General features: G+C 68.7%; 57 protein-coding genes, 1 tRNA gene and 7 pseudogenes (1 of these 65 running past the window's edge). 37 read left to right on the top strand and 28 right to left on the bottom strand.

What is annotated here, in order from left to right; all coding sequences use genetic code 11:
- Positions 1–434: the 5' portion of a tellurite resistance TerB family protein gene (locus ADL34_RS23940; protein WP_062673719.1), read on the bottom strand. Its footprint begins 22 nt before the window's first position; the window shows 434 of its 456 coding nt (coding positions 1–434); it begins with the start codon at positions 432–434; its stop codon lies beyond the left edge, outside the window.
- A gap of 80 nt (positions 435–514) precedes the next feature.
- Positions 515–1,501: a sporulation protein gene (locus tag ADL34_RS23935; protein ID WP_062673721.1), complete on the bottom strand. Its 987-nt coding sequence runs from the start codon at positions 1,499–1,501 to the stop codon at positions 515–517.
- A gap of 242 nt (positions 1,502–1,743) precedes the next feature.
- On the opposite strand from ADL34_RS23935, the gene ADL34_RS23930 reads away from it, so the two are divergent.
- From ADL34_RS23930 to ADL34_RS23920, 3 genes and pseudogenes are all read left to right on the top strand, one after another.
- Positions 1,744–1,971 (top strand): type II toxin-antitoxin system VapB family antitoxin, encoded by a 228-nt coding sequence (locus tag ADL34_RS23930; protein ID WP_062673723.1) that lies wholly within the window; start codon positions 1,744–1,746, stop codon positions 1,969–1,971.
- A complete protein-coding gene (locus ADL34_RS23925; protein ID WP_062673725.1) occupies positions 1,968–2,375 on the top strand; it encodes a PIN domain nuclease in 408 nt (135 codons plus the stop codon). The genes ADL34_RS23930 and ADL34_RS23925 overlap by 4 nt, the downstream gene beginning before the upstream one ends.
- Positions 2,376–2,620: 245 nt before the next feature.
- A pseudogene (locus ADL34_RS23920) lies at positions 2,621–3,196 on the top strand (DNA polymerase III subunit beta); the annotation flags it as partial.
- 291 nt (positions 3,197–3,487) lie between these two features.
- Here ADL34_RS23920 and ADL34_RS36430 read toward each other — a convergent pair.
- Positions 3,488–3,658 carry a hypothetical protein gene (locus tag ADL34_RS36430; RefSeq protein ID WP_199835624.1) on the bottom strand — a complete coding sequence of 57 codons (171 nt, stop codon included), beginning with the start codon at positions 3,656–3,658 and terminating at the stop codon, positions 3,488–3,490.
- Between the two features lie 38 nt (positions 3,659–3,696).
- A pseudogene (locus tag ADL34_RS23915) lies at positions 3,697–4,052 on the bottom strand (PRC-barrel domain-containing protein).
- Between the two features lie 159 nt (positions 4,053–4,211).
- On the opposite strand from ADL34_RS23915, the gene ADL34_RS23910 reads away from it, so the two are divergent.
- From ADL34_RS23910 to ADL34_RS23890, 5 genes and pseudogenes are all read left to right on the top strand, one after another.
- Positions 4,212–5,045 (top strand): YhjD/YihY/BrkB family envelope integrity protein, encoded by an 834-nt coding sequence (locus ADL34_RS23910; RefSeq protein WP_062673727.1) that lies wholly within the window; start codon positions 4,212–4,214, stop codon positions 5,043–5,045.
- A gap of 500 nt (positions 5,046–5,545) precedes the next feature.
- Entirely contained in the window at positions 5,546–5,824 is a 279-nt protein-coding gene (locus tag ADL34_RS23905) for a hypothetical protein (RefSeq protein WP_062673729.1), read from the top strand.
- A 374-nt stretch (positions 5,825–6,198) separates the two neighbouring features.
- Positions 6,199–6,555, top strand: coding sequence for a PRC-barrel domain-containing protein (locus ADL34_RS23900; RefSeq protein WP_030950091.1), 357 nt, complete (start codon positions 6,199–6,201; stop codon positions 6,553–6,555).
- A 39-nt stretch (positions 6,556–6,594) separates the two neighbouring features.
- Positions 6,595–6,831, top strand: a complete 237-nt coding sequence (locus tag ADL34_RS23895) for an ANTAR domain-containing protein (protein ID WP_063892359.1) — start codon at positions 6,595–6,597, stop codon at positions 6,829–6,831.
- Positions 6,832–7,001: 170 nt separating this feature from the next.
- A pseudogene (locus ADL34_RS23890) lies at positions 7,002–7,779 on the top strand (sigma-70 family RNA polymerase sigma factor).
- A gap of 52 nt (positions 7,780–7,831) precedes the next feature.
- On the opposite strand, the gene ADL34_RS23885 reads toward ADL34_RS23890, so the two are convergent.
- The 9 genes and pseudogenes from ADL34_RS23885 to ADL34_RS23850 all read right to left on the bottom strand — a co-directional run.
- Complete coding sequence (locus ADL34_RS23885; RefSeq protein ID WP_062673730.1) at positions 7,832–8,548, bottom strand: GAF and ANTAR domain-containing protein; 717 nt, start codon at positions 8,546–8,548, stop codon at positions 7,832–7,834.
- A gap of 79 nt (positions 8,549–8,627) precedes the next feature.
- Positions 8,628–9,317, bottom strand: a complete 690-nt coding sequence (locus tag ADL34_RS23880; RefSeq protein ID WP_234375097.1) for an ANTAR domain-containing protein — start codon at positions 9,315–9,317, stop codon at positions 8,628–8,630.
- A gap of 61 nt (positions 9,318–9,378) precedes the next feature.
- On the bottom strand, positions 9,379–10,050 hold the full coding sequence (locus ADL34_RS23875; protein ID WP_234375096.1) for a hypothetical protein: 672 nt from the start codon (positions 10,048–10,050) through the stop codon (positions 9,379–9,381).
- Positions 10,051–10,690: 640 nt separating this feature from the next.
- Positions 10,691–11,889 (bottom strand): annotated as a pseudogene (locus ADL34_RS23870) (PP2C family protein-serine/threonine phosphatase).
- A gap of 267 nt (positions 11,890–12,156) precedes the next feature.
- Positions 12,157–12,321, bottom strand: coding sequence for an STAS domain-containing protein (locus tag ADL34_RS36805; protein ID WP_234375095.1), 165 nt, complete (start codon positions 12,319–12,321; stop codon positions 12,157–12,159).
- Positions 12,312–12,467 (bottom strand): hypothetical protein, encoded by a 156-nt coding sequence (locus ADL34_RS36800; protein ID WP_234375094.1) that lies wholly within the window; start codon positions 12,465–12,467, stop codon positions 12,312–12,314. The genes ADL34_RS36805 and ADL34_RS36800 overlap by 10 nt, the downstream gene beginning before the upstream one ends.
- A 141-nt stretch (positions 12,468–12,608) precedes the next feature.
- A complete protein-coding gene (locus ADL34_RS23860) occupies positions 12,609–12,857 on the bottom strand; it encodes a hypothetical protein (protein ID WP_062673821.1) in 249 nt (82 codons plus the stop codon).
- A 10-nt stretch (positions 12,858–12,867) separates the two neighbouring features.
- Positions 12,868–13,572 carry a DUF5994 family protein gene (locus ADL34_RS23855; RefSeq protein WP_062673734.1) on the bottom strand — a complete coding sequence of 235 codons (705 nt, stop codon included), beginning with the start codon at positions 13,570–13,572 and terminating at the stop codon, positions 12,868–12,870.
- Positions 13,573–13,615: 43 nt separating this feature from the next.
- Positions 13,616–13,960 (bottom strand): annotated as a pseudogene (locus ADL34_RS23850) (hypothetical protein); the annotation flags it as partial.
- Positions 13,961–14,461: 501 nt separating this feature from the next.
- Between ADL34_RS23850 and ADL34_RS23845 the strand changes: the two are divergent.
- Together ADL34_RS23845 and ADL34_RS23840 are read left to right on the top strand one after the other, a co-directional pair.
- Complete coding sequence (locus ADL34_RS23845) at positions 14,462–15,463, top strand: acyl-CoA desaturase (RefSeq protein ID WP_062673736.1); 1,002 nt, start codon at positions 14,462–14,464, stop codon at positions 15,461–15,463.
- Between the two features lie 48 nt (positions 15,464–15,511).
- Positions 15,512–15,910 carry a DUF5994 family protein gene (locus tag ADL34_RS23840; RefSeq protein ID WP_062673738.1) on the top strand — a complete coding sequence of 133 codons (399 nt, stop codon included), beginning with the start codon at positions 15,512–15,514 and terminating at the stop codon, positions 15,908–15,910.
- Between the two features lie 471 nt (positions 15,911–16,381).
- Here the strand turns inward: ADL34_RS23840 and ADL34_RS36795 are convergent.
- Positions 16,382–16,701 (bottom strand): annotated as a pseudogene (locus tag ADL34_RS36795) (IS5/IS1182 family transposase); the annotation flags it as partial.
- Between the two features lie 438 nt (positions 16,702–17,139).
- Here ADL34_RS36795 and ADL34_RS34430 point away from each other — a divergent pair.
- From ADL34_RS34430 to ADL34_RS23815, 5 genes are all read left to right on the top strand, one after another.
- Positions 17,140–18,417 carry an ice-binding family protein gene (locus tag ADL34_RS34430; protein ID WP_079042921.1) on the top strand — a complete coding sequence of 426 codons (1,278 nt, stop codon included), beginning with the start codon at positions 17,140–17,142 and terminating at the stop codon, positions 18,415–18,417.
- 376 nt (positions 18,418–18,793) lie between these two features.
- Positions 18,794–19,336: a DUF5819 family protein gene (locus ADL34_RS23830; protein ID WP_234375093.1), complete on the top strand. Its 543-nt coding sequence runs from the start codon at positions 18,794–18,796 to the stop codon at positions 19,334–19,336.
- Positions 19,337–19,370: 34 nt separating this feature from the next.
- Positions 19,371–20,471 carry an HTTM domain-containing protein gene (locus ADL34_RS23825; protein WP_400094467.1) on the top strand — a complete coding sequence of 367 codons (1,101 nt, stop codon included), beginning with the start codon at positions 19,371–19,373 and terminating at the stop codon, positions 20,469–20,471.
- Positions 20,472–21,698: 1,227 nt separating this feature from the next.
- Entirely contained in the window at positions 21,699–22,100 is a 402-nt protein-coding gene (locus tag ADL34_RS35085; protein WP_079034447.1) for a thiol-disulfide oxidoreductase DCC family protein, read from the top strand.
- Positions 22,101–22,197: 97 nt separating this feature from the next.
- A complete protein-coding gene (locus ADL34_RS23815) occupies positions 22,198–22,632 on the top strand; it encodes a hypothetical protein (RefSeq protein WP_062673740.1) in 435 nt (144 codons plus the stop codon).
- Between the two features lie 4 nt (positions 22,633–22,636).
- Here the strand turns inward: ADL34_RS23815 and ADL34_RS35080 are convergent.
- From ADL34_RS35080 to ADL34_RS23795, 3 genes are all read right to left on the bottom strand, one after another.
- Positions 22,637–23,567, bottom strand: a protein-coding gene (locus ADL34_RS35080; RefSeq protein WP_402546799.1) for an IS5 family transposase whose coding sequence is annotated in 2 segments (ribosomal slippage) — positions 22,637–23,233 and positions 23,235–23,567 — 930 coding nt in all. Because the reading frame shifts where the segments join, the coding sequence is not laid out codon by codon here.
- An 883-nt stretch (positions 23,568–24,450) separates the two neighbouring features.
- Positions 24,451–25,494 (bottom strand): fatty acid desaturase family protein, encoded by a 1,044-nt coding sequence (locus ADL34_RS23800; protein WP_062673743.1) that lies wholly within the window; start codon positions 25,492–25,494, stop codon positions 24,451–24,453.
- A gap of 290 nt (positions 25,495–25,784) precedes the next feature.
- Positions 25,785–26,591 (bottom strand): hypothetical protein, encoded by an 807-nt coding sequence (locus ADL34_RS23795; protein WP_062673826.1) that lies wholly within the window; start codon positions 26,589–26,591, stop codon positions 25,785–25,787.
- A gap of 178 nt (positions 26,592–26,769) precedes the next feature.
- Between ADL34_RS23795 and ADL34_RS23790 the strand changes: the two genes are divergently transcribed.
- The 8 genes and pseudogenes from ADL34_RS23790 (at position 26,770) to ADL34_RS23755 (ending at position 32,837) form a co-directional block, all read left to right on the top strand.
- Positions 26,770–27,204, top strand: a complete 435-nt coding sequence (locus tag ADL34_RS23790) for an Asp23/Gls24 family envelope stress response protein (protein WP_062673745.1) — start codon at positions 26,770–26,772, stop codon at positions 27,202–27,204.
- Between the two features lie 36 nt (positions 27,205–27,240).
- Entirely contained in the window at positions 27,241–27,468 is a 228-nt protein-coding gene (locus ADL34_RS23785) for a hypothetical protein (protein ID WP_062673747.1), read from the top strand.
- Positions 27,465–27,911: a hypothetical protein gene (locus tag ADL34_RS23780; protein WP_062673749.1), complete on the top strand. Its 447-nt coding sequence runs from the start codon at positions 27,465–27,467 to the stop codon at positions 27,909–27,911. Before ADL34_RS23785 ends, ADL34_RS23780 begins: the two co-directional genes overlap by 4 nt.
- Positions 27,908–28,600 (top strand): DUF6286 domain-containing protein, encoded by a 693-nt coding sequence (locus tag ADL34_RS23775; RefSeq protein ID WP_062673751.1) that lies wholly within the window; start codon positions 27,908–27,910, stop codon positions 28,598–28,600. The genes ADL34_RS23780 and ADL34_RS23775 overlap by 4 nt, the downstream gene beginning before the upstream one ends.
- Before the next feature lie 10 nt (positions 28,601–28,610).
- Positions 28,611–29,204: an alkaline shock response membrane anchor protein AmaP gene (gene amaP / locus ADL34_RS23770; protein WP_062673833.1), complete on the top strand. Its 594-nt coding sequence runs from the start codon at positions 28,611–28,613 to the stop codon at positions 29,202–29,204.
- 359 nt (positions 29,205–29,563) lie between these two features.
- Positions 29,564–29,734 (top strand): hypothetical protein, encoded by a 171-nt coding sequence (locus ADL34_RS36425; RefSeq protein ID WP_199835623.1) that lies wholly within the window; start codon positions 29,564–29,566, stop codon positions 29,732–29,734.
- Between the two features lie 1,236 nt (positions 29,735–30,970).
- Positions 30,971–31,795: pseudogene (locus ADL34_RS23760) on the top strand (replication initiator); the annotation flags it as partial.
- A 277-nt stretch (positions 31,796–32,072) separates the two neighbouring features.
- Positions 32,073–32,837: a DUF3800 domain-containing protein gene (locus ADL34_RS23755; RefSeq protein ID WP_062673755.1), complete on the top strand. Its 765-nt coding sequence runs from the start codon at positions 32,073–32,075 to the stop codon at positions 32,835–32,837.
- A 176-nt stretch (positions 32,838–33,013) separates the two neighbouring features.
- Here ADL34_RS23755 and ADL34_RS23750 read toward each other — a convergent pair whose 3' ends face one another.
- From ADL34_RS23750 to ADL34_RS23740, 3 genes are all read right to left on the bottom strand, one after another.
- A complete protein-coding gene (locus tag ADL34_RS23750) occupies positions 33,014–33,217 on the bottom strand; it encodes a hypothetical protein (RefSeq protein WP_062673757.1) in 204 nt (67 codons plus the stop codon).
- A 105-nt stretch (positions 33,218–33,322) separates the two neighbouring features.
- Positions 33,323–33,988 carry a YdcF family protein gene (locus ADL34_RS23745; RefSeq protein ID WP_062673759.1) on the bottom strand — a complete coding sequence of 222 codons (666 nt, stop codon included), beginning with the start codon at positions 33,986–33,988 and terminating at the stop codon, positions 33,323–33,325.
- On the bottom strand, positions 33,985–34,788 hold the full coding sequence (locus ADL34_RS23740; protein ID WP_062673761.1) for a GntR family transcriptional regulator: 804 nt from the start codon (positions 34,786–34,788) through the stop codon (positions 33,985–33,987). The genes ADL34_RS23745 and ADL34_RS23740 overlap by 4 nt, the downstream gene beginning before the upstream one ends.
- A 453-nt stretch (positions 34,789–35,241) precedes the next feature.
- Between ADL34_RS23740 and ADL34_RS23735 the strand changes: the two genes are divergently transcribed.
- From ADL34_RS23735 to ADL34_RS23695, 10 genes are all read left to right on the top strand, one after another.
- A complete protein-coding gene (locus ADL34_RS23735) occupies positions 35,242–35,505 on the top strand; it encodes a DUF6284 family protein (protein ID WP_062673763.1) in 264 nt (87 codons plus the stop codon).
- Positions 35,502–36,392: a DUF2637 domain-containing protein gene (locus ADL34_RS23730; protein ID WP_062673766.1), complete on the top strand. Its 891-nt coding sequence runs from the start codon at positions 35,502–35,504 to the stop codon at positions 36,390–36,392. Before ADL34_RS23735 ends, ADL34_RS23730 begins: the two co-directional genes overlap by 4 nt.
- Complete coding sequence (locus ADL34_RS35070) at positions 36,392–36,763, top strand: RRQRL motif-containing zinc-binding protein (RefSeq protein ID WP_079034448.1); 372 nt, start codon at positions 36,392–36,394, stop codon at positions 36,761–36,763. Before ADL34_RS23730 ends, ADL34_RS35070 begins: the two co-directional genes overlap by 1 nt.
- Positions 36,760–37,098 (top strand): DUF6251 family protein, encoded by a 339-nt coding sequence (locus ADL34_RS23725; protein WP_234375092.1) that lies wholly within the window; start codon positions 36,760–36,762, stop codon positions 37,096–37,098. The genes ADL34_RS35070 and ADL34_RS23725 overlap by 4 nt, the downstream gene beginning before the upstream one ends.
- Before the next feature lie 263 nt (positions 37,099–37,361).
- A complete protein-coding gene (locus tag ADL34_RS23720) occupies positions 37,362–39,149 on the top strand; it encodes a MarR family transcriptional regulator (protein ID WP_062673769.1) in 1,788 nt (595 codons plus the stop codon).
- Positions 39,150–39,248: 99 nt separating this feature from the next.
- Positions 39,249–40,184, top strand: coding sequence for a bifunctional DNA primase/polymerase (locus ADL34_RS23715; RefSeq protein ID WP_062673771.1), 936 nt, complete (start codon positions 39,249–39,251; stop codon positions 40,182–40,184).
- A gap of 86 nt (positions 40,185–40,270) precedes the next feature.
- Positions 40,271–40,612 (top strand): hypothetical protein, encoded by a 342-nt coding sequence (locus tag ADL34_RS23710; RefSeq protein WP_062673773.1) that lies wholly within the window; start codon positions 40,271–40,273, stop codon positions 40,610–40,612.
- The gene (locus ADL34_RS23705; protein ID WP_062673774.1) at positions 40,609–41,772 is read left to right on the top strand and encodes a DUF3631 domain-containing protein; all 1,164 of its coding nucleotides are present in this window, start codon (positions 40,609–40,611) and stop codon (positions 41,770–41,772) included. Before ADL34_RS23710 ends, ADL34_RS23705 begins: the two co-directional genes overlap by 4 nt.
- Positions 41,773–41,941: 169 nt before the next feature.
- The gene (locus ADL34_RS23700; RefSeq protein ID WP_062673776.1) at positions 41,942–42,154 is read left to right on the top strand and encodes a helix-turn-helix domain-containing protein; all 213 of its coding nucleotides are present in this window, start codon (positions 41,942–41,944) and stop codon (positions 42,152–42,154) included.
- Positions 42,155–42,221: 67 nt separating this feature from the next.
- Positions 42,222–43,403 (top strand): site-specific integrase, encoded by a 1,182-nt coding sequence (locus ADL34_RS23695; protein ID WP_062673777.1) that lies wholly within the window; start codon positions 42,222–42,224, stop codon positions 43,401–43,403.
- Positions 43,404–43,486: 83 nt separating this feature from the next.
- Here the strand turns inward: ADL34_RS23695 and ADL34_RS23690 are convergent.
- The 3 genes from ADL34_RS23690 to ADL34_RS23680 all read right to left on the bottom strand — a co-directional run bounded on the left by ADL34_RS23690 (position 43,487) and on the right by ADL34_RS23680 (position 45,438).
- Positions 43,487–43,560, bottom strand: a tRNA-Pro gene (locus ADL34_RS23690).
- A 33-nt stretch (positions 43,561–43,593) separates the two neighbouring features.
- Positions 43,594–44,415, bottom strand: a complete 822-nt coding sequence (locus tag ADL34_RS23685; protein ID WP_062673780.1) for a Pr6Pr family membrane protein — start codon at positions 44,413–44,415, stop codon at positions 43,594–43,596.
- 96 nt (positions 44,416–44,511) lie between these two features.
- Positions 44,512–45,438, bottom strand: a complete 927-nt coding sequence (locus ADL34_RS23680; protein ID WP_062673782.1) for a metallophosphoesterase — start codon at positions 45,436–45,438, stop codon at positions 44,512–44,514.
- A 141-nt stretch (positions 45,439–45,579) separates the two neighbouring features.
- Here ADL34_RS23680 and ADL34_RS23675 point away from each other — a divergent pair, with 141 nt between their 5' ends.
- A complete protein-coding gene (locus tag ADL34_RS23675) occupies positions 45,580–46,044 on the top strand; it encodes a GatB/YqeY domain-containing protein (protein ID WP_062673783.1) in 465 nt (154 codons plus the stop codon).
- A gap of 124 nt (positions 46,045–46,168) precedes the next feature.
- On the opposite strand, the gene ADL34_RS23670 is transcribed toward ADL34_RS23675, so the two are convergent.
- Positions 46,169–48,460, bottom strand: coding sequence for a transglycosylase domain-containing protein (locus tag ADL34_RS23670; protein ID WP_062673786.1), 2,292 nt, complete (start codon positions 48,458–48,460; stop codon positions 46,169–46,171).
- 479 nt (positions 48,461–48,939) lie between these two features.
- Between ADL34_RS23670 and wblA the strand changes: the two genes are divergently transcribed.
- On the top strand, positions 48,940–49,278 hold the full coding sequence (wblA, locus tag ADL34_RS23665) for a transcriptional regulator WblA (RefSeq protein WP_055625082.1): 339 nt from the start codon (positions 48,940–48,942) through the stop codon (positions 49,276–49,278).
- A 184-nt stretch (positions 49,279–49,462) separates the two neighbouring features.
- Here the strand turns inward: wblA and ADL34_RS23660 are convergent, their stop codons facing one another.
- The gene (locus ADL34_RS23660) at positions 49,463–50,899 is read right to left on the bottom strand and encodes an ArsA family ATPase (protein WP_062673835.1); all 1,437 of its coding nucleotides are present in this window, start codon (positions 50,897–50,899) and stop codon (positions 49,463–49,465) included.
- Positions 50,900–51,032: 133 nt separating this feature from the next.
- Positions 51,033–52,013 carry an ArsA family ATPase gene (locus ADL34_RS23655; RefSeq protein WP_062673788.1) on the bottom strand — a complete coding sequence of 327 codons (981 nt, stop codon included), beginning with the start codon at positions 52,011–52,013 and terminating at the stop codon, positions 51,033–51,035.
- 105 nt (positions 52,014–52,118) lie between these two features.
- Between ADL34_RS23655 and ADL34_RS35790 the strand changes: the two genes are divergently transcribed.
- Together ADL34_RS35790 and ADL34_RS23650 are read left to right on the top strand one after the other, a co-directional pair.
- On the top strand, positions 52,119–52,280 hold the full coding sequence (locus tag ADL34_RS35790; protein WP_003975360.1) for a DUF4177 domain-containing protein: 162 nt from the start codon (positions 52,119–52,121) through the stop codon (positions 52,278–52,280).
- Positions 52,277–52,744 carry a RidA family protein gene (locus tag ADL34_RS23650; RefSeq protein ID WP_062673790.1) on the top strand — a complete coding sequence of 156 codons (468 nt, stop codon included), beginning with the start codon at positions 52,277–52,279 and terminating at the stop codon, positions 52,742–52,744. Before ADL34_RS35790 ends, ADL34_RS23650 begins: the two co-directional genes overlap by 4 nt.
- 108 nt (positions 52,745–52,852) lie before the next feature.
- Here the strand turns inward: ADL34_RS23650 and ADL34_RS23645 are convergent, their stop codons facing one another.
- Positions 52,853–53,701 (bottom strand): MBL fold metallo-hydrolase, encoded by an 849-nt coding sequence (locus ADL34_RS23645; protein WP_062673792.1) that lies wholly within the window; start codon positions 53,699–53,701, stop codon positions 52,853–52,855.
- Between the two features lie 97 nt (positions 53,702–53,798).
- On the bottom strand, positions 53,799–54,683 hold the full coding sequence (locus ADL34_RS23640) for an NUDIX hydrolase (RefSeq protein WP_062673795.1): 885 nt from the start codon (positions 54,681–54,683) through the stop codon (positions 53,799–53,801).
- Positions 54,684–54,746: the final 63 nt, after the last annotated feature.

Below are 54,746 nucleotides of genomic sequence, written 5' to 3'. Positions count from 1 at the left end.
GGCAGGCCGAGGGTGTAGCACGCCTCCCGGACCACGCCCTGCTCGTCCTTGTCGAAGTCGCCGTCGGCGCCGCCGATGACGATGCCGATCTGGATGACGGCACGCGCCTCGGCGGGCTTCTTCTTCGCCTTGGCGATCTCCTGCATCACGCTCACCTTGCCGAAGTCGAAGTCGGTGGTGAGGCGGTTCAGGTTCTCCTCGAAGCGGCGGCGCAGATCGTCGGCGGGGAAGTTCTGCAGCACCTCGTTGCCGGCGATGAGCTGGGCGACCCGCTGCCGCTCGGACGGGTCGACGGTGCCGTCGGCCGCGGCGACGAGCGCGCACATGGCCATGCTCGCGTCGCGGAAGGCGCCGCTCTTGAGGTCGTTCTTCTTCGCCACCAGCTGGGTCTGCATCGTCGATGCGGACTCCTTGATGCGGTCCCACAGGGCCATGCGGACTCCTCAGTCGCTCGTTCCCACAGCTATTTCTACAGTGATGTAGAAGTTACCAGGTGGCTGCCGGGCACGGCCCGCTAGTCCTCGCCCTCCTCCTCGTCGTCACCCTCGAAGAAGTCCCCGACCTCGTCGACGACTTCGGCGGCGACCAGGCCGCCGGCCACCCCGACCGCGAGCCCGGCAGCCCCGGCGGCGACGGCGGTCCCGACTCCGGGGCCGGAGTGATGCCCGTGGTGCGCGTCGTGCCCGTGTCCGTGCCCCTGCCCCTGCCCGTGGCCGTGGCCGTGCGCGTACGAGGCCCGATGCTCGGTCAACTGCCGCACCCACCCCTCGACTTCCGCGTTCCAGTCCCGGACGTCGTGGTGCCCGACGGTGACGTGGGTGAGGGCGTCGTGGCCGTCCGAGAACAGCCCCCCGCGCTTGTCGGCCTCCAGGACCACCTCCACACCGGCCGGCCCGGCGAGGAACGTCACCTCGATCTCGTTCATCAGGTGCGCGTACTGAGGGGGCGGGGTGAGCTCGATCTCCTGGTAGAAGGGCAGTTGCTGCCCGGTGCCGCCGATGTGCCCGTACTCCAGATCGGCCGACCGGAAACCGAAGCCGAGCTGCCCGAAGGCCTCCAGGACGGCCTCCTGCACGGGCAGCGGGCCGACGGTCAGTGCGTCCAGATCCCCCTTGTCCCGCGCCCCGGCGACCGACAGTTCGGTGCGCACGCCCAGGACGACGCCGAGGGGCTGGCCGTACAGCTCGGTGACCGGCGTCTCCCAGGGCAGCACCACACCGAACGGCACGGAGCGCTCCTCACCGGCGGCCAGCCGGAACCCCCCGCCCACGGTGAACCGCTCGAAGGTGACGACGCCCTCGCTCTCCCCGTCCGCGTGCTCGGCCTCGACACGGGCGACCAGCTCCAGGGTGATGTGCTCGATGTCGAAGTCGGCGGTGCCGCCCCTGAGCCGGACGTGACCGTCGAGCGTGCCGCCGGGGAGGGCCGGGCGCGGCTCGAGCACCGTGTCCACCGTGGGGCCCCCGACCCCGAGCGAGCCGAGCAGTCGCTTGAACACCATCGTGGCGTCCACTCCTTCACGTCGTACCTGCGTTGTGCTTCTACAAGCGCGTAGAAGAATATGCCGGGCGGGCCGGGGCGCGGGTGACACGGGTTGAAACCGGCCGGGTCCGCGTGATCAGGGTGCGGGCGATGCTCCGCGCCGAAGCCACCCCGGGACAATGCCTGAGCACCGCTGCGCCCCTGCGGATACAGTTGATCATGTATATTGATACATGCATTCATGTATACGGAGGTGCGTCCATGAGCAGAACCGTCATCGACCTCGACGACGACGCTTTGGAGGCCGCCGCGAAGGAACTCGGCACTTCGACCAAGCGGGACACCATCAACACCGCGCTACGCGAGATCGTGGCCCGCAATCGCCGCCTGCGCGCCCTTCATGAGCTGCAGGATCTGGTGGACGAGGGCGCCCTCGACGTCGAACTCCTCCTGGACAAGCGCAACTACCGGGGCGGTCCGGCGCGGTGAGCGTTGCCGACTACCTGATCGACACGTCGGCCCTGGCCCGCGTCCTGCTGCGGCAGGCGACGGAGGAATGGGAGCAGCAGATGGCTGCCGGACTGGTCGCCCTGTGCGACGTCACGGAGCTGGAACTGCTCTACTCCGCACGTTCCGCGAAAGACCGTGAGGTCCTGCAGGAACGACTGAACCAGTTCGCCTGGTGCCCCATGCCCGACGGCATCTACCGGCGTGCCCGCGTTGTCCAGCGCGAGCTGACGGCCAAGGGAGAACACCGCAGCGCCGGAGCCGTGGACCTTTTGGTCGCGGCGGCAGCGGAAGAAGCGGGCCTCACGCTCCTGCACCACGACCGAGACTTCGAAACGATCGCCCGCGTCACCGGCCAGCCGGTACGGACGCTCGACCTCAAGTAATGAACCCCACTCGTCCCGAAGCGACTGGTACGGGTGCCTGATCTTGAACGTTCCCCTGACCGGCGTCGCGCCGGATTTCGGGCTGACCGCTCGGCCGCGAGATTCGCTCCGAGCCGAGATTGACCCTCGACCTTGTAGAGGGCCCAGAGTGCCGGGTGTGGAGAACGACATGCGCAGCATCGGCGAGATGGCCCGTGAGAGCGGCTTGGGCGTGAGTGCCCCTGCGGTTCTACGACCGCGCCGGTCTTCACGTCGTGGCCACCGACCGATACCGCATGGCTGTCGCGCGGGCCCGCGTTGTCGGCCACGACGGGAGCCGTGTGCAGGTCGTCGTACCCTCCCCGCTCGTCGACGCGATGCGGGCGCTGTCGGACGGCCAGGGACCCGTGCGGCTCAGCGTGGACGACGACCGCGTGACTCTGGAGGCCGGGGACAGACAGGCAGCCGGTCAGTACCTCGACCACGACTTCCCCGACTACCGTCGCCTCCTGCCGACGCCCGGCGAGCGCCGTGCCCTCGTCGAGGTGGCGGCCTTCCGCAAGGCCCTGGAGACCGGTCCCGTCCACGCCGGCGAGGCGGGAGCGCCCGACCTCGGCGTGCTCAGACTGGAGAACGACGGCACGGTGACCCTCTGCACGGACAGCGACGACGACCCGAACCGCATCGCGGTCAACTGTGAGTTCCTGCTGAACGCACTGACCGCCGGAGCCCCGGACCGACTGTCCCTGGAGTTCGGGGCCCCCACGGCACCGATCGCGATCCGCCGGCCCGACGACGAGGGCGCCTCGTCGATCCTGATGCCGGTCCGCCTGGACGGCTGACCGCACCCTCTCCATTCGGCCGCAGCCGGACCAGACGCACAAACGCCCAGAGGCCCACCCGCGATCACGCGAATGAGCCTCTGACCTGTGTCGGGGTGGCGGGATTTGAACCCACGACCTCTTCGTCCCGAATGAGGTTCGGGCGGGATCGGCACCTGCCTGTTTGGCATTTCCGCAGGTCAGGGCATTGGGATCGGTAGGGCTCGGGTGGTGTCGGAAGGGCCCGGGGAGCGGGACGGCTCCCGTCGGCTCCCAATGACTGGGCTTCGAGGGAGTACAACGTGTCGTTCGTTATCGGAGGGGGCGGTGACCCGTGCGCTGGGACCAGCGGACGGCGATGAGGCCCAGCGCGGCCACAAGGACCACGATGCCGATGATCAACAAGTAGCCCAACCCATCTGCTGCCACTCCGATGATTCCCAGCACGACGGCGACCAGAACGAGAAAGAGGAAGAGGGCCATGACGCGTACGCCTCCTTCGGGTGGCTGAGCGCGGGTGATCAGCGGCGCGCGAGTTGCCGCTCGCCGCCTGTGCCCGTCTGGTAGGGCATGTCGTAGTGCTGGAAGATCGCTTCCTCCGACTCGGCGGGCAGGATGTCGTCCATGCCGACCGAGGGCGACTTCTTCACCAGCGTCTTGGTGTAGGAGACCTTGACGTAGCCGGGCCCGAGATCGCCTCGTCCAGGGGTACGAAAGCCAGGTGGTGGCGGGTGGGGAGCCCGGGGCGGACCGTGGCCATGGCCGGTTCGTCGTTGGTGGTGTCGACGTAGACCGCTTCGAGTACGCCGATCTTGTGGCCCTTGGGGTCGACGACGCTGCGGTTGCGCCACTCGCGGATGTCGGCTGCATGGATCATGGCCTGCCTCCTGGGCCGTTGATCATGGCCGGTGCGAGCTGCCCCTTGCGGAAGTCGCCGCCCGCTGAGCCCGGTGGGCCTCTGTTCTTCCAGGTTATCCGTGAACGTCTGCGTCGCGCCCTCGCGCGCTGACGGTATCGACCGTGGTAGTCGACAGGCATGCCGATGAAGCCTTCTGGTGCCGCGGACCGTTTGTCTTGGTTCGGGCGGCTGCGCCGCGTGATCAGCCGTTCGCCCGTCGGACGAGGATGGCGGCGGAGCAGGGACATTGAGCTGTGGTCACGTTCGCTGGGCTTTGCCGCGCTGGGGCTGCTCACGCTGGTGCCACTCCTGATCATCGTCTCCTCCGCCGATCCCGAGCACGGGCGGGGGTTCGCGCAGTGGCTGGGGGAGGGGCTTGGTGTGTCGAGGGCCTCCAGACGCCAGGTCGAGCAGCTGTTCATCCGGCCCGGTCAGGCCCTGCGGACGACGACCGTGTTCGGTATCGCCGCCCTTGCCGTGTTCGGCCTGGCCTTCGGGGCGGCGGTGCAGACCGGCTACGAGAAGGTCTGGGACCTGCCGCCGGCCGGCTGGTGGGCCAGATGGCGGCATGTGGTGTGGCTGGGTGTCCTCACCGGATACCTTTTCGTCTCCGCCACCACCACGCTGCGCCGCGAACCCCTGGCAGGCGGGGCCGTGGCCTCGCTGAGCGCCGTGCTGTTCCTGTGGTGGTCCCAGCGCGTGCTGCTCGGCGGGAGGGTCCGCTGGCGTGCCCTGTTGCCCGGCGCCGTGGCCACCGTGATCGGGCTGCTCGGCCTGAGGGTTTTCTCCAGGCTCGTCTTCTCGCCGTTGATTGCATCCAACGCTGTCAGCTACGGCCCGGTCGGAACCGTCCTGGTCATCCAGTCCTGGCTGGTCGGCGTGGGTGTCGTCGTCTTCGGCGGTGCCCTGGTAGGCCGACTGCTGCACGAGGAACTCCCACGCTTGGCCCACGTACTGAACCGGCGCAGTTGAGATGCGGCCCTGCAACCGGTCAGCTCGCCCGGGCCGCGAGTTCGTCGTCGTGGGGTTGCCGCTCGGAGCCGGCGAGCAGGACGAAGGGAGTTGAAGCGGGAAGGATCAGCGCGTACATGTGTACCGCCTGGTGTGGGACGCGTGCGATACGGCGGGCAGCAGATCGGTGCCCGCCCGGGGCACATCGGGGTGCGACCGGGATCGCGTGACGAGGGGCGCGTACGGGAACGGCCTCGCTCGTGACGTGGCGGGTTGCGGCGCCGATGTGCAGGGTGGCCCTCTGGGGACGGCGTTGGCGGTGCGACGCTGCCGGGGGCAGGGGCGGCATGACGCATGCTAGCCCTCGCCGCAGTTCCCCGACAGGTGTCAAGCGGTCATCCATGCCGCACAGGACGCGCTGACGTCGCACGGTATCCGCAACCGTTCGGCAGGACTACGCTGTGGGTTGAGGCCCCAGTCCCCGGTATCGATGCTGTGTCCCGCTCCCGGGGAGGCCCACCGTGTTCGTGCTGCTCCTCATCCTCATCGTGGTCTTGTTCGGCCTCGGCTTCATCAGCCCCATCTGGTGGGTGGCTGCGGCCGTGTTGGTCTTCGGCGCCACCCGGAACGGCCGCGAACGCGGGGGAGGCTGGATCCGTGGCGACGGTTCCGATCTCGGAAACTATCGGGACTACCAGGTGCACCGGGATCGTCAGGACCGCTGGGACCGCCGCTACAGCCGTCAGCACCGGGCGCGCTGGCGGCGCGAGGACCGTCGGGACCGCGAAAACCGCAAGTGATCCGTGGAGTGGCCCGGGAGCCTGAGGTTCCGGGGATGGCATCAGCCCGGCCGGACGCGTTCTGATCGTTGAGAGGTGTATGCCGTGCAGCGCACACGTGGGATCCAAGAGGAGTGGTGGGATCTGCGGGCCGAGGCCACGTGGGGGAACGCACCTGTGGGACGGGATGTCGCCGCACTGCGCGCAGAGAGCGGCCAGCTGCGGCAGGCGCCGGCCGGCCGTGCGGTCATCGACCTGGCCCGCGGCATGCTGGGCAGTGCGACGCCGAACTTCCGGAGGTGGCCGCGGACCTGGTCGCCGCCTGGGAGGGCAAGCCGCTCCCCTAGCGGATGCAGCGTACGCGGCGAGGCGGGTCGTCCGAGTAGGGAGAGGTCATGATTCACGCAGCCGACGTCCGAGAATGGCGCAACCGCGATGTCGTCGACACCGAGTCGCACAAGATCGGTGTCCTGGAGGCGGTCTACGTGGACACCACCACCGATGAGCCGGCCATGGCCACGGTACGGACCGGGCTGCCCACCCGGCACCGTCTGGTCTTCGTCCCTCTCGACGACGCGATCGTCGGGCCGGGCTATCTCAGGGTCGGCTATGTCAGAACGCTGGTGAAGCAGGCCCCTTCGATCGGCACCGACGACGTGCTGCCTGCCGAGCAGGAGGAAGCGGTCTTCAAGCACTACGGACTGCCCTACAAGCCTGGTGCGGCCGGCGAACGGCAACTGGCGCGCCGCTGACGACTTGTGGACGGGATGACTGCCCTGTGAGGTACGGCCATGCACCAGGTGACCCCGCCCCGTGAGGAACACCGGCTGTTCACGGCTGTGCCTTCGGCGGGTTCCAGCGACAGGGCCTGGGACGTGCTGGTGGACGTGTCGCAGCGCTGCAACACCAAGCTCCGGGACGTGGCCGCCGCCCTGGTCGCCACGACGACGGACGAGGCACTCCCGGAACCGATACAGCGGGAGCTGCGCCGAGCACTGAGGCGCCTCCACGAAGCGGACCCGAGTTGACGGCGCACGGGGCCGGCGGACGGCATCGGGAGCGGCGAACTCAACTCTCCGGTGCCTTCGTCCAGGACGGCCGTCGGACGCCTGTGCTGTGCAGCCCGCCCGTGGGAGCAGTTGTGGCTGCTCCCCAGTGCGCTGCGGTCCGACGGCTCCCACGGTGAGCGACGCCACCGATGAGGAGACCCGTGCCCATGCCGTATGCACGTACCCAGAGGCCACGAGGCGCACACCCCTATGACGACGCCCCGGACACCGATGCCGCGTTCCGCCGTATCGCCGCCCCGCCGGACGGCCCGGAGAGGACCGCCCTGAGGCAGGAAGTGGTGTGCGCCTGGGCTCCTCGAGCAGGTCGCCCGACGTCTGATCAAGGCGGTGACCCGTTTCGACCCGAGCCTTGGCAACGCCTTCCCGAGCTTTGCCGTACCGACGATCCTGGGCGAAGTGAAACCGCACTTCCGTGACCACCTCTGAGGTGTGCACGTACCGCGACGGGTACAGGAGTTGAGTACCCAGGTCCGCTCCGCCGGCCGTGAGTGCGCTTCGCTCTACGGCCGCGAACCCTCCGTCCACGACATCGCCGTGCACACCGGCCTCACCGAGACGGAGGTGCGGCTGGGCCAAGAGGCGATGCGGAGCTTCACCTCCCTGTCCCTGGACGCCTTACCCGGTCGCTCCGAGCACAGCCACCCACTGACCGACACGGTCGGTGGCACCGAGCCCGGCTTCGACGTGATCGTCAACCGTGAAGCCCTCCGCCCGCTGCTGAGTGCCCTGCCAGAACGCGAACGGCAGATCCTCTACATGCGCTTCTTATGCGAGATGACGCAGGACCGCATCGCCCTGCAGCTCGGTCTCTCGCAGATGCACGTCTCCCGGCTGATCATCCGCACCTGTGCGCGCCTGCGCGACCAGATGATGGCCGAGGCCCACGATCGCAGGAGGGCAGGGTGACGATGCTCGGGGGCACGGGCAGCGCCGGAGCGGGCCCCGGCAAGGGCGTGGGTCAGGACCCCAGACCGGTGAGGGGTTCCGAGCCGTCGATGAGGGCGCGGGACACATCGGCCAGGCGCCGGTTGTGGGAGCGGGCGTAACCGCGCAGTGCGGTGAACGCCTGCTCCATGTCGATGCCCTGGCGTTCGGCGAGTTTCCCTTTGGCCTGTTCGATCAGTACCCGGCTGTTCAGCGCCGTCTGCAGTTGTTCGTTGAGCACCGTGCTGCGCTGAGCGGTGCGTTGTTGCAGCAGGCTGATGGTGGCGACGTCGGCCAGGGCCTGCGCGACGGGTGCGGCGGCCGGGTCGAAGGGTCCGGGGGTCGTGCGGAAGAGGTTCAGGGCGCCGACGACCTCGTCCCGCAAACGCATCGGCAGGGTCTGGACCGCCCCGAACCCGCTGCGCTGGGCCGCCACCGCGAAGCGCGGCCAGCGGGCGGTCACCGTGCCGAGGTCGGAGACGATCACTGGTGCGCCGGTGCGGAAGCACTCGAGGCAGGGGCCCTCGTCGTTCTGCAGCTGGAAGAGCTCCAGCAGGCGCACTTGTTCGTCGGAGGCGGCCATGACGCGGAGTTTGCCGTCCCGGTCGGCGAGCAGTACCCCGGCGGCGCTCACGTCGAGCATGCCGACGCAGCGGTCGGTCAGCAGGCGCAGAAAATCGATGAGGTCGAAGTCGGCGACCAGATTGTCGGCCAGCTCGACGAAGGTCTTGGCCAGAAGCTGTTGATCCATCGTGGGCACCCTCGATTGAGACTAGTCCCTGCCCGAGGGGACGGGAAGTAGGGCACATTCCTTGGCCGTGACCAACGCGTCAGGGTTCCTCCGCGGCCTGATCCGGCTCCGCGTCCGGGGTGAAACGAAGCCGTCGGGCCACCACGTCGGCGGCCACGTCGGCGAGCCGGCGCCCCTGCGCATAGGCGTGGGCGCGGAGCCGGACGAAGGCTTCTTCGATGCCGACTCCGAGCTGAACCGTGAGCATCCGGCTGGCCTGGTCGATCTCCGCCCGGTACGCGCCCAGGTCCCCGAAGCTGCGGTCCGGCATCGGCCCGACGGCCCGCGCGCCCGCATCGTCGATCCTGGTATCGAGCAGGAGCAGTGTCGCGAGATCGGCGAACGCCAGTGCGTCGGCCAGTTCCTCCGTGCCCAGTACGGTCGGAATGTTGGCGTACAGGTCCAGAACTCCCGGGCTGATCGCCCCCTTCTGCAGGGGCAGCGAGAACACCGCGCGGGCTCCGGCCTCCAGGGCCGCATCCGCGAACACGGCCCAGTGATCCTGAAGTTCGGTGGTGAGCAGATCGGGTGTGAGGACGGCCGAGCCGCGTACAAAGGCGTCCACGCAGGGCCCCTCACCCAGCGTGAGCTGGAGCTCTTCCAGTTGCCCGCTGATGTCGTCGGTGCTGTACAACGGATGGCTCGCCGCGATTCGGGACATCGCCGACAGCCCGGCCCCGCTGACCGGCAGCGCGGCTACGGCCGCGGTGCACACGTCCACCACACTCACCCGGGCACCTCGTCGGACCGCCTGCTCGGCCACCAGCATCCGAATGCGGGCCGACCGCCTGTCAGGCCCCACCCGGGCCACCGTCTCCCGGCATCGCGACAAGGCCCTCCAGCCTCGCCGTGGTGCGTTCCCCGAGGGGAAACACCAGCGCGCGGAACGTGGCGGCGCCCAGTGGCCTGCGCAGCTCTCCGATGTCCAGCCACCCCCAAGAGCGGAGCACAGCGAGGGTCGGGCGATCGGCCCGGTCCACCAGAGTGGCGCCGAGCGATGCCTGATGGTCGGTCAGCAGCCGCTCCTGCACGCGATGGGCGAGTTCCCGGCTCTGCGGGTGCGGCCGGATCAGGATGTCGGCGAACGCGAAGACGCTGCCGGTCACGGTGAGTTGCCCGACGCTGCGCGGCAGTATTCCTTCGAAGCCGAGCCACCATGAGCCGTCGCGGCGTACCGGGAATCCGAAGGCGCATCCCATCAGGCCGTCCGTCTCGGCGATCACCATGGCGAATTCAGGCCGGCGTATGTCCGTGATGAGGCGGTTCAGGAAGTTCTGGCGGCTGGGACGGCGGTACGGATCACCCGGCGGCGTTGCGCGGGACTCCACATACAGCCCCGCCAGATCCTCACGCAGGTCCTCCACCAGCCAACGGCTCAGCCGACGCAACCGCACCGGAGCCATGGCTGAGGGCTCGCCATCCCCTGGCTTCCGTGTGTGTCCCCGCTCTGGTTCGGCCTTCATCGCACACCTCCTGGAAGAACAGGCGCAAGTGGGACAGACCAGTGCGGCGGGGCCGGAAGGGGCGCGGCCGGGGTGTCGCCGAGGGGAGGCGGCAGGTGGCCGAACGGAGGGCCGAGGAGCTGGAACCCGCGGCCGGCGAGGTCGAGGATCCGCCCGCTGCAGTCGCAGAAAGCCACGGTGGTGCAGTGGGCGGTGGGCTGTGAGAGGGGCATGACGCCTCGGTTCGGAAGACCATTCGCCGACGGGCACCCGGGGCCGGAGTTCCGGCCCCCTGGGCGCCGCTCCGGCAGGGGCGTGTTTCGGCGGAGGCAGAGCAACGGTCGGTCCGACAGCCTGCGCAGCAGGACAGAGGACCCACCCAGTTCCCTCCAGGGATGCGCCGGGTGACAGACGAAGAGTCCGCACCCCGCAGCCATCTGTGCTCAGTAACAGCGTGCCGCCGGGGTCTGGGACGTCTGTACGACACAGTAGTCGTCAGGTCGTGTGACGGAGGGTCCGAAGCCGCCCAATCCCAGGATATGGACGGTGCCGGCTGAGGTCGGGGGCGCACCGGCGACAGCCAGGGGCGAGTGCGTACCGGGGTTGGGCAGCAAGTGGGTCCCTGTTGCGTCGGCCCGTCTTCGGTGGTGCGGTTGTCGGCTCACTCCAGAAGCAAGAGGTGGTCGGCGGCGCCCCCTCGCCATTCGATCATGAAGAGGGTCGCGTCGTCGGTGGTGCGGCCGCCCCGTTGCTGCTTCAGGGCGTGGGAGAGTGAGCGCACCACTGCTCGTACTCCCTTCGCTGTGTGTTCGATGCGGTTGACCCAGTGGATGAGTTGTTCTTCGCCGAATTGTTCTTCGCCGGCTTCGTGCTCCTCGATCAGGCCGTCGGTGAAGCACAGCACTCGGTCGCCGCGTTGGAGCATCTGCCCGCCGATCCGGGGCTCTTCACCGCCGAAGCCGACGGGCAGGGTGGTCGGGCCTGCCAGTTGCCTGACGACCCGGTGGTCGCGGATCAGCAGTGGTGCGGGATGGCCCGCGTTGACCCACTGCAGGTGGCCCGTCGCGATGTTCAGACGCATCATCTGGGCGGTGACGAAGTGGTCGGGCCCGAACTGCTCGGCGATGGCCCGGTCCATGAACGCGTAGATCTCGGACAGTCCGATGTCGGCACGTCGGGCGTGCCGGTAGGCCCCGACGGCGACGGTCGCCATTGTGGCGGCATCCAGGCCGTGGCCCATCGCATCGACCATGGCCACGTGCAGGATGTCCTCGTTGAGGGCGTAGTCGAAGCTGTCGCCCGCGACGTCGTAGGCGGGCTCCAGGATTCCGGCCACCGCGACCTGCGGGACGGACATCGCCAGCGGCGGCAGCAGGGACCACTGGATCTCCGCGGCCACGCTCATCGGTTCACGGCGCCGGGCGCGAAAGAACTGATCGGTGTAGCTGTGCTTGGTGACCAGCATGTCGGCGACCAGACCGGCGAGCCTGCGCAGCAGCCGCCGGTCGTCGTCATCGACGGTGTCCAGGGTGAGGGCCATCACGCCCTGCCGTCCAGCAACGGCAGGTACATCCGGACGCCGTCGGACTGCGGCATCTCGACAGTGGCCGCGTGCAGAAAGGCTCTCCCGGCGGGAGAGTCATCGATCGGCTCGGGCTCGCCGACCAGCAGCCGCCGACCTGACAGCGGCACCAACACCAGCTGGGCGTAGTCCTGCAGCAGGATCGAGACGTCGCGGCCACCGACCCTGGCCACCTCTTCCGCGATCAGCGGGGCGATCAGCTGCGGCGGCATCTCGTGTGCCCGGTCCAGCAGCACCCCCAGCAGGCGCTCACCGAACCCTTCCGACCGGTCCAGCATGCCCTCGTCAGGTCGGCGCTCACCTTCCGCCACAACCGCACCCCATCGGCGTCGTCGAAGCTTCGGCCGCCGTGTCCATGCTCACCTCGTGCCGCGAGTCCAGCGCCCGCACCGACACACGGGCTCCTGACACGACCGCGATCAACCCGCACAGAGTGACGCGGCCAGTCACCCAGGACAGCCCATTACGCCGAAGAACGGCATGTCACGCATGATCAGAGAAGATGGCTCTCCGCACCGCTGTGCACGACATCTGTCCCGGAGCCGTCACAGGAGCAGAAGATCGGAGCCGGTCTCCGCGAGGAGCCGTGCGGTCTGCGGGGACGGGTAGTGCAGCCGCAGGGACGCGTGGGCCCCGGCGGCGAGCCGCGATGCGTCGAGGAAGACACGCAGGCCGCTGCTGTCGCAGCGGCCGACGGTGGTCAGATCCACGTCGATGGTGGTGATGCCTCATGCAGGCACCGCTCCAGAGCGGCGCGCACCTGGGGCGCGGTGGCCGGGTCGATCGAACCGGCCAGGATGAGCAGTGCCCGCCTGGCCCGGTCGTGCCGGTAGATGTTCAGCTGCGGAAGAGTCATGACGCCTCGGTTGAGATGCCTCGGTTCATGGGGCCCGGCCGCTCCTCGCGCGGTCCATGGCCCGAGTGCACGCGCTCGCGCACGCGTTGGTACGAGCCGAGTCGACGGTCTGTGCCCGCGGCCGGTGGGGGAACCGGCTGGTCACTTGTGGTGAGTGGTACGGCTGCGGCGGCGGCGCGGTGGGAAGCGCCCGCGGCCCCCGTCGCGGTGGTCCCGCCGTTCGCCGGGGGTGGGCGACTCGGACCGGTCCGGTGCCACCGGGGGCTGCGGCATGCCCCGGCCGCGGCGGCCGGGCAGGGGGGAGCTGTACCGGTGCACGGCGATTCTGTCGGTGTGCTGGATGTTGAGCCGGTGGATCACGTATGCGGCGGCCGTCAGGAAGGTGTTCATGGCGGCCACCTCACATACCGATGATCAGTCGGCTTGCCCGGTCGGGCGGACTGGTCTGTCGGGGAACGGTTGCGGACACCGCGGAGGCGCCGCCCTCGTACTCCCATGCCTCGTCCGGACCCAGTGAATGGTCGGCCGCCAAGACGCCGTGCCGGGCCTCGTCCGCGGCGATGAGAGCGCTCGCGGTCAATGGCGGGCCGTCGTAGTCGGACGCGGCAGCCATCAGCCGGGCCGCCGACTCCGCCCCGGTTTCGGGCGGGATGATGAGCAGGTCCCAGCGGCCGGTGCCGTAGGAGAGCAGCAGCAGCTTGTGCGGGTCGATCTCCGGGGTGAACCAGCCGACCTTGACGATGTGGCCGTCCACGGGAACCTTGCGGGGGATGACCGGCCAGTGCTTCGGGTTGACGGCGATGCGGGTGATGCGGCCCCACAAGGGGTCCAACACGTCGGTGAGCGACGGAAGTTCGCTCAGCAGATCCCGGGATCGGGGCCACCAGGCCCCGTCCAGGAGTCCGCGGGAGGTGCCGTCGGTCTTCAATGCGAGACGCGCGGCCGGGGCTGCGACGGGCTCCGGGTGCGGCAGGGTTGCGTGCAAGGTCGCCGACATGATGCGGACCCGTCTCCGGGCCGCCTCTGCGGCGGCCCGGGTTTCATCTTTCGCCGAGAACGACCCGACGTGGAAGCCGGTGTGCGAAATGCCCTCGGTACTGTCCACGGTACTCCGCGCAACGCCGCAGCGGGGGAGCAGTGGCCGCCTGGATGTGGAGCAGCCGCTGGGTGACCTCCCGGTACCGCCTCAGCGCGAGCCGGAGTTCCTCGGACTGCGTCCCGGGATCCCGGTCCTGCCAGCCGGCGCGCAGGACACGCCGTCGTTCCGCGAGGGCGTTCACGAGCTGGGCGGTGGCTTCGTCATAGGCGCTCTCGGCCACTTCCGGCGCCTCGAGCGGGGTTTCGGCGAAGATGTTGAGGGCGTGCCGGAGGTGCTGGGCGATCTTGTCCTGTTCGTCCGACGGGAGCAGCGGCTCCGGGTCCGGGCTGCGGCGTTCGGCGGGGCGCCGGGTCTGGCCCGCGGGCTGCTGGACGCGTGTCTGGTCGTACATCATCGGGGGGCGCTTCCGTTGCGCCTGCAGGCGTCCTTGGTCTTCTCGACGGCCTGTTCAGGCTCCCGGAAGCCCGGTCGGCCCTGCCCCGGGGTCGCAGTCGCCTGTTGCGGGTGACCCGGCCGAGCTCTTCCGTGATCCTGCCCTTCATCGTCTGCGCCTGGTTCCTGATGGTCCGTGAAACGGTCATGGCCGGCCTCGCTGTTGTCCGGTGGATGGTTCTCGCGGGGGCTGGGCGAGGCGGGAAGGCGGAATGCTTCGCCGTGTGTTCCGGAGTGGCATGGCCCTGCACCGTGCCGCCAGTGAACGTCCGGCAACGGTCGGTGTCAACGCGGCGGCCACGCGGTCCGGCCCGCCTCGTCCCGGAGCGTGCGGGAGTACCGTGGAGGAAGCGAGGGCTCTTCGTATGCCGCTGTCCGAACCGGCCCCGTTCTCGCGACTCCCATCTCATGGGCAGCCCTTGACCCCGGCCGCGCCATCCGCATCCAGGCCGAGGAGCCACGTATGTCGCGCAGTCCGACCACGTCCAGGACGGTCACACCGTCGGACCCCGCCCCGCCGCCCCAGGGCTACGACGGGACGTCCCCTTTTCCACCGGACGGACCGGCGCCCGCGCGCGACGGCGGTGAGCGTCTGTACGTCACGGTGACGGCGGTGATCGTCCTCCTGCCGTTCGTGGCGATCGGTCTCGCCGGCTGGCTGCTGTGGGGCAGTCTCATCCATCCCGCCGACATCGTGCTCGCCCTAGTCCTCTACACGATCACGGGTCTCGGCGTCACGGTCGGCTTCCACCGTGGCCTCACCCACGGCGGCTACCGGGCCGTCCGTCCCGTGCGGATCGCGCTCGCGGTCGCCGGCTCGATGAGTTTCCAGGGTGACGTCATCGGCTGGGTCGCCACCCACCGCCGCCATCACGCCTTCACCGACCGGCCGGGTGACCCGCACTCCCCGTACCGCTACGGAACGCACCTGCGCGGCCAGTTGCGCGGACTGCTGCACGCACATGTCGGCTGGCTGTTCCGCAACGACCGCACGCCCGCCGACCGGTACGCCCCCGACCTGCTGGCCGACCGCGACATCCGTGCCGTCGCCCGCGCCTTCCCGGCGCTGTGCGTCCTCACCCTCGCCCTGCCGTTCGCGGTGGGCTGGGCCATCGGCGGTACGTGGCTGTACGGCGTGACGGCCCTGCTGTGGGCGGGACTTGTGCGCATCGCGCTGCTTCACCACGTCACCTGGAGCGTGAACTCCCTCTGTCACATGATCGGTGAGCGCCCGTTCCGCACCCGGCGCCACGACCGGGCCACCAACCTGTGGCCGCTGGCCCTGCTGTCGTTCGGCGAGAGCTGGCACAACCTCCACCACGCCGACCCCACCAGTGCCCGCCACGGCGTCGACCGTGGCCAGCTCGACCCCTCCGCCGCCGTCATCCGCCTCCTGGAACGCCTCGGCTGGGTGTACGACGTGCGTTGGCCCACTCCGGACCGCGTGGCGGCCCGCCGCGCCTGACACCGGTCACTCATCTCCTCCGCCGCACGGCAGTCGACAGGAGCTTTCATGACCACCGCGCTGCAGCCCCCTCCTCCCTCTCGTCCCCTTCTCCGTCTGCGCCTGGCTCCCCACGGCGGTATGCCCCAGCCCATCGACGGAGCGTGGTGGCCCCGTTCGTACGACCTGCTCGCCGAACTCCCCCGGCTGCTCGCCGGATTGCCGCGCGCATGGGGCCACATCACCAGCGTCACCGTCAACGGAGCGGCGTGGCCCGCGGTGCCCGGCCGGATGCTCGTCTTCAACCAGGTCGTACGACTGCGCAGGACCATGACGGCATCCGCCCCGCACACCATCGTCCTGCTCGCCCCTGGCCGCGGGCGCTGGGACCTGCTGGTCGTCCCTCCGGATACGACCGAAGAGGCCGCAGAGCCGCTCATGGCGGCCGCGGCACATGGTCACGCCTGATCCGGCCTGCCATGGCAACTGGCCACTCACACCTCGCCGTTCACCAGCCCGTCCTCAGCGCACGCGCACTGAGATGGTCACACTGGCGCAGACGACGCCAAGCCGTCGCCCGCCGCTGTCACAATCAGCGGCGGCTGCACACGATCGAGGGGCGGCCCGGGAAAGAGATCACAGGCTGGCCATCGGCCCTTCTACACTCGCCCAGACCGCCCTTGAACAGGGAAAACGTCAAAGTGCTGCTGGAGTACTAGTAGCCGTTTCTCATACTGTCTGCGGCTCGCGCGGCTCTGACTGCGGCTTGATGGAGCGTCGACGCATTGTCAGCAAGCCCCACCAGGTCCTGGGTGGCATCGGCGAGGGTGCTTGCAGTGTCCTGTAGATGCGACAGCCTCTGAGCCGCTTCAGCTAGCAAAAAGGCGGTGCCCTGGAGGTGGGCGAGCCCGTTAGAAGACCGGCTCAGCGAATTCATACGCCGGCGACAATGTAGATGGTGCCCTTGCGTCTCCGGAGGGCCGGCGAGATGGCCACCAGCGGTGCCAGATGATCGAGGATGCGGTCGACCGGCGGACTTCGAGATCCCGCCAGCGGTGCCACCCGTCGCAACGTGATATCGGTTCGCCAGTACGTCGCTACCGACAACACACGGTCGGCCAGGAGCCGTCGCCAGGAGTGGCCGCTGGAAGTCGCCGACGTGCCGACGCCACCAGCCCGGCGAACTGTAGCTCGGTCAGCCAGGAGAAGGGTTCGATCCACTCGGGATCATCCGCTGGGATACCAGCCGACGCACCCATCTGCCCCACCGGAAACGGGAGACCTCTATTCGTGTTCCGGAATGCGGAGCCGAGTGTTCGGATGCGTGGGCGAGCCGCCATCCGGGGGAATTGTGCTGCCATCTGTTTCAGGTTAATGGAAAGTACCTCCCGGATGAGGAAGACTGCTGCCTCCTGTGAGGGCAAGTGCCATCTACCTAAGGGCCGGGAGGCGAAATCGAATCTGGAATGGCTCGCTGCAAAGACGCCCATTCAGCCCAATATTTGATACCCTCCTTAACTCGCATCGAGTAACTCCGGCAACATCACCCGATGAATCATCGCTTCCGGTGGATGCCTGCGTAAGATCCGCCCACAGAAGAGGCGATTCCGTTGACGAGGAACGCCGGATGTCACCACCCCACGGGAGTTGACCCCTCGATGAGACTGAGTATTTCCGATGCGTCGCATCGGAGCACAATGACGGCCTGGATCGCGGGGGTACTAACCCTGCTGGTTGCGTTGGCCGTTGTGGCCGTCACACCTACACGGGCAGCTGCCGTTGCAACGGCAGTGGAACTGGGAACGGCGGAAAGCTTTGCTGTACTGGGTGGCTCCGCGGTCACCAACACCGGCCCTACGGTGATCAACGGAGATCTCGGAGTGAGTCCGGGGTCGGCCGTCACCGGATTCCCTCCCGGAATTGTCAACGGGGCTACGCATGTCACGGATGCTGTGGCTGCTCAAGCGCAGAGTGACCTGACCACTGCGTACAACGATGCGGCCGGCCAAGCGCCGGATGTAACGTTCCCCGACGACCCTCCGGTGGAACTCGGTGGTCGGACGCTGACTCCAGGCGTATACAACGCCCCTGTCAGTGCCGCTATTACTGGCACGCTCACCCTGGATGCTGAGGGCGACCCCGACGCCGTCTGGGTGTTCCAGGTCGGTTCGACGTTGACGACGGCATCCGCCAGCCAGGTTTCCCTCATCAATGGCGCCTCGCCGTGCAATGTGTTCTGGCAGATCGGAAGCTCGGCCACCCTCGGAACCAACTCCGACTTCGTGGGCACCATCATGGCCTTGACCTCTATCAGCGTCACTACGGGGACGAACATCGAGGGCCGTGCGTTGGCCCGCAACGGCGCCGTGACGCTGGACAGCAACGTGATCACCCGACCGCTGTGTGAGGGCGACACGACCACGACCACGGGTGACGACGCTGCCGCTGTGACCACGGGTGACGACGCTGCCGCTGTGACGACGGGTGACGACGCTGCCGCTGTGACGACGGGTGACGACGCTGCCGCTGTGACCACGGGTGACGACGCTGCCGCTGTGACCACGGGTGACGACGCTGCCGCTGTGACGACGACGGGTGACGACGCCGCAGCTGTGACGACGGGTGACGACGCCGCAGCTGTGACGACGGGTGACGACGCCGCAGCTGTGACGACGGGTGACGACGCCGCAGCTGTGACCACGGGTGACGACGCCGCAGCTGTGACCACGGGTGACGACGCCGCCGCCGTGACGACGGGTGACGACGCCGCCGCTGTGACGACGACGGGTGACGACGCCGCCGCTGTGACCACGGGTGACGACGCTGCCGCGACGACGGGCCACGACACAGGTGGTCCTGGTGACCACCACCCCGGGAAGCCGGGGAAGCCCGGGAAGCCGGGGAAGCCCGGGAAGCCCCACCACTACGGGTCCAAACCCCCGTGGCACAAGATGCACACACACACCACTAAGTGAGTTCCCCGTAGTTCGGCGGGAGTGACGAGTTGCGCTGGATCTCCTTGCCGGAGCGTACGCAACTTGCTCATCTTCACCCGCGAGTAAGGGGTGGCGCGCAGCGGATCGTCGTCGATGCCGTCGTGCGCCACCCGCGGAATCAGTAGTAGCAGGTGCAAGCAGTCGCAATGGGAAGGACCGGGTGGGTGGGGTCGTGCTGATCGGTGTTGAGTCGACAAATACGAGGGATTCGCAGCAGGTTGGCGCTGAGTCTGCAGCGGAGAACGGTGGACTGCGTGGCACTCGTGAAAATCCAGGGCCATACCGCCTACTGACCGCTGGAACGGGAGTCGCGGTTGCCTTGTGCCTAGCAGTGACCCTGGTCCATCTTGTCCTGGTGTTTCTGTACGTGGCGCCCTCGAACGCCATCTCCAAGGCATACAACCAGCAGATTAACGCGTGGGTCCGGCCCTTGTTTTCGCAGAACTGGCGGCTCTTCGCCCCGGAACCGCAATCCGTCAACCGGCAGATCTCGGCGAAGGTGGGGTACACAGCGCCGAACGGTTCCAGGCGAGTGAGCGGCTGGATCGATCTGAGCTCCATGGACGATTCCGCCGTTAAGCACCACGTCTTTCCCAGCCATACGGCACAGAACATGCTGCGCCAGGCGTGGAATTCCTACCTCAAAACGCACGGCAGCGACGACCAGCCATACTCGGATCGGGCTCGCCTGATTCAGAAGTATCTCCAGAACATCGCAGTGGACCGTGTCACAGCTCAGCGGGGCGGCACCTTCGACTTCATCCAGCTACGGGTGACCACGCTGCCCATCGCCGCTCCGCGCTCGGCGGATGGCTCCCGTGCTGCCGCCGCGGCACCTGCGCCGGCCGTGATCCGGTACCTGCCCTGGTGGAAGGTGGATTCCCGTGAATCAGAGTGAGAAGGCACCGACCATGGGGGCAACAGCGCCCCGAGTGACCACGAAGCAGGCGGCCGTGCACCTGCTTCAGCGCGGGTTGGATCGGATCCACGCTTTCCTCGTGCTCCTGACTGAGCGGACGGTCTCCTTGTACGCGGCGGCGATGCTACGCATCGGGTACGGTCTGCTTTACCTCGTCTTCCTGCTCCGGGAGTTTCCACACCGCGAGGAGATGTGGGGCCCCGGTTCGCCGTGGACACCCGAGCTGGCCCGACTTATGTACGACCAGAGCGGATGGGCCAGCGTCCTTCTCCTGTCCGACAGTCAGGCGTACTTCGAGGTCTGTTACGCCGTTGCTCTCATCACGTGTGCGCTGTTCGTGCTGGGTTGGCGCACGCGTGCGGTATCCGTGCTGTTCGCGGTCGTGGTGGTGTCGTTCCACGGCAGGGCGATCTACATGGCGGACGGCGGGGACAACCTCATGGTCCTCATGGCCGTCTATCTGGTCTTCACCGCGTGTGGGCGTCGCTGGTCCCTCGACGCGCGCAGGGCCCGGTGCAGGGCTGCGACCGGCAAGGTGGCAGATCCCCGCGGGACCGGTCTCCGGCACCAACTTGGCGATGCGCGCTCCATCTTGACCACCGTGCTGCACAACTGCGGGATGTTCGTCATCGCAGCCCAGGTCTGCTTCCTCTACGGATGTGCGGGCCTGTACAAGGTGCAGGGTTACAAGTGGGCCGACGGCACTGCCCTCCACTACATCCTGAACATCGACCTGTTCCGTCCCTGGCCTGAGTTGTCCCAGATGATCGACGGCAACCACGTACTGCTCACTGTCGTCGGCTATATGACGGTGCTCGTGCAGGTCGCCTTTCCCTTCGTCCTCTTCAGTAGACTTAAATACCCTGTCCTCATCCTTTTGCTGGGTATGCACGTGAATATCGCGGTGCTCATGGGACTGCCGCTGTTCTCCGGCGCAATGATCGTCGCCGACGCCGTATTCCTCCCGGACCGCTTCTACCGGGCCGTGGAACGGCAATTGCGGCGTACCGTCCGACGAGCAGGCGTGACCGGAGCGGAAGCCCATCCCGGGACGGCATCTGCCGCGCTGCCACTGCAACCCGTACCAGTCGGCGACACTCACTCCCCAGGCTGATCCTGTAACCCTCTTGGCCCGCCATGAGCAACAGGGTTCTTTTGTTCCGGCTTGGTCCGCACCCTCGGAGAGGGCCCGGCCCCGTAGTTTCACTCGTAGGGGCTTCTCGGGGATCTCCCAAGCGATTTGATGCACTTCCAGCCCGGGGATCAAGGTGTCAGTGCGGACGATGGTGGCGTCGATCTGGACCAGCCAGTCGATGTCGCCGACCGCGTCCGCATTGGCTTGGAACGAGTAACTCCCGGTCTTGGTCGGTGAGTTCATGACGACGTTCCACAACGTCGTGATCCACCAACCGGATGATCTTTGAAGGCGGACGATAAGGGCTCGCAGCGAAGTAACTTGTGGGCTCAGCGGCTTGACTTCCCAGGTCAGCGCTCCGCGCACCCGCATGATGTTCTTCTGCGAGCCCTAACGAGCTTGTGCATGATAGGCGGTGAGGCGCAGAGCTCGCGTTCGTTGATCACGGTCGTGTGGTGGGGAATGTGTCTCGTGCAGTGATCACCAACGACCGGAGGATCACGGGGGCTGCCGGCCGGAGTGATCGCTGAACTCGTGGCCGAGGCGGGCCCGTTGTGGCACGAGCTGCAAGAAGAACGCGCCCGACTGGTACGAGGAAATGTACGAGCGGCAGCGCAAGGCGCATTCCTCGCGGCGCATCCGGGCCGAGCACGGCATCGCTCACCTGAAGAACTGGCAGGCTCTCGCATGCCACCTCGGCTGCCGCGAGCAGATCAGCGACATCGTTCAAGCCGTCACAGGACAGCTGTCCCATCAGCAGACTGCAGACCTGGCTCCGGCAGGGCAGAGGTAAACACCGAGCCCTACCGAAGCTCTCGACGTCTCACCGCCTACCGTGCACGAGGTCGTTAGGGCCCGCAGAGGAACAACTTGCGGTGCGCGGAGCACTGACCTGGGAGTCAATCCGCTGAGCCCACAAGTTACTTCTCTGCGAGCCCTTAGGCCTGCACGGCTCGACGCCTAGTTTGGAGAACGATTGAAGGGAAGGGAGGGGTCGTCGGGTCGCACGACCCCTCCCTCTCGCCGACTGCGAAAGTGCCGACTCTCGGAGTATGTGGTCAGTGCCGGGGCTGGGCAATTCGGCTCGCCGTGCGGTGACCTGTTGCGGTCGGACCCCCGAAGCCGCGGAGATTCGTAAAATGACCCGTCGGAGCGGTACTGGTAAGCCTGCTTCGGCAGAATGCCTCGGTGAGGCAGGATTGCTCTATGCAGACCCTACCTGTGCTGGTTTATGACGGTGACTGCCGTTTCTGTACAACGTCAGTGACATTGCTCGAGCGCATGCTGCGGCTCGACTGCTCCATCACTCCTTGGCAGTTCGCGGACCTGGCTTCTCTCGGTTCCACTCAGCGGCGGGCCGAGTACGAGTTGTTGTGGATCACGCCCACAGGGGCTGTCTACGGCGGCGCTCAGGCGGTCGCCAAGCTGTTGCTGAGGGCAGGTAGGGGGTGGGCTGTTTTGGGTGCGCTACTCACCCTGCCGCCCATGCGTTGGGTCGCTCATGGTGCCTACAGGACCGTCGCGAACCACCGTGACCGTCTGCCAGGCGGGACCTCGGCCTGTGCCCTCCCCGCAAGCCACCGACCAGGCCGGACACCTCCCGCCTAATGCCCGTGTAAGGCAAGGTTTGCCGTGTCGTGATGCGTTGCTCGGTTAGGACTTGTCCGGCCGATCATGGTTGTGGGCAGTCGGGCATGATGCCCGGGTGAGCATCATCGTGAAGTTCTTCGTGGCACCGGATGACACGTCAGCGGCTCTGACACTCCAAACCGGGCCGGGACGGGCATTCGAATCGCTCTCCTTCGGCAACTTCGATCCCGAGGAGGCAGTGATCGAGTGGGAATGCCTTCTGGCCGGCGGCAGCTTCGAGGAACTCGTCGATGCCGGTGAGCCTCGCATCGTCGCCGGCCAGGACAACGACGGGTGCGTCGTCTTCGCGATCTCGCCTCGCCTGTCCACTGCTCTCGCGGATGCCGGGCTCTCCAGGTTGCGGGACATCGCCGCCTCATGGGCTCAGCTGCGCGCGGAGGATGGCGAGGCCATCGACACGGAGATCGCCCAGGCGATTGTGGGTGAGCTGGCTGGTCTCGTCAGCACCGCCCGGCGCCAGGATCACGGCGTCTACTGCTGGGTCGCGTAGGAGTTCAGGTTCGGAGCCAGATGGCGACGACCGCCGCGGTGGCGGTGCCGAGGAAGATGTAGCCCCGTTTGTCGTAGCGCGTGGCGACCGCCCGGAACTGCTTCGGGCGGTTGATGGCCCGTTCGACGGCGTTGCGCTTCTTGTGGCGGTCCTCATCGAAGCCGGGCGGTCGGCCACCGCGTGCGCCTTTGCGTAGGCGGGCCGCCTGGCTGTCGGATTTCTCCGGGATGGTGTGTCGGATTCCCCGCCGTCGCAGGTACTCGCGGATGGGGCCGTTGCTGTAAGCCTTGTCGGCCGCGAGGCTGTCCGGCATCTTGCGTGGCCGTCCCAGGCCAGGTCTGGGCGCTCGGATCTTTTCAAGGACCGGCTTGAACTGGGTGCAGTCTGCCCGCTGACCTGGAGTGACGATCAGGGACAGTGGGCGGTAGCGGCCGTCCGCGCTCAGGTGGAGCTTGCTGGTGAACCCGCCCCGCGAGCGACCCAGGCCCTCACCTCCAGCACCACCTCCACCAGGCGGGCGACGAGACTTTGCCACGGCGTCTCGTCCTGGTGTTCCATCCCTGCGGCCCCCTTTGATCCCGGGCCGGAGGCGGGTCGGTGCAGGCGCCGGCTGCGTGCTGATGACCGCGGACGATGGTGGAGTCCACCGAGATGTCCCAGTCGATCTCGCCGGCGGCGTCGGCCGCGGCCTGGACCTGCTGGAGCAGACGTTCCCAGGTTCCGTCGGCCGACCACAGGCGGTGGCGTTCGTAGACGGTCTTCCACGGCCCGAACCGTTCGGGCAGGTCACGCCACTGCACCCCGGTCCGCACGCGGTGCAGAATCCCGTCGATCACCTGCCGGTGATCCCGCCACCGGCCACAACGCCCGATGCTCACCGGCAGGAACGGACGCAGCCGTGCCCACTCGGCATCACTCAGATCGCCCCGCCCCATGCCCACTGCAACGACTCGGGCACGGAGTAGTCACATGATCGGCCGGACAAGTCCTAGCTGCGCAGGCAGCATGACCGGGTGATCCGATTGCCGACGGCCTTCGCTCAGCAGGTCAACCAGCAGTCGTCCGCGGCCTGACATGCCGCAACATACGAAGCCACCGCCTCCATGCCCCGTGCGCCAGCGGAGAGCAGTCCTGAGATGCCGTACCTCAAGGGAACGTGATCCTTGATTCCTGCTGGTCAGGCATGGTTCCGATCGGGCTGAGGGAGGCATTGCGATGTCTTGTGTCCGCTTCATGGTCGAGGGGAGCGCGGTGGTGTCCGTGCGGGGAATGCTGGACGAGTGAGAGGCGGCTGCCCGGATGCGGGTAGAGGGCTTGCGGGAGGAAGCCGCGCGGCTGGCCGAGGCGTTAGAGGCTGCGGAGATCGAACGCGACCGGCGGGTGATCGCGCGGGAGGAACTGGTCGAGGCCCTGGCAGTTGCTGCGGCCGAGTTACGATCTCCAGCGTCTCCATGCCGGACGCTGCCAGGATCTCCCTGTCCTCGTCTCGCCGTGAGGGCGCTGGGAAGAGCGCGCGCGTTACGGTGCACCCAGAGGTCGTTGAGGTCGCGATAGCTGTTCAGCTGACCATTGAAGGGTGCTGGCGGCCAGCTACGGTCGTCGTGGTTGCTGTACTCGCTGCTGTACCGCAGAGATCAGGGCAGCCGCTCGGCCTGGTCGTACTCGGCTGCCTCGGAGCTGGGCTGTAGCTCACCTGTGGCGTGGGATCGCTCGCTCGCTGTCGACGCTGCTATGTACCGGTTGGCGCACGGCCGTGAGCTCGCACAGAGCCATGGCGCCGTCGTCCTCACGACGAGTCGACGGCAACCTAGCGCCTCTCTAGGCGGCGACGTGGGCGTGCCTGAGCGGTGCTCCGGCCTGATGGAGACTGGTGAGGGCCAGCCGGTAGGAGGTGATCAGCCCGGTCTCCACGTAGTCCACGCCCAGCTCCTCGCAGTAGCGCCGGACGATGGTCCGGGCCTTGCGCAGGTTGGGGCTGGGCATGCTGGGGAACAGGTGGTGCTCGATCTGGTGGTTCAGTCCGCCCAATGCGATGTCGGTGAGTCGGCCGCCGCTGACGTTGCGCGAGGTGAGCACTTGGCGGCGCAGGAAGTCCGGGCGGTCTTCGCCGGTCAGGATCGGCATGCCCTTGTGGTTGGGCGCGAAGAGGGAGCCGAGGTAGACGCCGAACAGGCACTGGTGGACGGCGAGGAAGGCGATCGCCATGCCGGGCGGCAGCAGCCAGAACAGGACGCTCAGATAGACGACGAAGTGCCCGAACAGCAGCGCCCCGTCTAGCCCTCGGTGCTTCAGTGAGCGATTGGCCAGCGCCTTCATGCTCGACACGTGCAGGTTGAAGCCCTCCAGCGTGAGGAGCGGAAAGAACAGGAACGCCTGCCAGCGGCCGATCAGGCGGGGGAGCCCCTTGGCGGCCCGGGCCTGTTCCTGGGACCAGACCAGCAGGTCGGGGGCGAGGTCAGGGTCGAGTTCCGCATGGTTGGGGTTGGCGTGGTGGCGGGTGTGTTTGTCCTGCCACCACCCGTAGCCCATCCCGATACCGGCACCGGCGATCCGTCCGGACACCTCGCTGGCCCGGCGTCGGCGGAACACCTGGCGGTGGGCCGCGTCATGGGCGAGCAGGGCGACCTGGCCGAAGACGACGGCCAGGAAGCCGGCGACGGTCAGCGTCCACCAACTGTCACCTATGAGCGCGACGGCGGCCCACCCAGCGACATAGAGCGCGGCCACCACTGTGATCCGCACTGCGTAATAGCCGGGACGGCGCCCCAGCAGGCCGGCATCAGCGATCTTTCTCGACAACCGGGCAAAGTCACTGCCGGACGTCTCCGAGGGCGGGGGGCGGACCGTGGTGTTTGTGGTCATGTTGCTGAAACTCTCTCCGAAGGAGGCAGATGGTCAGGCGCCGCCTCGGGAGTTGCTGAGACCGGGCCACAGGCAGGGGTGCGCTTCCGCCGTTGCGGATACACATCGCGCGACCGCGGAGCTAGGACGACGTCTGCTTCGTCTGTCGGCGGCAGCGCACACCCTTCGTCGGCATGCGGGTTCCCTGCCAGGCAGGTCTCACACCGCGGCAGGACAGGGCTGGCGGAGCGGTCCGCGCACGCGCACGTCAAGGGAAGAATCGGGGACGGCCGATGAAGGGGACCGGCTGATCACTGAGGGGCACTCATCACGGTGACCGGCGAGGTCCGTCGCCAGGCCGCGGTTTCCGTGATGAGGGCGGCGACGGTGACCGGGCCCGGGGCGTCTGTGGTGGCTGCATAGGCCACCGCCACCCGGACGGCGCGGGCGACTTGCAATGGATGGTGTCCGGGGGCGACCGCGAGGTGAACCTCGATGTGTCGGCCGGGTGGATCATCATGGTCCTCCACCCTGACCGGGCGGCTGCCCAGCACGGCGGTGAGGTGGGCGACGCCCGGCACACCCGCTGCGATGTCCGCCAGCTCCCCGACGAGTCCCCGCATGGACCCTGTTCCGGTCACCGGGGGCGAGCCCTGCGCGGCCGCGGCTTCCGGCGTGGGCCTCATGGCCGTCGCCGCGGTCGGAGACGTCATGCCCGCCTCCGGAACCTCAAGGAGATCCGTTACGCGCATGTCAGCCGTCACCGTGGCCAGCCCGAGCCGTTCAGCGGCCGCGCCCAGCAGCGCGCTCCTCAATTCGTCGGCGGTCTCCGGCAGCGGCCGCACGAGGGATGCGGCGAAGGCGGCATCGATGGTGAGCGGGCCAGGCGGTAGCGCGCTGGCCGGCGGACGGACGGCCGGCTCGGACACGGGTTGGAGCGGCGTCGACCCGATGCGCAGGGACTCCAGTCGGACACCGGGGACCTCGGCGGCAGTGCGCCCGAGGGCCTGGACGGCCGCTTGCTCGGTGATCCACGTCCCGTCGTGGGGCCCGCCGAGCGGGAGCAGCCGGCCCAGGCCAAGCTGGCTTCGTACTGCCTGCGTCCACGCTTTGGTCACCGGCCTCTCTCCCTTCTTCTCCACGGCCGCGGTTCTCTTCGCGGCGCTCTGCCCGGGGGTGTCCTGCGCAAGCTCGGGGGCCACCCTGCCTCACGCTCTATATTCGGGCAAAAGGCACTAAAAAGACTATAATCCGAGTGATGAGTGCTCTGTGGCCTCGCGAGGGAGGAATATCCCGATGACTGAGAACACCGGCGTCAGGCTCGGCGCTGCGCCCGGTTCTCGCGGCCGGACGACCATCGCCGATGTGGTGGTGGAGAAGATCGCCGGAATGGCGGCACAGGATGTCCGCGGCGTCTATGCCCTGGGCAGCGGATTCGCCCGCTCGATGGGATCCATGCGGGAGCGGATGCCCGGCGCCGGCAGCGGCAAGTCCGCCACGCGCGGGGTGAGCGTCGAGGTCGGAGAGCTGCAGGCGGCCATCGATCTGGAGCTCGTCGTCGACTACGGCGTCTCGATCACGGACGTGGCCGCCGCGGTGCGGGAGAACGTGATCTCCGCCGTGGAGCGGATGGCGGGTCGGGATGTCGTGGAAGTCAACATCACGGTCAGCGACGTGAAACTGCCGGACGACGAAGAGGACCAAGGGGAGGAGCGGCAGCGGATCCAGTAGCCGGGGCGGCAGCCCGCTTGAGTGAAGGAGCGCGTAATGAGCAGGGCCGTGGTGGGCTTGATGGCCGGAATGGCGCTGGGGTTCGCCGCGTATTTCGGTGACTTCTGGGCTTTCCTGGTGGTGCTGGTGCTGGGCCTCGTCGGTCTCGTCATCGGGCGGTTCATGGAGGGGGATCTCGAACCGGGCGACTTCGTCCGTCGCCGGGACCGGCAGGATCGGATCCGTGACGACCGGCGACAGGCTCGGGGAGACTGGCGGCGGTGAGCGGCGAAGCCGATGAGCGCCCAGGTGTCCCCCGCGGGGAGCGCGGAGCGACCGCCGTGACCGACCGGGTCGTCGCGAAGATCGCTGCCCGGGTGGCGCGCGAGACGCTGAGCCGGTTCGCCGACTCGTCCGGCCACGTACCCCCCGGCCGCCGGGCGCCGCACGTGAGCACTTCCGTACGGCAGGCGCCGGAACGGACCGGCGCGGCACGGGACGCCGAGTCCGCCGCCGGACTGCGGGCGGTGCTCGGCGAGGCACGGCTGCACATCACCGTCGAGCTCGGCTACCCGTCCGACATCGGCGAGCAGTGCGCCGCGGTGCGCCGGGAGGTCACCGAACGGGTCAGGGCATGGGCCGGCATGGAGGTGTCCGACCTCGCGGTATCGGTCGAGCGGCTGCACTCGGCTCACACGCGGCATACGGACCGGGAGAGGGTGAGATGAGCGCGAACGCCTCGCGGCAGCCGGCCGGCGGCAGCGACCTCTCCTCCGGCCCGGGACAGACGGCGGCTCCGCCCGCCGACGGCACTCCTGGGGCGGCCGAGGGCGCGACGAAGGCGATCGACGGATCAGGCCGGGCGGCGCGCCGTTTCTGGTCGTCGCGGCGGATTCCCGCGGCCCTGGCAGCCCTGCTGTCCGCCGCGGCCGTCGGACTTCTCCTGTACGACGTGATCGCGGTGCGGGCGGGCCGCACCGCGATGGAATGGCGGCGGCGGCTCGCCGAGGAACTGGCCACACGGCCCCTGGACGACGTCTGGATGATCGTCGGGGCCGCGGTGGCAATGGCCCTCGGCCTGTGGATCTTCCTGCTGGCGGTGACGCCGGGACTGCGCCGGCTGCTGCCCATGCGGCGGCCCACCGGCATCCCCGGGACGGAGGACGTCCGAGCCGGGCTCGACCGCCGCGCCGCCGCCCTGGTTCTGCGCGATCGGGCCATGCAGGTGCCCGGCGTCCAGTCGGCACAGGTCGCCGTCGGCCGCCGGAAGGTGAAGGCCCGGGCCCAGGCGCATTTCCGCGGTCTCGAGGAGGTCCGCGCGGATCTGGACGCCGAGCTGGGCGAAGCCGTGGCGTCCCTGGGCCTGGCCCGGCAGCCCGCCCTGGCCGTGCGCGTCCGGCGCCCCAAGAAGGGCTGAGGTGATCCTGATGCTCAAGACGGTGAACCGGGTGCTGCTCGGGCTTCTCGGCCTCGGACTGTTCGCCCTGGGCGGCGGCGTGCTGCTGGGCGCACTGGATCTGCAGCGCCACTGGAATTTCGACGTGCCGGGCTGGTGGCCCTTCCGCGGGCCGGACGACGTGGTGCTGGGCGCCTGGGGACGCACCCGGTGGCGGCAAGAGGACTGGTGGTGGCCGACCGTGATCGCGGTGCTGGCCGTGCTGCTGGCCCTGCTGCTGTGGTGGCTCCTCGCGCAACGCAGACACCGCCTGGACCGTGTCCTCGTCGACAGCGGAGACGGCGCGCCGGCCCGACTCGACGGCCGCACACTGGAGAACGTCATCGAGGAAGAGGCACAAGCCCTGAACGGGGTCTCGCGGGCTCATGTCCGCCTGACGGGCCGACGTACCGCTCCGACCGCCCGCGTGCGGCTGCTGCTGGAGCCTCACGCCGACCCGGCGCGGGTTATTGGGCGGCTGAGCCGCGAAACACTCGCACACGCACGGGACTCGGCCGGCCTGGACCGCCTCCCCTCGAAGGTCCGGCTCCGGGAAGCCCGCCACCGCGCCAAACGCACCGCCTGAGATCCCTAAGGCCGAAGCCCCGTGGGGGTACCGGCTGCGAGGCGCCCAGGAGTCCTGGAATCCGAGCGTCCGGGCACGCGGAGGATCAAACGAACAGCATGCTGCCTGGCGCACTCGCTTTCCTGACGGCGCGCTCGAAGAAACCGGCCGGTTGTCGTCGGCATCGTCCTGAGAACTTTGGGGTCGGTGGGGCACGCGGTCGGCGGACGCCGCCTCCACTCTGGTGGCGACCTTGTGCGCCGGAGCCGCCACGTACCCCTCCTCGGCCGACGCGACATCGAGCACAGGCACAGCGTGTCCTGCCGTAGCCGAGAGAACACATAGATTCCGCACGGTTCCTTCCCACGAGGCACCCCGTCATGGTCCCCTTCCTGATCCTGCTCATCGCCGGAATCGCTCTGGTCGCCATCGGCGCGGCCGTCGACGGCATGCTCTACCTGATGTCCATCGGCGTACTGCTTCTGATCGTCGATCTGCTCTACCTGGCGGCCCGCTCCATCTGGCGCTCCACCCGCCGCCCGGCCCGCTGACCGACTCCCGAAAGCCCGGACCAGCCCGGGCCTGACAGCACAACAGCCAGGCGCAAAAGGCAGAGTGTTTGCGCCGGGAATGGGAAGGAGTCAGAGCGGGAGGGAGGACAGGAGACAACCGTGACCGTCCTCGCGATCTTTCTCCTTATCATCGGGACGCTCTTGGTCCTGATCGGGGCGCTTCTGGTCCTTATTGGCACGTTTCTGATCGCCATCGGGATGGCCTTGATCCTTACGGGGGTGGCCCTGATCGGCGCGGGCACTTTCTTGCTAATACGGAGACTTCTCGGCCGTGATCGAACACGATCTCACTCCTGGTGACCCTTTAGGCGGCACCTCAGCACAGCCACACTGATCACGGGCGGCCGTGACCTGCGGCCGCCTAACCGATCAACGTCCTGACCTGCTGATGCGCTGTCGGCAGTTGTCGACGTCGGTCACCATTGAGCGCCCTTCGACGGCCCGAGGACGGCCCGGGAGGGCGCTTGGACATGTGGCACGGCTTCCACGTCACTGGTTGCGGTCCTGGCAGACGTGGATGTCTACATCCTCCAAGGACTCGGGCCTGTAGCTAGGCATCTCGAGCCGGTCTCCGTCGAGAGTCAGCCCTCCGGCATCCGATTGCATGTCGCATGAATAGCCCAAGAAGTAGCAGTTGATTCCGAAGTGGCTATTTACGGACTTGATAGCCGTCTTGGTTGAATCCAGCCAGGCCTGGTGAGGGTCGGACCAAAGACTTCCGCCGTGAATTCCGTGAACACCTCTTAGGTGTGCGGTCATCTCGCGGACGGAGAGATTGAGCAGCCGATTCATGGGCAGAGCTATGGAATGTCTGTTGATCAAGTTTCCAAGAAGGATCCAGGGCTAACGGAAGGTGCCTCCGCGATCCTTCGGAAGCTGCTATCTCTAGGGCTGATAGAAAGTGCATCGAACGGCATAAGTGAGAAGGTCGGTGGAGCCGACCGCCCCAGCCATGGAGGGTTTTCCTACCTCTGTCCGCATGCACGCAGCGCGCCGCAGAGGCGGCGCGCGCCCGCGCCGTGCGCGGGCCTTGAACTAGTAGAGAGACTTTGAATCACGCTCATCCTGGCGGCTGTTGATGCTGCTCTTGCACCCGGTCGCTATCGGCTCGTGGTGTAGAACCCTGCGTATGGGGAGTGAACGGCGCGAGCGGATGCGGGTGCTTGGGGCACGTCTTCGGGTTCTGCGTGCGGAGGCTGGTCTGACGGGTGCTGCACGGCGCTGAGGCACTGCCTCAAGGTCTCCTGCGCCAAGGTCGCCGAGTACCAGCGACGAGGTGCCGTCCACTTCCGCGCCGTCATCCGCCTCGACGGCCCGGACGGCGCCGAGGACGCCCCGCCGGCCTGGGCCACGACCGAACTCCTCACTGATGCGATCCGCTGGGCGGCCAAGGAAGCCGAGGTGCCCGGTCCGGTCCTCGACGGACACGCGTACACCTTCCGCTTCGGCGACCAGCTCGACATCCGCCCCATCCGCTCGGCCGACTTCGCAGGCAGCTCGGAACTGTCCAGCCGCGCCGTGGCCGCCTACATCGCCAAGTACGCCACCAAGGGCGCCGAGACCGCGGGCACCCTCGACCGCCCCATCCGCAACCCGATCACGGACCTGATCGGCTCCGACGTCACCGACGACGCCCGGCGCATGATCCTCACCTGCTGGCGCCTCGGGGCGCTTCCCGAGCTGGAAGACCTCCGCCTGCGCAAGTGGGCCCACATGCTCGGCTTCCGCGGCCACTTCTCCACCAAGTCCCGCGCCTACTCCGTCACCCTTGGCGCCCTCCGCCAGGCACGCGCCGACCACAACGAAGCCTTGGCCCGCGAACGCGCGACCGAAGCCGGTCACCCCCTGCCCGACCGAAGTGATCTCACGCCGCACTCGGGCACCGCCGTAACTGAGGAGGTCTACCGGAAGCAGAGCACACGAAAACAGGTGAGGCACCTAGGAACGTTCCTAGGTGCCTCACCTGCTGTTTCGGCTGTCGGGGTGGCGGGATTTGAACCCACGACCTCTTCGTCCCGAACGCGATCGCGCCCCTCTTGACCTTGCTCCGTAGGGACTGAACTGCCGGTTCGGCTCCGGTGCTGTCCATCACCGTCCTGGACGGTCTTGCTGTGGTTGCAGCGTTTGGCCCCCTGTTTGGCCCCCGCATTGATGCGCGCTTCGCTGCGGTCGGCACCGGCGGGCACCGTTACCGTTCCGTGCCCCGCCCTCTGGTTCCGAGGCCTGCATGACGCCAAAGCACTCCTCTGTCACCTGAAGAGGATCAACCGTGCGAAACCCGTAGAGCAGCCGCGTTGCGCTGCTGCATGATGTTGATGTGCTACTGGCCTACATTGACGAGTCGGGCAACACGGGCGCGGTCGCCAAGGGCGGCACCGTGACCTACACACTCGGCTGCGTGCTGCTTAGCTCGCACAACTGGGCTGCATCGTTTGACGAGGCTGTAGCGTTCCGACGACGCATCAAAGACCGCTTCGGCATCCTCATGCGCTCAGAACTGAAGGCCAACTTCCTCTTGCGCAATAGCGGTTCCATCCGCGATCTCGGTCTAGGACCCAGCGCTCGCTACATCATCTATCGAGCGCACATGCGCGTACTCAGCCAGATGCAGGCCAAGGCATTCGCCATTGTGATCGACAAACGCGAGAACGATCTACGAGACTCCGAGTGCTTCGAACTCGCCTGGATCACGCTGCTCCAACGACTTGAGCGCGCCAGCTCCGCCACCGGGGAACCGGTGATGATCTTCCATGACGAGGGAGAAAATGATCACGTCCGGCGGTTGGTCCGGCGAGCCCGTCGGTACATGACCGCGGGGAGTTACTACGGCACGGGCTCACTCAAGGTCCCTGCTCGGATGCTGGTTGACGACCCAGTCCCCAGACGCTCCGACCACTCGTATCTCATTCAATTCGCAGACCTCGTGGCATACGCGGGGTTCCGATCCCTCATCCCCCCGAGCGCGGGGGTTGCGCGTGTATGCCCCGCCGAAATGTGGCATGAGCTGGGGGATGCGATGCGCCGCGAGACCAATCGCGTGGCTGGCGGCCCTGCGCCAGGCGTCGTCGTCCGGAAAAGTTGAGGCCCCCCAGGAATCCTGGGGGGCGGAAAGTGCCTAGCCGGAGCATGAGCTCCGGGTCAGCCCTTACGACCACCGTACGGCAGGGTTCGCCATGAGGAAACCTGTACGCAGGTGCAGTCACTCACAAGGTGTATGCCACTGTCCGCTACAAGACTCGGGCCAGCCGAGTCGGGCTCTCAGCGCTCCCGTAGCGCGCTGGCGACATCGCTGCCAGCCTCGCGGATGGCCGCTGCAACCTCCAGGAGAGCGCTCGTAACCGCCGCCAGGCCCCACCCGATTGCGTTCTCTTCGCCGAAGTCGGTCGCCTTCTCCGACCGCCGATCGGCCATGTTCTCGTTCACGCCAGGCATAGCCACCCACCCGTTGATCGATGCCGTCATGACCTCGGGTAGCTACCTCTGCCGTTAGCCAATCAAGCACCCACCGGATGGAATGGCCGGATCGCTGTGCCCTAAGCGCACAACAGGCCGTGCTGAACGCAGATGTTATCCATGGCTCGCTTCCTCAGACACGAGGCGGCTCGTGAATCCGTGGTCGCGAAGACGGTCGTACGCGGCCTTGATGTCGGCGGGAATCTCCTGCTCGATCATGAACCCCTGCCGGGGGTAGACCATGAGCCGCTGCTGAGCCCCGACCAGCATGTCGACGACGAGACGTGCGTCCCCGATCGAGTCGACGTAGTCAGGGAGCGTCATAGGGGTGGATGCACACACCCATTCGACGCCGGGCCACATCTTGCAGGCTGTCGCGTACGCGCGCCGTTCCTCGTAGGGCTTGCTGACCAGGAGGGCGGACGTGACGGGCACGTGCCGCTCTTTGAGGAGCGCGCGGGAGAAGCGGATGTTCTCGCCCGTGTTCCTCGCATTCGGCTCAACGAGGATGACGTGCTCGGGAACTCCCACCTCCATCGCACGGTCGCGGTAGTGCTCGGCTTCGCCGCGTGGCATCCGCTCACGCGTCGTGCGGCTGGTCGCCCCGGTGAAGACAATGAGCGGCGCCATGCCCTGGTGGTAAAGGTCCGCCGCAGTATCGGCCACCCCCAGGTCGTGGCTGCCGAGACCGATGGCGACTGAGCACGGGCGCGGCTCGTGCCCCATCTGCTGGAAGTCCCAGAGCCGCTGTGCGTCCGCCCACGCCTGAGCCGGGATCACTTGCTCTCACCCTCCGTCTTGGCCGAGTCCGGAACCTTAAAGTCGTACGACCACGCAAACCGCGTCGCCGCGTGCACCCCGATGGCGAACTCAACCACGGTCCCATCCGCTGTGTAGGTGGTGCGATGCAATTCCACCACCCATTCACCCGGCGTTAGTTGGAGAAGCTGGGTCTCTTCCGTCGTCGGTACGCGCGCGAACAGCTCCTCCGTCATGTGGTCGATTTCGTACCCGGCCTCATACAGGACACGAAACCCACCACCGCGACCGGCCGGGCCCGGGGCCGGGTCGACGATGCGCGTTCCTTCGACGTGTTCGGGCCGGTAGTAGCTGGTCAGGGTGTGGGTTGGCTGCGAGCCTTCCTTCACTAGGCGCGCCCGCGCGTACACATCGGCCCCCTCGGGCAAGCCGTGGGCCGCTGCCACGGCCGCCGGCGCCTTCACTCGGCTGACTGTCTGGGTCTGCTCGTTCCGGCGGTACGCGCGGCCGGACGCCACCCGGTCAGCAATGAACGCGACTTCGTCACCGTCGCGCCACTTGGCCTTGTCGTACCGGGCGATGCCCAACCGCTTGAGCGGTGACTTGGGGCGCACCACTGTGCCGTGGCCGCGGGTCATCGTGACCAGCCCTTCGGCTTCCAGGGCTTTGTAGGCGCGATGGACGGTCTCCTTGGACCCCTCGCCCGCGTCCACGAGGTCCCGGATCTGCGGAAGCTGCTTGCCGGGGGCCAAGTCGCCGTGCCTGATCTGCTCGGCGAACCGGTCGGCCAGTTCCCGCCACTTTGGCGCTTTCGATGCCACGCGGAACTCCTTTCGACGACTCAAGTGAAGCACACAGTCCTAGGACTGTTGACAGTCCTAGGACAGCGGTGCATTCTCATTTCAGGTCGCCGTAGTCCTAGGACAGCGGTGGAAGGCTCCTTCTTTGGGCTGCCTTCATCGCCTTGCCGGTTCGGGATAGCTCGTGGTTCGCCGTGGGCCCCTTGCTGGGTGCTGCTTGAGAACTTCACACAGGGAACAGCCGGTAACCCGTGGTCCGCCTGCCCGAAGGGGTCGAAAACAAGGCGGAGAAGACCGGCGTGCCCCGTACGGCAGCCCGGCCGGTTGAGTCCGGTCCGGCGCACTTCGACCGCTGCTCAGTGGCCGTACCGCGCATCTGGCGCGGCTGATCACCCTCAACGGCGCGCACCCCCGGAGAGGCAACTCCGGGGGTGCTGTTCGGGCCGTTGCCGCCTACTAGGGAGAACACGACCCATGAATCACATCGTGACTGTTCAGGACGCTGTTACCGCGTTCGAGCCGTGGATGGAGCCCACGGACGCGGAGCTGGACGCCATCGACCACGAGATGCCCGTCATCCGCGCGGAAATGGAGCTGCTGGACGCGCAGATCGTTGTCATCGACCGCACGCCGTGCGAGCTGGACGAGCGGCGTATCCGTCGGGCCCGCCGGCGCGTGCTCGCCGCGCACCGCGACCACGTCAACGGCCTCACCGGCGAGACGGGCGGTGCCGCATGAGTCTGCACCGTAAGGGCCGTGCGGCCCTCGTGTTCGCGCTGGTCGTCGTCGTGGCGATGGCGTTCCGGGTGTCCTGGAACGCACTGCGGGACATCGCGGGCGCCATCGGCGCGGACGACACGGCCGCGACGCTGTACCCGTTCGTGGTCGACGGCCTCATGGCCCTGGCCCTGATCGCAACGCTCGTGCTCGCGGGGCGGGATCGGGTGTTCGCGCTGCGGGTGCTGGCCGCCTACACGATCGCCTCGCTCGTGCTGAACTACGTGCACGGCCTGGTCCCGGAGCTGCACGGCCGCACGGTCGACTGGGGCCGACTGGCGGACTGGGACCCGGCGAACTGGGCGCTCGTACTGCTCGCCACGTCGCTGCCGGTCGGGTCGATCTACTTCGGCTCGGATCTCGTGGCGAAGGTGCTGCACCATCGCCCGACCCCGATCGCACCCCCGACCGCGAATGTGGAGGAATCGACCGGAACCGAGAGGAATCGGTCTACTTCTGACCTCGCGGTATCGACCCCGCAGCCGATCACGTCGAACGTGACGGCACTTCCCCGGGCGGTGGCGGTCGGGTTCATCAAATCGACCATCCCGGCCAAGCCCGTCCCGGCGATCGAGCAGACGGTCCCGGCGCCGATCGAGCGGGGCACGGCGGCGGCCGAGTCGACCCGGCCGCGCCGGGCGACGGGCCGTGTGCCCGAGGTCGCCCGCACCCCGCGGCCGAAGCGCAGCCCGGATGAGCTGCTGGACGAGGCGCGGAAGGCGACCGCCGATTGGCCGGACGCCCGGCTGACGGCCGAGGGCATCCGCCGTGAGGTGCGTACCTCCCCGGCGAACGCCCGGAGCCTGCGCGACACCCTGCGTGCCGAGCGTGGCCTTCAGGCCGTGTGATGGGCGCGCTGCCGGTCTACCGGTGGCGGCTCGCCCCGGACGGCTACGCCACCCGCCGCCAACTCCGCGCCCTCGGACTACGCCCCGGCGGCCAGGACGTGGCCGCTCAGCTTGAACGGCCGCGCCGTAGGCGGGGTCCGCTGGTCGCCTACCTGTACCGCATCGACCGAGCTAAGCCCGTACGCCCGATGACCGCCGCCCGGTGGGCGGCCCTTGCCAGGGCCAACGCCGCCCGCCGCACCTGCCCCAAGTGCCGCCGCGACGCCGGATACGTCATCCCGCCGTCGCTCGGCATGTGTCCTGCCTGCGCTTTTCCCGACAACGCCCCGGAGGGTGCGTCATGGAACAGCTCCCCGCACACCGCCCGATGACCGTCGTTCAGCTCCCCGACGGCCACCACGTCTACGCCGACCCCACTCACCTGTCCGCGCAGCAGCCGTCTGGGCCGCAGGTGGTGCACATCCATCAGGCGCTGCCGGACCGCACGGTGCAGCGCGTCGCGCTCGGCTCCGGTGTCGGTGCCGGGGCGGTAGCGGCCGGCGTCTACTTCGGCCCGCTGCTCGTCGGTGCGCTGACCGCCATCGCCGCGAACCTCGCGATGCTCGCGTTCATCGCGCTCGTGCTCGGCTGGGCCGTCGTCACCGTGGTCCGCGCCGTCGGCGACAGCACCAAGAGAACCGGCAGGCGCGGCCGGAAGGCCCGCTGAACCGCCCCGAGGCCGTAGGCGCCCCGCAGGGCGTCTGAGGCCCCTTCCTGGTGGGGTTTGACCCCCGGAAGCCTGTTCGGCCGCCTGAGGCCCCGTAGCGACGCAGGGTGACGGAAGTTTCCGTCCTCGCGCGCGCACGCGTAGGGACCCTCTCGGAAACCAGGAAACCGGAAACCTGCTCACTCCGCGTAACACACGCGTGTGGTGACGGGCCGTCGCAGGGCCCGTCACCACCAACCCACCGAACCCTGAGAAGAGGACACGTGAGTCACGGACAAGTCTGGCGCACCCACCACCAGTACGCCGCCACCGCCGCCCGCTGGACCGCCGACCACTGGCGCAAGGAAGCCGAACGCCGCCGCGCCCTGCGCGCCGAACGCAAGCCGCTCGTGCGCGACGCCCGCCGCGCTCTGGCCACCGCACGCGCCATCGACCCCGAAGGCGTCACGCCCCTGCGCCACCGCGCCGAACGGGAGTTGCGCACCGCCAAGCGGCGCGTGCCCGACCCCATGTGGCTGTTCGCCACCAAGACCGCCACCGCGCTCGGTGCCGCCGGATACGTGTGGCTGCCGCAGGTCTCCACCCGCGCATGGGTGTGGTCGGCCGTGGCCGTCGTCGCAGCGGTCACCGCACTGTCGGTGTGGATCGCCGTGCGCGAGCGCGACACCAGCGGACTCAAGCCCACCGCCGAAGAGACCGCGTTGCTCAAGCGTCTTCAGCCGCAGCACTGGAAGGACCACGCCGAACAGCGCGGCCTCGCAGGCACGCTGACCGGCCGGCCGAAGCTGACCGAGGCCGGGATCGTGTGCGCCGTCCGGCTCGACGGCACGTGGACCGCGACCAAGCTCCGCGCCGCCGAGGACCACATCCGCAACCTGCTCGGCGCCCGCACGAGCCTGCGCATGCAGATCAAGGCAGGCAAGCAAGGCGGCTGGGCTGAAATCACCTTGCGCACCCGCAGCGCGGCCGACGGCGACGACCTGACCTGGACGCCCGAACGGCGCTCCCTCGGCATCGACACCGTCACCGGCGAGCAGGTCACCGTGCCGCTCGGGGAACGGCTGCTCATCGCCGGGCGCTCCGGCGCCGGTAAGTCGGTCGCGTCCCGGCCCCTGCTGTACGACGCGTCCGAAGGTCCGACGAACGCGCTCGTCATCATCGACCTCAAGCGGGTGGAAGGACGGCTGTGGGACCACCGGGCCCGCGTCGCCTCCACCCCGCGCGAAGTCGTGGACGTGGTGGACGAGCTGGAGACGGAGATGCTGGAACGGCTCTCCGTCCTGCCCAAGGGCCAGGACACCTGGACCCCCACCCCTGACCGGCCCCGCATCACGGTCGTCGTCGACGAGGGCGCGGAAGTCATGACCGCCGCCGACAAGGTCCCCTACGAGACCGAGACCGCCGACGGCAAGACCCGCACCGTCAACCGCTCCGCCCTGCCGGGCCTGGAATCCCTCGCACGCATGGGCCGCGCGGCGTGCATCGACCTGTGGTGGATGACCCAGAAGCCCACCATCGGCGACGGCATCCCCAAGCAGATCGCCCCACAGATCGGCGTCTCCATCTGCCTCGCCGTGCGCACGCCGGCCGAAGCCCGCGTCGTCCTCGGGGAGGACGCACAGGCCAAGGGCTGGAACGCCGACGAACTCCCCGTGCCCGGTGTCGCGCTGGTGCGGGACGGCAAGCGCAAGCCCGACCCCGTCAAGGTCCGCTACATGGACAAGAGCGTGGTCATCGCACTGCCCGACCGCACGCCGTGGTCCCGCTCCATCGCGCCCACGGTGGAAGCCGCGGGCGCCCCCACTCTCACGCTCGTCAAGGACACCTCATCCGAGGCGGCACCGGCCGTGGACGGCGCCGCTGCCCGCGTCCTCAAGGCCATCGAGACCGCCGACGAACCGGTCCGGCAGAAGGACCTTGTCACGATCACGGGCCTATCCAAGAGCGCCGTGTCCAAGGCCGTCAAAGCCCTCACCATCGGCGGCACGGTCGTCCGCACCGTGGATGGCCGTCTGACCGCCACGCGCGGCGACGACTCCGCCGCCGCTTGACCCTGCCCGACACACGACGGCGGCGGCCCCCCTCACGCCAATGAACCGGGGCCGCCGCCTTCCACCAGACCGTCAACAGACCTGTGGAGGTCTCCCAGCATGACCCAACCGACCGACATCCGGCGAGACGGCCACCGGCCGTTAGCGCCGGACCTGCTCGCCTCCGCCCTCGCGGCGGCCGAACGCGGCTGGCCCGTCATCCCGCTCCACCCCGGCAGCAAACGCCCCGCCGGGCACCCCGAACGCGCCTGCCCCCGCACCGGCCGCTGCACGGGCGGGCACCGTAAGCCCGAGCAGCGCGCAACCACCGACCCCGCGCTCATCCATGCAGCATGGGCGTCCCGCCCGTACAACGTTGGGATCGCCACCGGCCCGGCCGGACTGCTCGTCATCGACCTGGACGTGTGCAAGCTCGAAGAGCCGAAAGGAGCGCCTGACGGCGCAACTTCCTTTGCGGCGCTCTGCGAGCGCACCGGACAGACTGTCCCGGGGACCTACCGGGTGCGGACCGCGCGCGGTGGGGAGCACCTGTACTTCACCGCCCCGTCCGGCATCCGGCTGAAGAACAGTGCGAACCGGCTCGGACCGCACATCGACACCCGCGCGTGGGGCGGCTACGTCGTCGCCCCCGGCAGCACCACACCCGACGGCACGTACGAGGTCGCCCACGACGCGCCCGTAGCCGAACTGCCCGCCTGGCTTACTGCCTTGCTCACCGAGCCGGACAGGCCCGTTCAATTGCCCGTACGAGCCCACGACGGCACCCGCGCGGCACGCGTGGCGCTGGAGCGCGAGTGCGCCGTCATCGCCTCCGCGTCCGAGGGTGGGCCGCACGGCCGCAACGTCACCCTTCACCGCAGCGCCTGCAAGGTGGCACGGTTCGTGGCGTGGGGCGACATCCCCCGGCACGTGGTGGAGGAGGCAATCCAGGGGGCGGGGGAGGCTACGGGCCTGCCGCCGGCCGAGTGCCGCACCACCATCCGCAGCGCACTGGACTGGGTCATCGCCCACGCCACCCCACGGGAGGTGGCATGACGGCCCCGACTCCCCCCGCCCTGGATTGCCCCACTAACACCCCCACCGGCCCGCACGCCGCTGCACAGGCTGTGGACACGGCGGCCGTGGGCGAGCCGAAAGGCGCCGCCCGTCAGGGCGTCGTCACTGCTCTTCGTTCTGAGCGGTTCCGAAGCAACGAGGCACGCCACGACGCGGAAGACCCGACGCCCGAGCGGCCCGGCATCCGCATCTACGCCCCACCGGTCTACCGCCACCACTACGACGGCGCCCGCTGGTCCAAACGGCACGGCGACACCCCCACCGCCGCCTACGCCTGCACCTGCGGGCAGACCGGCACCGCCACCGGGCCCCGCCCCGTGGCCGCGCTGATCTCCGAGTACGAGGGGCACACGTCCGGCTGCACGGGAGCTCCCACGACCACCCAGGAAAGGAGGACCGCCGCATGACCCCGAAGTCCATCGACGGCGCCGCGCTGCTCGACGAGGTGGAAGCCTTCCACCGCCGCTTCAACGTCTTCCCCACCGACGCCGCATACGTCGCCGTCGCCCTCTGGGACGCTCACGCCCACCTGCTCGACTGCTTCGACTCCACCCCACGCCTGGCCTTCCTGTCCCCCGAACCGGGGTCGGGCAAGTCACGGGCACTGGAGATCGTGGAAACCCTCGTGCCGCACCCGATGGTCGCGGTCAACGCGTCCGCCGCCGCCCTCTTCCGCGCCGTGTCCGGAGCCGACGGACGGCCCACCATCCTGTTCGACGAGATCGACACCATCTTCGGCCCCAAGGCCGGGGACAACGAGGACCTGCGCGGCTTCCTCAACGCCGGACACCGCCGCACCGGCGTCACCTACCGGTGCATCGGCGACGGCGGCAACCAGACCGTGCAAGCCTTCCCCTCGTACTGCGCGGTCGCCGTCGCCGGACTCGGCTCCCTGCCCGACACGATCCTGACCCGCTCCATCGTCATCCGCATGCGCCGGCGAGCACGCAACGAACGCGTGGAACCCTTCCGCGCCCGCATCCACGAAGCCGAAGGCCACAAGCTCCGTGACCGGCTCGCCGAATGGGCCGCGCACGCACGCGGGTTCGTGCTCGGAGCCTGGCCCGAGATGCCCGACGGCGTCACCGACCGACCTGCGGACGTATGGGAGCCATTGCTGGCCATCGCGGACGCCGTCGGCGGACAGTGGCCCGAACGGGCCCGCGAAGCATGCGTGACGCTCGTCAAGGCCGCGCAGACCACCGACAAACACAGCCTCGGCATCCGGCTCCTGACCGACCTGCGCGACCACGTCCTCATCGGCGTGGACAAGCTGCCCACCATCGCCATCCTCGACCGGCTCAACGCCCTCGACGACGCCCCGTGGGCCGACCTCGACGGCAAGCCCCTCGACAACCGGCGCCTTGCCCGGATGCTCGGGGAGTACATGACCGCCGACAACACCCCCGTCCGATCCCGCAACATCCGCACCGCCGGCGGAGTCCTCAAAGGCTTCCACGCCGAGGACCTGGCGGACGCGTGGGCCCGCTACTGCCCACCCCCTCCCCAGGACTCCGCTACATCCGCTACACCGCTACAGCCCAGCTCAGAAGCCCTAAATCTGTAGCGGCACCGAAGCGTGTAGCGGCTACGCCCGCAACGACGCAGCGCACGCGTAGCCGCTACACGCCACCCCTCCGCTACAAAAACACCCCCGCTGACCTGCGATGTAGCGGCGTAGCGGATGTAGCGGACTTCCCAGAAGGGCCCAAGAGACCAGCCGAGGAGCACCCCGGATGAGCATCACGCTTACCTCTCCCGCTGAGCGGGTTCTGTACCGACCGGAAGAAGCAGCGACGGCCTTGGGTATCGGTCGCTCGCTGGTCTACGAGGAGATCCGCCTCGGGCGTCTCCAGACGGTTCGCATCGGCCGTCGGCGGCTTATCCCGCCTGAGTACATCGCACAGTACGTCGAACTGCTCAAGAGCGAGGCACAAGCCGCCGCCTGACTTTCCCTGTCCGTTCGCACCCCGGGCCGCGCCATCTGGCGCGGCCCGCTCGTTTGGAGAACACCACATGACCGAGACCCCGAAGCCTGCCCGTAGGGCTGGCCACGGTGAGGACACGATCTATTGGGACGCGGCGAAGAATCGCTACGTGGGCGCCGTGTCCATGGGGTACGCCCCGAACGGAAAACGCCGTCGGCCGAAGGTGTACGGCAAGACCAAGACCGAGGTTCGCCAGAAGATCCGGGACCTGAAAAAGGAAGTCCAGTCCGGCGTCAAGACGCCGGCCAATTACACCGTGGCCGATGCGGTGAGCGACTGGCTGGAGCGCGGGCTCAAGGGACGCGACGAGAAGGGCACCATCGGCAAGAACCGTGCGATGGCGAACAAGCACCTTCTCCCGTTCATCGGCAAAGCCAAGCTGAAGGACCTCAGTGCGGATGATGTCGACGACTGGTTGGAGGGCAGGGCCGAATTCCTGGCAACGCGCAGCCTGCGCGACCTCCTCGCCATCCTGCGCCGTTCCATCGAGCACGCTCAGCGCAGGGATAAGGCCGCGCGGAACGTTGCCCTGCTCGTCACCGCGCCGGAGGGGCGCCCCGGACGCCCGAGCAAGGCCCTCAACCTGGAGCAGGCCAAAGCCGTGCTTACTGCCGCCCGTCCGTCACGGCTGTACGCCTACCTTGTGCTCTCACTCCTCAGCGGCGTACGTACGGAAGAGGCGCGTCCTCTCACGTGGGACCACGTCTTCCTGGAGACCACAGAGGGTGTCCCGCCTCACGTCGCTGTATGGCGCTCGGTGCGTAAACACGGAGAGACAAAGACCAGGAAGAGCCGTCGCACCATCGCCCTCCCGAGGCAGGTGGTCGAAGTCCTTGAAGAGCACAAGCGATGGCAGAAGCAGGAGCGGGTATCGAGAGGGATGGACTGGAGCCCGACCGGCCGCGTCTTCACGACCCGGAGTGGTGAGCCACTTGACGCGGCCAACGTCCGCCGTGACTTCAAGGCCATCGTGAAGAAGGCGGGGCTCGCTCCAGAGTGGACGCCGCGGGAGCTCCGGCACAGCTTCGTCTCACTGCTCTCCGACCATGGCATCCCGCTGGAGCGAATCGCCCAGCTCGTCGGGCACACCAGCCAGGCGACGACAGAGGCCGTCTACCGGAAGCAGCTCCGTCCGGTCATCACATCCGGTGCAGAGGCTATGGACGTGATCTTTGCGCGGCCACGGGAGACGACCGAGCGCGAGGCTTGATCGGAATCCGTTGGCCCCCTGTTTGGCCCCCCGACCACGAAAGAGGCCACCTACCAAAGTTGGTAGGTGGCCTCTGACCTGTGTCGGGGTGGCGGGATTTGAACCCACGACCTCTTCGTCCCGAACGAAGCGCGCTGCCAAGCTGCGCTACACCCCGATGTCGCTGCTTGCCGCGGCGACGTCGTTTACTTTAGCCCACCGGTGGCTGGAGACGAAATCCGGTTTGTGAGCGGTGGTGGACGCGGCCGCGCAGCGGGTTCGGGCGGACGTGGTCCAGGGCCACCAGGAGGAGGGCCAGGGCGTACATGGCCAGGCCCAGGAGCAGAGCGTTGCCCAGGACGGTCTTGAGGCCGTGACCGGAGACGTCGAGGAACGGGTACAGGTAGCGGGCCGGCTCGGCGGGGACCAGGAACTCGCCTCGGGCCAGGACGAAGCCCAGGTAGGCCACCGGGTAGAGGAGCCAGGGGGCGGCCTGGCGCAGGTGCAGGTCGCGTGGGGGTGTCAGGAGGAGCCAGTCCAGCAGGGCCGCCAAAGGGGTCACCGTGTGCAGGATCTGGGTCGTCACCGCGTGCCAGCCGGTCGGGTCGGTCGTCTCGCCCGTGAGGACGCCGGGCAGGGGGGTGAAGGGGCTCGCGCTGTTCGCCAGGAGCAGGTGGTAGACCAGGCCCGTGATCAGCGCGTAGAGCAGGGTCGCGCCGGTCAGGGACGAGGGGAGGGGGCGGCGGGCCGTCCAGGCGAGGCGGGCCGACGCGGCGAAGACCAGGACCAGGAGGATGTTGCTCTGGATCGCGAAGTGACTCAGGAGGCGCGCGGGGCTGCCGAGAGCCAGCTCGATGATCACCGCTACCGCCGCGAGTACGGCCGTGGCCAGGCGGAACGCTGCCGCCAGGCGGCGGGGCGCCGGAGTCGCCACCGCCGTGGCGGGGACGTGCGACGGCATCAGTATGGGCACGCCCGGTATCGCGGGCAGATCCGGGATGTCCCTGGGTATCGGGGGTATCGGGGCGCTCATGCACCTCACGCTAGGGAGCGTGGGTGAAATGGGCGATATGGGTGGGCCGGGTGGGTTACCCCATCCCACCCACAGCGGGACGCCCCAGCCCGCCCCCTACTCCCGCCCCACCAGCGTCAGCAACGTCGCCTCCGGCGGGCACGCGAAGCGGAACGGGGTGTAGCGGTTCGTGCCGCAGCCCGCCGAGACGTGGAGGTAGGACCGGTGGCCGTCCGCCGTGTGCGTGGACAGGCCCCTCGCCCGGTCCGTGTCCAGGTCGCAGTTGGTGACCAGGGCGCCGTACAGGGGGACGCGCAGCTGGCCGCCGTGCGTGTGGCCCGCCAGGATCAGCGGGTAGCCGTCGGCCGTGTAGGAGTCCAGCACGCGCAGGTACGGAGCGTGCACGACGCCCATCGCGAAGTCCGCCGCGCCGGACGGGCCGCCGGCCACCCGCTCGTAGCGGTCGCGCTTGATGTGGGGGTCGTCGAGCCCCGTCAGCTCCACGGACACGCCCTCGACCTTGAGCGTCCCGCGGGTGTTCGTCAGGTTCAGCCAGCCCGCCGCGTCGAAGCCCTCGCGCAGGTCCTCCCACGGGTTGTGGATCGCGCCGACCGCGGGCGCGTTGCCGTTCAGGCCGTGGCGGCCCTGCGCCTTCTCCAGCAGATAGCGGGCGGGGTTGCGCAGCTTCGGACCGTAGTAGTCGTTGGAGCCGAACACGTACGCGCCCGGGAACTCCATCAGCGGGCCCAGCGCGTCCAGTACCTCCGGCACGCCCTCCGGGTCGGACAGGTTGTCGCCCGTGTTGATCACGAAGTCGGGGCGCAGCCCGGCCAGGGAGCGCAGCCAGCGCTGCTTCTTGCGCTGCCCGCCGACCATGTGGATGTCGGAGACCTGGAGCACGCGCAGGGGGCGCATGCCGGTCGGGAGGACGGGGACCGTCACCCGTCGGAGACGGAAGGAACGGGCCTCGAAACCGGCCGAGTAGAGCAGACCGGCGGCGCCGACCGCCGTGATGCCAAGGGGTACTCCGTATCGCGCGCGCATACGACCATCGTGTCAGACGGCGGAAGTGTCCCGCGCCCTGCGGTCCCTGACCGGCCGCACCCGCCCCCGGTACGGCCTTCTGGCGCAGCTCCCTTGAAATCAAGGGGCGTTCCGGTCCCCGCACCTGCGACAATCGGACACATGACCACGCTCAAGTCGAAGCTGCAGGAAGACCTCAACGCCGCGATCAAGGAGCGCGACGAGCTCCGCTCCTCGACGCTCCGGCTGACGCTCGCCGCGATCACCAAGGAGGAGGTCGCGGGCAAGACGAAGCGCGAGCTCTCCGACGACGAGGTGCAGAAGGTGATCACCCGCGAGGCGAAGAAGCGCCGTGAGGCCGCCGAGGCGTTCGCGCAGGGTGGGCGTGCCGAGCAGGCCGAGCGGGAGAAGGCGGAGGGCGAGGTCCTCGCCACCTACCTGCCGAAGCAGCTGAGCGACGACGAGCTGAACCAGATCGTGGCGCAGGCCGTCGAGGAGGCCAAGGCCGCCGGTGCCGAGGGCCCGCGGGCCATGGGTGCCGTCATGAAGATCGTGAACCCGAAGGTGGCGGGGCAGGCGGAGGGCGGCCGGGTCGCCGCCGCGGTGAAGAAGCTCCTCGCTGGATAAAGGGTGCGCATCACCGGATAGCGGGTCCGGGTAAGGGGTGCGGGGGAGCGCCGCCGCACACCAGGTACGACGAAGGGGCCCGGCACATGTGCCGGGCCCCTTCGTGCGTCACTCGCGCCGGGTGTCAGCCGCGGCCTCCGGTCCCGTTCCCGTTCGACTGGCCGCGCCAGAAGCCCTCCGGGATGGAGATCGTCGGGTCCGGCTCGGGGCCGCCGTTGCTGTTGCCGCCGTCGTTGGCTCCGCCGACCAGGCCGCCGATGAAGTTGTCACCGTTGCCGTTGTCGTGGCCGCGCCCGTGGTCGTCGTCATCGTCGTCGTCCCCGCGGCCGTGTTCCCGGTCCTCGTCCTCGTCCGGGATGTGCACGGTGTGGAACTGCTCGGCCGGCTTGCCCTCCAGCGCGCCCGACATCGCGTCGCGCCAGATCGGGCCCGGGACCCGGCCGCCGTAGACCAGGTCGTGGTACTGGCCGCCGATGTAGATGTCGCGCATCTTGACCTTCTGGGTGGCGCTGCCGACCCAGACCGCGCCCGAGAGGTTCGGGGTGTAGCCCACGAACCAGGCGTTGCGGCGCTCGTCCGTCGTACCGGTCTTGCCGGCGCTCTGCCGGGACGTGAGACCGGCCTCCTTGCCGGTACCGGAGTCGACCACGCCCTGCAGCAGGCTGTTGACCGTGTCGGCGGTCTTCTCGGACATCGCCCGCGAGCACGTCGACTTGGGCACCTCAAGCGACTTCTGCTGGTCGCCGACCTTCTGCGTGATGGCCTCGATGGCGACCGGCGTGCAGTACATGCCGCGGGAGGCGAAGGCCGCGTACGCGCTCGCCATGGTCAGCGGGGAGAGCCCGACGGAGCCGAGCGCGATGGCGGGCCGCTCGGGGAGCTTGTCGCCGTTGCCCTGGCGGACCTGGAGGTGATCGGTCATGTCGACCACCGGGCACAGCCCGATGTCGGCGATCATCTGCACGAAGTAGGTGTTGACCGACAGCTCCATCGCCTTGCGCAGGCGGTACGGGCCGTGCTCCGACTCGCTCTCGTTCTCCAGCTTCTCGCCGCGCAGGTTGGTCCACGGCTTGTCGTCGCACGTCTGGACCGGGCTCGGGTACTGCATCTGGTACGGCGAGGAGTACTCCTGCGTCGGCGGGCGGCCCTCCTCCAGGGCGGCCGCGGCCACGAACGGCTTGAACGTCGAACCGGTCGGGAAGCCGAAGTTGGAACCGCCGTACGCCGCGTCCACCGAGTAGTTCAGCTCGGTCTGGTTCTTGCCGGAGCCGTACGGCTTCGACTGGCCCATGCCGAGGATCTTGCCGGTGCCGGGCTCGACCAGCGTGGCCGCCGCGGCGACCTTGTCCGACTTGTAGACGTGCTGCTTGAGCGAGGACTGGACCGACTTCTGGGACTTCGGGTCCATGGTCGTCTTGATCGTCAGACCGCCGCGGTTCCAGATCTTGGCGCGCGCTTCGCGGTTCTTGCCGAAGACCGGGTCGTTGAGGAAGACGTGCTTGACGTACTCGCAGAAGAAACTGGCGCCCTTGACGGCGGTGATGCAGCCGTTCTCCGGCCGGCGCACCTTCAGGCCCAGCGGGGCCTTCTTGGCCGCGTCGGCCTGCTCCTGGGAGACGTCACCGAGGTCGGCCATGCGCTGCAGGACGACGTTGCGGCGCTTGGTGGCCTCGGCCTCGTCGTTGATCGGGTCGTACCGGCTGGGCGACTGCACGATGCCGGCGAGCAGCGCCGCGTCCTGGAGTTCGAGGTCCTTGGCGGACTTGGAGAAGTAGCGCTGGGCGGCGGCCTCGACGCCGTACGCCTGCTGGCCGAAGAACGTGATGTTCAGGTAGTTCTCGAGGATCTTCTTCTTGCCGAGCTCCTCCTCGACCTGGATCGCGTACTTCAGCTCCTTGATCTTGCGGCCGAGGGTCTGCTGGGTGGCCTGCGCGACCTTGGTCGGGTCGTCGCCGGCCTCCTCCACGAAGACGTTCTTCACGTACTGCTGGGTGAGCGTCGAGGCGCCCTCGGAGACGCCGCCGCTCTGCGCGTTCTTGTTGAGGGCGCGCAGGATGCCCTTGAGGTCGACCGCGCCGTGCTGGTAGAAGCGGGCGTCCTCGATCGCGACGATCGCCTTCTGCATGTACGGCGAGATGTCCTTGAGCTCCAGCACCGTACGGTCGCGCGAGTAGACCGAGGCGATCATGCCGCCGTCGGCGTCGAGGATCGTGGTCCGCTGGCTCAGCGGCGGCGTCTTCAGGTTGGCCGGGAGTTCGTCGAAGCTTTCGACCGACCCCTTCGCCGCGAGCCCCAGCGCGCCGACGGCGGGCAACGCGATGCCCGCCAGCACGGCTCCGGCGAGCACACTGACACCGAGGAACTTCGCGGCCTGCTGCGTTGGCGACAGACCACCGCCCGAGCGCTTCTTTGGCATGGGGGAAGCCTAAACCGTAGACATGAGCGAACCGAGGGCCGACCGTGCCAGGTCATGGCATGGCGGGGTGACGCGGGCCACGGTGCCTTCCGATTCGCCGGACAGGCGCACAGGCCTTGGCCTAAGCTGCTCTCAACTGTCACAGCGGTGCGGCCACGTATCAATACGTCCGGCGACCCCGAATCGTTCCGGAGTTTCCCACTTTTCTGGTGGGGGCGTGTCCGAATCCGCCTCGTGTGTCATGCGGCGTCCGTTGTGGCGCAAGGTAACTGTCCCGGTTTGCCGGGAAGGTCGCGCATGTCGCCAGCTCACTCCCCCGGGTGATCTGCCGCTTACCCATAGTCCGTTCGGACCATTCAAGATTGGGCCCGCTGGGGGTGTTGCGCTGTGCCCACCTTCCGTAACGTCCTCAACTGGCGGCGGTGAATATGCCGCTGCCGCCGTGGGGGAGCCTCGATTCGGGAGAGGACGGCGCCGGTATGGGCTGGGTAGTCGACTGGAGTGCGCAGGCGGCCTGCCGCACTACCGATCCGGATGAACTGTTCGTTCAGGGAGCAGCGCAGAACAGGGCCAAGGCGGTGTGCACCGGATGCCCGGTGCGCACGGAGTGCCTGGCGGACGCGCTCGACAACCGCGTCGAGTTCGGCGTGTGGGGAGGCATGACGGAGCGGGAGCGTCGCGCACTGCTGCGCCGGCGGCCCACCGTCACCTCGTGGCGCCGGCTTCTGGAGACGGCGCGCACGGAGTACGAGCGGGGAGCTGGACTGCTGCCCCTCGACGACGACGAGGTGTACGAGGACTACGCGGCCGTCGGCTGAGAGGCGGCCGTCGGCTGGGACGCGGCCGGTCACCGGGCCCCGATACAGGGACGGGGCCCAGCGGGCCGTACGGTGCCCAGGCGCGCCCGCAAGGGGCGGCCGTCAGGCCTCGGGCGCCTGGGCGGGTGTTCCTGCGAGTGGTTCCTGGGTGGGCAGCTCGGTGGGCAGCTCCTGTCAGGCGTTCTCAGGCGGGTGGTTCGGGGTCCGGAAGCTCCGGCCGGTTGGCCGCGAGCCGGTTCCCGATGTCCCGCAGCCCGGCCAGGTCGTGCACGTCACCGGGGAGCGCGGCCACTTCGGCCACCGCCACCTCGGGGTGCAGCGCGGCGAAACGATCGCGTGTGCGCTGCTCGCGGGAGAGCAGTTGCATACGTTCGGCGTGCAGCCTCAGCAGGCCTGCCGTGAGTTGGTCGACGGTCCGCTCCACATGCGGAGCGCCGGTCTCGGGCTCGTCAGGGGCCGCGATGCGCTCCATGTCCGTGGCGGCGGGGGAGCCTGCGTCGGGAGCTGGTGCCTCGGGAGCGGCCGTGTCTGAACTGTCGTACGTGTCGGGGGAGTTACGAAGAGCAGCTTTCCCGGCCTCCTGATCCACAATGCGGGGCTCTTCAAGATTTTCCGCGGCGGCGAGCGCCCGCTCGGCCGACAGACGGTCGGCGCCGCTGCCGTGGACCCGGTTGAGCACCAGCCCGGCGAGCGGCATGTCCTCGGCGGCCAGCCGCTCCACGAAGTACGCGGCCTCCCGCAGCGCGTCCCGCTCCGGCGCCGCCACCACCAGGAACGCCGTACCGGGCGCCTGGAGCAGCTTGTACGTGGCGTCCGCGCGCGTGCGGAAGCCGCCGAACATCGAGTCCATCGCGGCCACGAACGTCTGCACGTCCTTCAGCAGCGGTCCGCCGAGGAGCTTGCCGAGGGCGCCGGTCATCATCGACATGCCGACGTTCAGGAACTTCATGCCGGCGCGCCCGCCGACCTTCGCCGGGGCGAGGAGGACGCGGATCAGCTTGCCGTCCAAGAACGAGCCGAGCCGCTTGGGAGCGTCCAGGAAGTCCAGCGCCGAGCGGGACGGCGGGGTGTCCACGACGATGAGGTCCCACTCGTCCTTGGACCGCAGCTGGCCCAGCTTCTCCATCGCCATGTACTCCTGCGTGCCCGCGAAGCCCGCCGAGAGCGACTGGTAGAAGGGGTTGCCCAGGATGGCGGCCGCGCGCTCCGGGTCCGCGTGCGCCTCGACGATCTCGTCGAAGGTGCGCTTCATGTCGAGCATCATCGCGTGCAGCTCGCCGTCGCCCTCGACGCCCTTCACCCGGCGCGGGGTGTTGTCCAGCGAGTCGATGCCCATGGACTGGGCGAGCCGGCGGGCCGGGTCGATGGTCAGTACGACCACCTTCCGGCCTCGCTCCGCGGCGCGCAGGCCCAGGGCCGCCGCCGTTGTTGTCTTTCCGACGCCGCCCGAGCCGCAGCACACCACGATCCGGGTCGCCGGGTCGTCGAGCAGGGGGTCGAGGTCGAGCACGCGGGACGCTGAGAGGTGGTGGGGGCGGCGGAGGGGGTCCTGGCCCTGGCCCTCCGGGTTCGTTTTGTGCGTCTGCTTCGGCTTCGGCCTCTGCTGCGGCTCCGGGTTCATTTTGTCCGTCTGCTTCGGCTCCGGGTTCTGATGCGGCTCCGGCTTCTGCTCCGGCTTTTGCTTCGGGCCGCTCATGAGTTCCCCTCTGCTTCCGGGGCCGACGCCCGTGGTCCAGCTTCCGATGCGTGGTGGGTCACCATGACAGGTCCTGTTCCCGCAGCTCGCGCGCGAGGGCGTACAGGCCCGCCAGATCCATGCCCTCGGCCAGCAGGGGCAGTTCGTGCACCGGCAGGCCAAGGTCGGCCAGGACCGCGCGCTGCTCGCGCTCCAGGGCATGCCGCTCGGCGTACTCCTCGGCCTGCCCCAGCAGCGGATCGACCAGACGCTCGGCCAGCCCGCCCCGGCGTGCCCCGCCCAGCCCCGCCGCCGACAGCGACTTGGCCACGGCGGCGCGCGGGACACCGCGGACGAGTTCCAGATCGGCCGCGTCCAACACCTCGGGTCGCATCATGTTCACGATGACCCGGCCCACCGGCAGGCGTGCCGCCCGCAGCTCGGCGATGCCGTCCGCGGTCTCCTGGACGGGCATCTCCTCCAGCAGCGTCACCAGGTGCACCGCCGTCTCCGGCGACTTCAGCACCCGCATCACCGCCTGCGCCTGATTGTGTATCGGCCCTATGCGGGCGAGGCCCGCCACCTCGTCGTTGACATTCAGGAAGCGGGTGATGCGCCCGGTGGGCGGCGCGTCCATGACCACGTAGTCGTAGACGAAGCGGCCCGCCTTGTCCTTGCGGCGGACGGCCTCGCAGGCCTTGCCGGTCAGGAGGACGTCCCGCAGGCCCGGGGCGATGGTGGTGGCGAAGTCGATGGCGCCGAGCTTCTTCAAGGCCCGGCCGGCGCCGCCCATCTTGTAGAACATCTGGAGGTAGTCCAGAAGGGCCAGTTCGGGGTCGATGGCGAGGGCGTACACCTCCCCGCCCCCGGGCGCGACGGCGATCTTCCGCTCCTCGTAGGGCAGCGCCTGTGTCTCGAAGAGCTGTGCGATGCCCTGCCTGCCCTCGACCTCGACGAGGAGCGCGCGCTTCCCCTCCGTCGCGAGGGCGAGCGCGAGTGCGGCGGCGACCGTGGTCTTTCCGGTCCCGCCCTTACCGCTGACGACCTGGAGCCTGCTCACGTCTTCGAGCCTAACCAGTCGGTGCGCCGACTACGCGACAGCCTGTGGACAACGTGACGCGGTCGGCCGTCGGAGTCGCCCGGGGCAGCGGATAAAGTCGGCCACATGACCAAGTGGGAATACGCAACCGTGCCGCTGCTCGTCCACGCCACGAAGCAGATTCTGGACACCTGGGGCGAGGACGGCTGGGAGCTCGTCCAGGTCGTGCCCGGGCCGAACAACCCCGAGCAGCTCGTCGCCTACCTGAAGCGGGAGAAGCAGGCGTGAGCGCCGTCGAGGAGAAGCTGGCCGAGCTGGGGCTGACGCTGCCGGAGGTCGTGCCTCCGCTGGCCGCGTACCAGCCTGCCGTGCAGTCGGGCGTGTACGTCTACACCGCCGGTCAGCTGCCGATGGTGGACGGAAAGCTTCCGGTGACCGGCAAAGTGGGCGCCGAGGTCACCGCCGAGGAGGCCAAGGACCTCGCGCGCGTCTGTGCCCTGAACGCCCTGGCCGCCGTGAAGTCGGTCGCGGGCGACCTGGACCGTGTCGCGCGTGTCGTGAAGGTCGTGGGCTTCGTGGCCTCCGCGTCTGACTTCACCGGGCAGCCTGGCGTCATCAACGGCGCGAGCGAGCTGTTCGCCGAGGTCCTGGGCGACAAGGGCGTGCACGCGCGCAGTGCGGTGGGTGTGGCGGTGCTGCCGCTGGACGCGCCGGTGGAGGTCGAGGTGCAGGTGGAGCTGAGCGGGGCGTAGGTCTCCGACGGTTCGGGCGGAGGGACGGCTCGCGTGGAGGGACGGCTCGCGCGGAGGGCGGTTCGGCCGGGGGTGGTTCCGGTGGATTCGTGGTTCGGCCGGGTGGGTTCAGAGCGTCGTGCGCGGTTCGATGATGCCGTGTTCTTCCAGGTAGTCCAGCTGCGCCCGGACCGAGAGCTCCGCCGCCGGCCACAGTGAGCGGTCCACGTCTGCGTAGACATGGGCCACCACGTCGGCCGGGGAGCGGTGTCCGTCCTCCACCGCCGTCTCGACCTGCGCCAGCCGGTGGGCGCGGTGGGCCAGGTAGAACTCGACCGCGCCCTGGGCGTCCTCCAGGACCGGGCCGTGGCCCGGCAGCACGGTGTGCACCCCGTCGTCGACCGTGAGGGACCGCAGGCGGCGCAGGGAGTCGAGGTAGTCGCCGAGGCGGCCGTCGGGGTGTGCCACGACGGTCGTCCCCCGGCCCAGGATCGTGTCGCCCGTGAGGACGGCCCGGTCGGCCGGCAGATGGAAGCACAGGGAGTCGGCGGTGTGGCCCGGCGTCGGGACCACCCGCAGCTCCAGGCCGCCGACCGTGACCACGTCTCCGGCGCCGAGCCCCTCGTCCCCGAGCCGCAGCGCCGGGTCGAGCGCACGCACGCGTGTGCCGGTCAGTTCGGCGAACCGCAGGGCGCCCTCGGCGTGGTCCGGGTGCCCGTGCGTGAGCAGGGTCAGGGCGACGCGCTTGCCGGACCGCTCGGCCGTGGCGACGACGTTGCGCAGGTGACCCTCGTCCTGCGGGCCCGGGTCGATGACGACGGCGAGGTCGGAGTCCGGCTCCGAGACGATCCAGGTGTTGGTGCCGTCCAGGGTCATCGGCGACGCGTTGGGTGCCAGGACGTTGACGGCGCGGGCGGTGGCCGGGCCGGAGACGACCGCGGCTCGCGGCTGGCCGGGGAGGGATGCGGCGTCCGTCATACGAGGGGGCCTTCCGGGGCTCGAGGCGTGGGCGCGAGCGGCTGGGCGGTGGCGGTGGCGGTGGTGGTGGTGAGGGCTGGGGCTGGGGCCGGGGTGGTCATGCGGGGGTTCCGCCGGTCGGGATGTGCTTGGTGAACTCGTCGTGGCCGGGCCAGGCGAGCACGATCTCGCCGTTCACGAGGCTCGCCTGCGCGAGGACGGCGGTGAGGTCGCGGTCGGGGGCGGCGGCCAGGGCCTCGGCGGCGGTGCCATACGGGATGAGCTGGCGGAGGGTCGCGATGGTGGGCGGCATCATCAGGAGTTCGCCCCTGTCGTACGCGGCGGCGGCCTCGGCGGGGCGGATCCAGACGGTGCGGTCGGCCTCCGTGGAGGCGTTGCGCGTGCGCTGGCCCTCCGGGAGGGCGGCCACGAAGAACCACGTGTCGTAGCGGCGGGGCTCGAACTCCGGGGTGATCCAGCGGGTCCAGGCGCCGAGGAGGTCGGATCGCAGGACCAGGCCGCGGCGGTCCAGGAACTCGGCGAACGACAGGTCGCGGGCGACCAGGGCGGCGCGGTCCGCCTCCCAGTCGTCGCCCGTGGTGTCGCCTACGACGGTGTCCTCGGTGGGGCCGGCGAGGAGGACGCCCGCCTCCTCGTACGTCTCACGGACGGCAGCGCAGACGATCGCCTGGGCCGTGGCCTCCTCGACGCGCAGGCGGGACGACCACCACGCGCGCGTGGGGCCAGCCCAGCGGATCTCGTGCTCGTCGCGGGGGTCGACGCCGCCGCCGGGGTAGGCGTAGGCGCCGCCGGCGAAGGCCATCGAGGTGCGGCGGCGGAGCATGTGGACGAGCGGGCCGGTGGGGGGCTGCCGTGTCGTGTCCGGGTCCTTGAGCAGCATCACCGTGGCGGCGCGTCTGGGGGCCACTGGGGTGAGGCTTCCGTCCGCGAGCGCGCGGATGCGGTCCGGCCACTCCGGTGGGTACCACTGCCCGTTTGCCATGGGCGCGAGGCTATCTCTTGACGCGCGGATGTTCGAGGGGGGCCTGGGGGTGGGGGGGGGGGG

It is taken from the genome of Streptomyces sp. NRRL WC-3605, assembly GCF_001509795.1.
Classification (GTDB): Bacteria; Actinomycetota; Actinomycetes; order Streptomycetales; family Streptomycetaceae; genus Streptomyces; species Streptomyces viridochromogenes.
The sequence above is the reverse complement of the archived record's forward strand: the minus strand, read 5'-3'. Positions and strand labels throughout refer to the sequence as shown.

Excerpts from the sequence above, each read along its gene's own strand:
- ADL34_RS23935 (WP_062673721.1), bottom strand. The coding sequence starts at position 1,501 with ATGGTGTTCAAGCGACTGCTCGGCTCGCTCGGGGTCGGGGGCCCCACG.
- ADL34_RS23930 (WP_062673723.1), top strand. The coding sequence starts at position 1,744 with ATGAGCAGAACCGTCATCGACCTCGACGACGACGCTTTGGAGGCCGCC.
- ADL34_RS36430 (WP_199835624.1), bottom strand. The coding sequence starts at position 3,658 with ATGGCCCTCTTCCTCTTTCTCGTTCTGGTCGCCGTCGTGCTGGGAATC.
- ADL34_RS23910 (WP_062673727.1), top strand. The coding sequence starts at position 4,212 with ATGCCGATGAAGCCTTCTGGTGCCGCGGACCGTTTGTCTTGGTTCGGG.
- ADL34_RS23900 (WP_030950091.1), top strand. The coding sequence starts at position 6,199 with ATGATTCACGCAGCCGACGTCCGAGAATGGCGCAACCGCGATGTCGTC.
- ADL34_RS23895 (WP_063892359.1), top strand. The coding sequence starts at position 6,595 with ATGCACCAGGTGACCCCGCCCCGTGAGGAACACCGGCTGTTCACGGCT.
- ADL34_RS23885 (WP_062673730.1), bottom strand. The coding sequence starts at position 8,548 with ATGGATCAACAGCTTCTGGCCAAGACCTTCGTCGAGCTGGCCGACAAT.
- ADL34_RS23875 (WP_234375096.1), bottom strand. The coding sequence starts at position 10,050 with ATGAAGGCCGAACCAGAGCGGGGACACACACGGAAGCCAGGGGATGGC.
- ADL34_RS36800 (WP_234375094.1), bottom strand. The coding sequence starts at position 12,467 with ATGACTCTTCCGCAGCTGAACATCTACCGGCACGACCGGGCCAGGCGG.
- ADL34_RS23860 (WP_062673821.1), bottom strand. The coding sequence starts at position 12,857 with ATGAACACCTTCCTGACGGCCGCCGCATACGTGATCCACCGGCTCAAC.
- ADL34_RS23845 (WP_062673736.1), top strand. The coding sequence starts at position 14,462 with ATGTCGCGCAGTCCGACCACGTCCAGGACGGTCACACCGTCGGACCCC.
- ADL34_RS23840 (WP_062673738.1), top strand. The coding sequence starts at position 15,512 with ATGACCACCGCGCTGCAGCCCCCTCCTCCCTCTCGTCCCCTTCTCCGT.
- ADL34_RS34430 (WP_079042921.1), top strand. The coding sequence starts at position 17,140 with ATGACGGCCTGGATCGCGGGGGTACTAACCCTGCTGGTTGCGTTGGCC.
- ADL34_RS35085 (WP_079034447.1), top strand. The coding sequence starts at position 21,699 with ATGCAGACCCTACCTGTGCTGGTTTATGACGGTGACTGCCGTTTCTGT.
- ADL34_RS23800 (WP_062673743.1), bottom strand. The coding sequence starts at position 25,494 with ATGACCACAAACACCACGGTCCGCCCCCCGCCCTCGGAGACGTCCGGC.
- ADL34_RS23790 (WP_062673745.1), top strand. The coding sequence starts at position 26,770 with ATGACTGAGAACACCGGCGTCAGGCTCGGCGCTGCGCCCGGTTCTCGC.
- ADL34_RS23785 (WP_062673747.1), top strand. The coding sequence starts at position 27,241 with ATGAGCAGGGCCGTGGTGGGCTTGATGGCCGGAATGGCGCTGGGGTTC.
- ADL34_RS23775 (WP_062673751.1), top strand. The coding sequence starts at position 27,908 with ATGAGCGCGAACGCCTCGCGGCAGCCGGCCGGCGGCAGCGACCTCTCC.
- amaP (WP_062673833.1), top strand. The coding sequence starts at position 28,611 with ATGCTCAAGACGGTGAACCGGGTGCTGCTCGGGCTTCTCGGCCTCGGA.
- ADL34_RS36425 (WP_199835623.1), top strand. The coding sequence starts at position 29,564 with ATGGTCCCCTTCCTGATCCTGCTCATCGCCGGAATCGCTCTGGTCGCC.
- ADL34_RS23750 (WP_062673757.1), bottom strand. The coding sequence starts at position 33,217 with ATGACGGCATCGATCAACGGGTGGGTGGCTATGCCTGGCGTGAACGAG.
- ADL34_RS23735 (WP_062673763.1), top strand. The coding sequence starts at position 35,242 with ATGAATCACATCGTGACTGTTCAGGACGCTGTTACCGCGTTCGAGCCG.
- ADL34_RS23730 (WP_062673766.1), top strand. The coding sequence starts at position 35,502 with ATGAGTCTGCACCGTAAGGGCCGTGCGGCCCTCGTGTTCGCGCTGGTC.
- ADL34_RS35070 (WP_079034448.1), top strand. The coding sequence starts at position 36,392 with ATGGGCGCGCTGCCGGTCTACCGGTGGCGGCTCGCCCCGGACGGCTAC.
- ADL34_RS23725 (WP_234375092.1), top strand. The coding sequence starts at position 36,760 with ATGACCGTCGTTCAGCTCCCCGACGGCCACCACGTCTACGCCGACCCC.
- ADL34_RS23715 (WP_062673771.1), top strand. The coding sequence starts at position 39,249 with ATGACCCAACCGACCGACATCCGGCGAGACGGCCACCGGCCGTTAGCG.
- ADL34_RS23705 (WP_062673774.1), top strand. The coding sequence starts at position 40,609 with ATGACCCCGAAGTCCATCGACGGCGCCGCGCTGCTCGACGAGGTGGAA.
- ADL34_RS23700 (WP_062673776.1), top strand. The coding sequence starts at position 41,942 with ATGAGCATCACGCTTACCTCTCCCGCTGAGCGGGTTCTGTACCGACCG.
- ADL34_RS23695 (WP_062673777.1), top strand. The coding sequence starts at position 42,222 with ATGACCGAGACCCCGAAGCCTGCCCGTAGGGCTGGCCACGGTGAGGAC.
- ADL34_RS23685 (WP_062673780.1), bottom strand. The coding sequence starts at position 44,415 with ATGAGCGCCCCGATACCCCCGATACCCAGGGACATCCCGGATCTGCCC.
- ADL34_RS23680 (WP_062673782.1), bottom strand. The coding sequence starts at position 45,438 with ATGCGCGCGCGATACGGAGTACCCCTTGGCATCACGGCGGTCGGCGCC.
- ADL34_RS23675 (WP_062673783.1), top strand. The coding sequence starts at position 45,580 with ATGACCACGCTCAAGTCGAAGCTGCAGGAAGACCTCAACGCCGCGATC.
- ADL34_RS23670 (WP_062673786.1), bottom strand. The coding sequence starts at position 48,460 with ATGCCAAAGAAGCGCTCGGGCGGTGGTCTGTCGCCAACGCAGCAGGCC.
- wblA (WP_055625082.1), top strand. The coding sequence starts at position 48,940 with ATGGGCTGGGTAGTCGACTGGAGTGCGCAGGCGGCCTGCCGCACTACC.
- ADL34_RS23660 (WP_062673835.1), bottom strand. The coding sequence starts at position 50,899 with ATGAACCCGGAGCCGCAGCAGAGGCCGAAGCCGAAGCAGACGCACAAA.
- ADL34_RS35790 (WP_003975360.1), top strand. The coding sequence starts at position 52,119 with ATGACCAAGTGGGAATACGCAACCGTGCCGCTGCTCGTCCACGCCACG.
- ADL34_RS23645 (WP_062673792.1), bottom strand. The coding sequence starts at position 53,701 with ATGACGGACGCCGCATCCCTCCCCGGCCAGCCGCGAGCCGCGGTCGTC.
- ADL34_RS23640 (WP_062673795.1), bottom strand. The coding sequence starts at position 54,683 with ATGGCAAACGGGCAGTGGTACCCACCGGAGTGGCCGGACCGCATCCGC.